The sequence below is a fragment of the Rugamonas apoptosis genome, assembly GCF_014042355.1.
In the GTDB taxonomy this organism is placed as follows: domain Bacteria; phylum Pseudomonadota; class Gammaproteobacteria; order Burkholderiales; family Burkholderiaceae_D; genus Rugamonas; species Rugamonas apoptosis.
Window position 1 is genome coordinate 1 of the sequence record NZ_JACEZU010000003.1, and the last position, 54,553, is coordinate 54,553.

Annotated in this window: 61 protein-coding genes (1 of these 61 cut by a window edge); 33 read left to right on the forward strand and 28 right to left on the reverse strand. The window is 62.6% G+C overall.

All coding sequences use genetic code 11. The annotated features are described in order from the left end of the window. Positions 1–95 precede the first annotated feature (95 nt). From H3H39_RS06500 to H3H39_RS06530, 7 genes are all read left to right on the forward strand, one after another. Positions 96–350: a hypothetical protein gene (locus H3H39_RS06500; RefSeq protein WP_182152571.1), complete on the forward strand. Its 255-nt coding sequence runs from the start codon at positions 96–98 to the stop codon at positions 348–350. Between the two features lie 121 nt (positions 351–471). After that, on the forward strand, positions 472–702 hold the full coding sequence (locus tag H3H39_RS06505; RefSeq protein WP_182152572.1) for a helix-turn-helix transcriptional regulator: 231 nt from the start codon (positions 472–474) through the stop codon (positions 700–702). Beyond that, a complete protein-coding gene (locus tag H3H39_RS06510) occupies positions 699–1,115 on the forward strand; it encodes a hypothetical protein (RefSeq protein WP_182152573.1) in 417 nt (138 codons plus the stop codon). Before H3H39_RS06505 ends, H3H39_RS06510 begins: the two co-directional genes overlap by 4 nt. 110 nt (positions 1,116–1,225) lie before the next feature. Beyond that, entirely contained in the window at positions 1,226–1,897 is a 672-nt protein-coding gene (locus tag H3H39_RS06515) for a hypothetical protein (RefSeq protein WP_182152574.1), read from the forward strand. Then, the gene (locus H3H39_RS06520) at positions 1,897–3,918 is read left to right on the forward strand and encodes an AAA family ATPase (protein WP_182152575.1); all 2,022 of its coding nucleotides are present in this window, start codon (positions 1,897–1,899) and stop codon (positions 3,916–3,918) included. The genes H3H39_RS06515 and H3H39_RS06520 overlap by 1 nt, the downstream gene beginning before the upstream one ends. A 212-nt stretch (positions 3,919–4,130) precedes the next feature. Next, complete coding sequence (locus H3H39_RS06525) at positions 4,131–4,484, forward strand: hypothetical protein (RefSeq protein WP_182152576.1); 354 nt, start codon at positions 4,131–4,133, stop codon at positions 4,482–4,484. A gap of 76 nt (positions 4,485–4,560) precedes the next feature. Then, positions 4,561–5,109, forward strand: a complete 549-nt coding sequence (locus H3H39_RS06530; RefSeq protein ID WP_182152577.1) for a hypothetical protein — start codon at positions 4,561–4,563, stop codon at positions 5,107–5,109. 427 nt (positions 5,110–5,536) lie between these two features. On the opposite strand, the gene H3H39_RS06535 is transcribed toward H3H39_RS06530, so the two are convergent. Continuing rightward, on the reverse strand, positions 5,537–7,333 hold the full coding sequence (locus tag H3H39_RS06535) for an AAA family ATPase (RefSeq protein ID WP_182152578.1): 1,797 nt from the start codon (positions 7,331–7,333) through the stop codon (positions 5,537–5,539). A 201-nt stretch (positions 7,334–7,534) separates the two neighbouring features. On the opposite strand from H3H39_RS06535, the gene H3H39_RS06540 reads away from it, so the two are divergent. Beyond that, entirely contained in the window at positions 7,535–8,119 is a 585-nt protein-coding gene (locus H3H39_RS06540) for a recombinase family protein (RefSeq protein ID WP_182152579.1), read from the forward strand. 50 nt (positions 8,120–8,169) lie between these two features. Here H3H39_RS06540 and H3H39_RS06545 read toward each other — a convergent pair whose 3' ends face one another. Then, entirely contained in the window at positions 8,170–8,484 is a 315-nt protein-coding gene (locus H3H39_RS06545) for a hypothetical protein (RefSeq protein WP_182152580.1), read from the reverse strand. 209 nt (positions 8,485–8,693) lie between these two features. On the opposite strand from H3H39_RS06545, the gene H3H39_RS06550 reads away from it, so the two are divergent. Continuing rightward, positions 8,694–8,963, forward strand: a complete 270-nt coding sequence (locus H3H39_RS06550; protein WP_182152581.1) for a hypothetical protein — start codon at positions 8,694–8,696, stop codon at positions 8,961–8,963. Between the two features lie 132 nt (positions 8,964–9,095). Here the strand turns inward: H3H39_RS06550 and H3H39_RS06555 are convergent, their stop codons facing one another. The 3 genes from H3H39_RS06555 to H3H39_RS06565 all read right to left on the reverse strand — a co-directional run bounded on the left by H3H39_RS06555 (position 9,096) and on the right by H3H39_RS06565 (position 13,405). Next, complete coding sequence (locus H3H39_RS06555) at positions 9,096–10,034, reverse strand: hypothetical protein (protein WP_182152582.1); 939 nt, start codon at positions 10,032–10,034, stop codon at positions 9,096–9,098. Positions 10,035–11,265: 1,231 nt separating this feature from the next. Further along, positions 11,266–12,684 (reverse strand): hypothetical protein, encoded by a 1,419-nt coding sequence (locus tag H3H39_RS06560; RefSeq protein ID WP_182152583.1) that lies wholly within the window; start codon positions 12,682–12,684, stop codon positions 11,266–11,268. A gap of 1 nt (position 12,685) precedes the next feature. Further along, the gene (locus tag H3H39_RS06565) at positions 12,686–13,405 is read right to left on the reverse strand and encodes a hypothetical protein (protein ID WP_182152584.1); all 720 of its coding nucleotides are present in this window, start codon (positions 13,403–13,405) and stop codon (positions 12,686–12,688) included. A 252-nt stretch (positions 13,406–13,657) separates the two neighbouring features. On the opposite strand from H3H39_RS06565, the gene H3H39_RS06570 reads away from it, so the two are divergent. Further along, on the forward strand, positions 13,658–14,743 hold the full coding sequence (locus tag H3H39_RS06570) for a hypothetical protein (protein WP_182152585.1): 1,086 nt from the start codon (positions 13,658–13,660) through the stop codon (positions 14,741–14,743). 159 nt (positions 14,744–14,902) lie between these two features. Further along, on the forward strand, positions 14,903–15,142 hold the full coding sequence (locus H3H39_RS06575) for a hypothetical protein (RefSeq protein WP_182152586.1): 240 nt from the start codon (positions 14,903–14,905) through the stop codon (positions 15,140–15,142). Between the two features lie 222 nt (positions 15,143–15,364). On the opposite strand, the gene H3H39_RS06580 is transcribed toward H3H39_RS06575, so the two are convergent. The 4 genes from H3H39_RS06580 to H3H39_RS06595 all read right to left on the reverse strand — a co-directional run bounded on the left by H3H39_RS06580 (position 15,365) and on the right by H3H39_RS06595 (position 17,795). Next, positions 15,365–16,111: a hypothetical protein gene (locus H3H39_RS06580; RefSeq protein WP_182152587.1), complete on the reverse strand. Its 747-nt coding sequence runs from the start codon at positions 16,109–16,111 to the stop codon at positions 15,365–15,367. A gap of 12 nt (positions 16,112–16,123) precedes the next feature. Next, entirely contained in the window at positions 16,124–16,510 is a 387-nt protein-coding gene (locus H3H39_RS06585; protein ID WP_182152588.1) for a hypothetical protein, read from the reverse strand. Between the two features lie 242 nt (positions 16,511–16,752). Beyond that, on the reverse strand, positions 16,753–17,523 hold the full coding sequence (locus tag H3H39_RS06590; RefSeq protein ID WP_182152589.1) for a RepB family plasmid replication initiator protein: 771 nt from the start codon (positions 17,521–17,523) through the stop codon (positions 16,753–16,755). A 2-nt stretch (positions 17,524–17,525) separates the two neighbouring features. Beyond that, the gene (locus H3H39_RS06595) at positions 17,526–17,795 is read right to left on the reverse strand and encodes a hypothetical protein (protein ID WP_182152590.1); all 270 of its coding nucleotides are present in this window, start codon (positions 17,793–17,795) and stop codon (positions 17,526–17,528) included. A gap of 118 nt (positions 17,796–17,913) precedes the next feature. On the opposite strand from H3H39_RS06595, the gene H3H39_RS06600 reads away from it, so the two are divergent. From H3H39_RS06600 to H3H39_RS06610, 3 genes are all read left to right on the forward strand, one after another. After that, on the forward strand, positions 17,914–18,216 hold the full coding sequence (locus H3H39_RS06600; protein ID WP_182152591.1) for a helix-turn-helix domain-containing protein: 303 nt from the start codon (positions 17,914–17,916) through the stop codon (positions 18,214–18,216). A 934-nt stretch (positions 18,217–19,150) separates the two neighbouring features. Then, complete coding sequence (locus H3H39_RS06605; protein WP_182152592.1) at positions 19,151–20,071, forward strand: cupin-like domain-containing protein; 921 nt, start codon at positions 19,151–19,153, stop codon at positions 20,069–20,071. Positions 20,072–20,268: 197 nt separating this feature from the next. Beyond that, positions 20,269–20,703 (forward strand): hypothetical protein, encoded by a 435-nt coding sequence (locus H3H39_RS06610; protein WP_182152593.1) that lies wholly within the window; start codon positions 20,269–20,271, stop codon positions 20,701–20,703. Between the two features lie 10 nt (positions 20,704–20,713). Here H3H39_RS06610 and H3H39_RS06615 read toward each other — a convergent pair whose 3' ends face one another. Next, complete coding sequence (locus H3H39_RS06615; protein ID WP_182152594.1) at positions 20,714–21,139, reverse strand: hypothetical protein; 426 nt, start codon at positions 21,137–21,139, stop codon at positions 20,714–20,716. 187 nt (positions 21,140–21,326) lie between these two features. On the opposite strand from H3H39_RS06615, the gene tssK reads away from it, so the two are divergent. The 3 genes from tssK to H3H39_RS06630 all read left to right on the forward strand — a co-directional run bounded on the left by tssK (position 21,327) and on the right by H3H39_RS06630 (position 24,791). Beyond that, positions 21,327–22,718, forward strand: coding sequence for a type VI secretion system baseplate subunit TssK (gene tssK, locus H3H39_RS06620; protein ID WP_229217911.1), 1,392 nt, complete (start codon positions 21,327–21,329; stop codon positions 22,716–22,718). A gap of 124 nt (positions 22,719–22,842) precedes the next feature. Continuing rightward, positions 22,843–24,054 carry an alanine transaminase gene (alaC, locus tag H3H39_RS06625; RefSeq protein ID WP_182152595.1) on the forward strand — a complete coding sequence of 404 codons (1,212 nt, stop codon included), beginning with the start codon at positions 22,843–22,845 and terminating at the stop codon, positions 24,052–24,054. A gap of 200 nt (positions 24,055–24,254) precedes the next feature. Further along, complete coding sequence (locus H3H39_RS06630; protein WP_182152596.1) at positions 24,255–24,791, forward strand: hypothetical protein; 537 nt, start codon at positions 24,255–24,257, stop codon at positions 24,789–24,791. 28 nt (positions 24,792–24,819) lie between these two features. On the opposite strand, the gene H3H39_RS06635 is transcribed toward H3H39_RS06630, so the two are convergent. Continuing rightward, on the reverse strand, positions 24,820–25,833 hold the full coding sequence (locus tag H3H39_RS06635) for a zinc-binding alcohol dehydrogenase family protein (protein WP_182152597.1): 1,014 nt from the start codon (positions 25,831–25,833) through the stop codon (positions 24,820–24,822). Between the two features lie 99 nt (positions 25,834–25,932). Here H3H39_RS06635 and H3H39_RS06640 point away from each other — a divergent pair, with 99 nt between their 5' ends. Next, positions 25,933–26,841, forward strand: a complete 909-nt coding sequence (locus H3H39_RS06640; protein ID WP_182152598.1) for a LysR family transcriptional regulator — start codon at positions 25,933–25,935, stop codon at positions 26,839–26,841. Positions 26,842–26,925: 84 nt separating this feature from the next. Next, positions 26,926–28,008 (forward strand): AI-2E family transporter, encoded by a 1,083-nt coding sequence (locus H3H39_RS06645; RefSeq protein ID WP_182152599.1) that lies wholly within the window; start codon positions 26,926–26,928, stop codon positions 28,006–28,008. Positions 28,009–28,098: 90 nt separating this feature from the next. On the opposite strand, the gene H3H39_RS06650 is transcribed toward H3H39_RS06645, so the two are convergent. The 9 genes from H3H39_RS06650 to H3H39_RS06690 all read right to left on the reverse strand — a co-directional run bounded on the left by H3H39_RS06650 (position 28,099) and on the right by H3H39_RS06690 (position 35,357). Then, a complete protein-coding gene (locus H3H39_RS06650) occupies positions 28,099–28,323 on the reverse strand; it encodes a hypothetical protein (protein WP_182152600.1) in 225 nt (74 codons plus the stop codon). A gap of 133 nt (positions 28,324–28,456) precedes the next feature. Beyond that, on the reverse strand, positions 28,457–29,884 hold the full coding sequence (gene cls, locus H3H39_RS06655; RefSeq protein WP_182152601.1) for a cardiolipin synthase: 1,428 nt from the start codon (positions 29,882–29,884) through the stop codon (positions 28,457–28,459). Positions 29,885–29,999: 115 nt separating this feature from the next. Next, entirely contained in the window at positions 30,000–31,304 is a 1,305-nt protein-coding gene (locus tag H3H39_RS06660) for an acetyl-CoA hydrolase/transferase family protein (protein WP_182152602.1), read from the reverse strand. 33 nt (positions 31,305–31,337) lie between these two features. Next, positions 31,338–31,511, reverse strand: coding sequence for a hypothetical protein (locus H3H39_RS06665; RefSeq protein WP_182152603.1), 174 nt, complete (start codon positions 31,509–31,511; stop codon positions 31,338–31,340). Beyond that, on the reverse strand, positions 31,490–32,020 hold the full coding sequence (locus H3H39_RS06670) for a DUF3617 domain-containing protein (RefSeq protein ID WP_182152604.1): 531 nt from the start codon (positions 32,018–32,020) through the stop codon (positions 31,490–31,492). The genes H3H39_RS06665 and H3H39_RS06670 overlap by 22 nt, the downstream gene beginning before the upstream one ends. A gap of 117 nt (positions 32,021–32,137) precedes the next feature. Beyond that, positions 32,138–32,284: a lmo0937 family membrane protein gene (locus H3H39_RS06675; RefSeq protein WP_182152605.1), complete on the reverse strand. Its 147-nt coding sequence runs from the start codon at positions 32,282–32,284 to the stop codon at positions 32,138–32,140. Positions 32,285–32,437: 153 nt separating this feature from the next. Further along, positions 32,438–32,851 carry a hypothetical protein gene (locus H3H39_RS06680; protein ID WP_182153105.1) on the reverse strand — a complete coding sequence of 138 codons (414 nt, stop codon included), beginning with the start codon at positions 32,849–32,851 and terminating at the stop codon, positions 32,438–32,440. Between the two features lie 168 nt (positions 32,852–33,019). Beyond that, a complete protein-coding gene (locus H3H39_RS06685) occupies positions 33,020–33,241 on the reverse strand; it encodes a YMGG-like glycine zipper-containing protein (protein WP_182152606.1) in 222 nt (73 codons plus the stop codon). A gap of 106 nt (positions 33,242–33,347) precedes the next feature. Further along, positions 33,348–35,357 carry an AsmA family protein gene (locus tag H3H39_RS06690; protein WP_182152607.1) on the reverse strand — a complete coding sequence of 670 codons (2,010 nt, stop codon included), beginning with the start codon at positions 35,355–35,357 and terminating at the stop codon, positions 33,348–33,350. 246 nt (positions 35,358–35,603) lie between these two features. On the opposite strand from H3H39_RS06690, the gene H3H39_RS06695 reads away from it, so the two are divergent. From H3H39_RS06695 to H3H39_RS06725, 7 genes are all read left to right on the forward strand, one after another. Further along, the gene (locus H3H39_RS06695) at positions 35,604–36,002 is read left to right on the forward strand and encodes a DUF4398 domain-containing protein (protein ID WP_229217912.1); all 399 of its coding nucleotides are present in this window, start codon (positions 35,604–35,606) and stop codon (positions 36,000–36,002) included. Between the two features lie 39 nt (positions 36,003–36,041). Further along, complete coding sequence (locus H3H39_RS06700) at positions 36,042–36,929, forward strand: OmpA family protein (protein WP_229217913.1); 888 nt, start codon at positions 36,042–36,044, stop codon at positions 36,927–36,929. 24 nt (positions 36,930–36,953) lie between these two features. Beyond that, positions 36,954–37,490: a ferritin-like domain-containing protein gene (locus tag H3H39_RS06705; RefSeq protein WP_182152608.1), complete on the forward strand. Its 537-nt coding sequence runs from the start codon at positions 36,954–36,956 to the stop codon at positions 37,488–37,490. Positions 37,491–37,551: 61 nt separating this feature from the next. Next, positions 37,552–37,854 carry an ElaB/YgaM/YqjD family protein gene (locus H3H39_RS06710; RefSeq protein ID WP_182152609.1) on the forward strand — a complete coding sequence of 101 codons (303 nt, stop codon included), beginning with the start codon at positions 37,552–37,554 and terminating at the stop codon, positions 37,852–37,854. Positions 37,855–37,860: 6 nt separating this feature from the next. Next, complete coding sequence (locus tag H3H39_RS06715; protein WP_311196868.1) at positions 37,861–38,259, forward strand: phage holin family protein; 399 nt, start codon at positions 37,861–37,863, stop codon at positions 38,257–38,259. 11 nt (positions 38,260–38,270) lie between these two features. Beyond that, the gene (locus H3H39_RS06720) at positions 38,271–38,639 is read left to right on the forward strand and encodes a hypothetical protein (RefSeq protein ID WP_182152610.1); all 369 of its coding nucleotides are present in this window, start codon (positions 38,271–38,273) and stop codon (positions 38,637–38,639) included. A gap of 28 nt (positions 38,640–38,667) precedes the next feature. Next, on the forward strand, positions 38,668–39,819 hold the full coding sequence (locus H3H39_RS06725; protein ID WP_229217914.1) for a patatin-like phospholipase family protein: 1,152 nt from the start codon (positions 38,668–38,670) through the stop codon (positions 39,817–39,819). Between the two features lie 47 nt (positions 39,820–39,866). On the opposite strand, the gene H3H39_RS06730 is transcribed toward H3H39_RS06725, so the two are convergent. The 3 genes from H3H39_RS06730 to H3H39_RS06740 are packed head-to-tail and all read right to left on the reverse strand — an operon-like array spanning position 39,867 to position 41,033. Then, positions 39,867–40,370 (reverse strand): hypothetical protein, encoded by a 504-nt coding sequence (locus H3H39_RS06730; protein WP_182152611.1) that lies wholly within the window; start codon positions 40,368–40,370, stop codon positions 39,867–39,869. 33 nt (positions 40,371–40,403) lie between these two features. After that, complete coding sequence (locus H3H39_RS06735; RefSeq protein WP_182152612.1) at positions 40,404–40,556, reverse strand: DUF3309 family protein; 153 nt, start codon at positions 40,554–40,556, stop codon at positions 40,404–40,406. Between the two features lie 15 nt (positions 40,557–40,571). Further along, positions 40,572–41,033 carry an outer membrane lipoprotein gene (locus H3H39_RS06740; RefSeq protein WP_182152613.1) on the reverse strand — a complete coding sequence of 154 codons (462 nt, stop codon included), beginning with the start codon at positions 41,031–41,033 and terminating at the stop codon, positions 40,572–40,574. Between the two features lie 203 nt (positions 41,034–41,236). Here H3H39_RS06740 and H3H39_RS06745 point away from each other — a divergent pair, with 203 nt between their 5' ends. The 5 genes from H3H39_RS06745 to H3H39_RS06765 all read left to right on the forward strand — a co-directional run bounded on the left by H3H39_RS06745 (position 41,237) and on the right by H3H39_RS06765 (position 46,062). Continuing rightward, positions 41,237–41,548, forward strand: coding sequence for a BON domain-containing protein (locus H3H39_RS06745; RefSeq protein ID WP_182152614.1), 312 nt, complete (start codon positions 41,237–41,239; stop codon positions 41,546–41,548). Positions 41,549–41,837: 289 nt separating this feature from the next. Next, positions 41,838–42,425 (forward strand): winged helix-turn-helix domain-containing protein, encoded by a 588-nt coding sequence (locus H3H39_RS06750; protein WP_229217939.1) that lies wholly within the window; start codon positions 41,838–41,840, stop codon positions 42,423–42,425. A 104-nt stretch (positions 42,426–42,529) separates the two neighbouring features. After that, on the forward strand, positions 42,530–43,402 hold the full coding sequence (locus tag H3H39_RS06755) for a M90 family metallopeptidase (RefSeq protein WP_182152615.1): 873 nt from the start codon (positions 42,530–42,532) through the stop codon (positions 43,400–43,402). A gap of 118 nt (positions 43,403–43,520) precedes the next feature. Beyond that, positions 43,521–44,813, forward strand: coding sequence for an ATP-binding protein (locus H3H39_RS06760; protein WP_182152616.1), 1,293 nt, complete (start codon positions 43,521–43,523; stop codon positions 44,811–44,813). A gap of 208 nt (positions 44,814–45,021) precedes the next feature. Further along, complete coding sequence (locus H3H39_RS06765) at positions 45,022–46,062, forward strand: extracellular catalytic domain type 2 short-chain-length polyhydroxyalkanoate depolymerase (protein WP_182152617.1); 1,041 nt, start codon at positions 45,022–45,024, stop codon at positions 46,060–46,062. 48 nt (positions 46,063–46,110) lie between these two features. On the opposite strand, the gene nosR is transcribed toward H3H39_RS06765, so the two are convergent. From nosR to H3H39_RS06790, 5 genes are read right to left on the reverse strand one after another with little or no spacing between them, the layout of a single operon-like run. Next, a complete protein-coding gene (gene nosR, locus H3H39_RS06770; protein WP_182152618.1) occupies positions 46,111–47,448 on the reverse strand; it encodes a response regulator c-di-GMP phosphodiesterase, NosR family in 1,338 nt (445 codons plus the stop codon). Between the two features lie 11 nt (positions 47,449–47,459). After that, positions 47,460–48,905, reverse strand: a complete 1,446-nt coding sequence (locus H3H39_RS06775) for a PAS domain-containing sensor histidine kinase (protein WP_182152619.1) — start codon at positions 48,903–48,905, stop codon at positions 47,460–47,462. Between the two features lie 16 nt (positions 48,906–48,921). Next, positions 48,922–49,758 carry an HDOD domain-containing protein gene (locus H3H39_RS06780; RefSeq protein ID WP_182152620.1) on the reverse strand — a complete coding sequence of 279 codons (837 nt, stop codon included), beginning with the start codon at positions 49,756–49,758 and terminating at the stop codon, positions 48,922–48,924. Positions 49,759–49,760: 2 nt separating this feature from the next. Continuing rightward, entirely contained in the window at positions 49,761–50,123 is a 363-nt protein-coding gene (locus H3H39_RS06785) for a hypothetical protein (RefSeq protein WP_182152621.1), read from the reverse strand. Continuing rightward, positions 50,120–53,050: an EAL domain-containing protein gene (locus H3H39_RS06790; RefSeq protein WP_182152622.1), complete on the reverse strand. Its 2,931-nt coding sequence runs from the start codon at positions 53,048–53,050 to the stop codon at positions 50,120–50,122. Before H3H39_RS06790 ends, H3H39_RS06785 begins: the two co-directional genes overlap by 4 nt. A gap of 332 nt (positions 53,051–53,382) precedes the next feature. Here H3H39_RS06790 and H3H39_RS06795 point away from each other — a divergent pair, with 332 nt between their 5' ends. After that, complete coding sequence (locus H3H39_RS06795; RefSeq protein ID WP_182152623.1) at positions 53,383–53,745, forward strand: hypothetical protein; 363 nt, start codon at positions 53,383–53,385, stop codon at positions 53,743–53,745. Between the two features lie 110 nt (positions 53,746–53,855). Continuing rightward, a protein-coding gene (gene phbB / locus H3H39_RS06800; protein WP_182152624.1) for an acetoacetyl-CoA reductase crosses the window boundary here: on the forward strand, positions 53,856–54,553 show its 5' portion. Its footprint extends 49 nt past the window's final position; only the first 698 of its 747 coding nucleotides appear in the window; it begins with the start codon at positions 53,856–53,858; the stop codon falls past the right edge of the window.

Here is a 54,553-nt window from a genome sequence, read left to right on the forward strand (position 1 = left end):
CCCTTGTGCCAGCACCAGTTTGACCGCCTCGGCCCGGAATTCCGGCGTGTATGTTGTTGATCTCATGATTTCACTCCCTTTGACAAGTTTATCAAATGGAAGTGTCCGAAAATGTCAGGCTACCTCAAAGCATGAGAATGTCTACGCAGGGGAACAATGCAATTCACAAAGACAATCGTGCAGACCGTGCGCACGTATACGACTGGTGCGATAAAAATATGCCCGACTACCTGACGATGGACAAAGCTGCAGCGGCTGTCTTTGAAACACGTGAGGTCGCGGCACAATTGAAGACGATTCGTAATTGGATGACGAGTTGGAAGCGTGAGCGAGCGGGAAAAATTAACTAATTGTTTGATCCTTAAAGGCTTCACCCGCCGCTGGTAGCTCCTCCTCCCGCTCCCGGCAGCGGGATTCCATCATGAGCCACGATGATCCAGAATGCACATGTTCCTAACGACATCGATACACATGAACGCAATCTCTCAATTAGGCTTCCTGCGCCTCAAGCAGATCATTGGTGATCCTACTGCTGTACCACCAATCGAACCTATCATTCCGGTGAAAAAATCTTGCTGGTGGGCAGGTGTAAAGTCAGGTCGTTTTCCACAGTCTGTAAAGAGTGGTCCACGCCTGACGATGTGGCGCGTCGAAGATATTCGGGCGCTGGTAGCTAATCTGCAAAGCGGAGTGGAAGCATGAGCGCCGTCACCTTCATCACCGGCGCCTGGGATTACCTAACTCGCGCACTGGCTGCCGTCGAACCGCCAAAGGTAGCCGCTGCCCAACTGTGGCACCGCGCCTACGGCTACCAGCCCATCGAGGGCATTTCTACGGCAACGATCATACACGCCTCGCTGTATGGCAGCACGCTGCAACTAAATGTGGTGTTCCCGCTCCTGCCGTCGAAGCCATGGGGAGTCTTCGAGCTGCCAGCATCGGCAGTGCAGCATTTCGCCCAAAAACGCCGTTTCAAATTTTCCGCCCCAGCCGAGCTGTACGGCGCCCGCGTTGAGCTACACACCGGGCCGCAGTTCCAGCATGACGGCTACCCACGATCCCGCGTCATCGGCGTCAAGGTGCTGAGCACCGCGCCGCCAGACACGACGCACTAACTCATTTTTCCTTGCGGGTACGCCCGCGTGTTTTGCAAATATGGCCTCGCTGCCAGGGGCCAACTCACGCCGAAATTTCGGCAACCAACCATAACCTGAAAGTAATAACAATGACTACCACATCTCTCGTATTGTCCTCGACCGTTCATTCTGATTCCAGCTTCTTGACTCAAATTGCCCAAGGGCGCCAATTATTGGCGGAAGCTCAAGCTAAGACGAATGCGATCGCAGATTTCTGTGAACGGGAGTGGCAACAAATTGAGGCCGGGATTACACACCCTCACGCTGGTTTCGACTTGCTGGAAGAGGCCCCGATGACGTTGTTCGCCAAGGATCGCGTTATGCGCGATTTGCCTATCGTCCCTGTTCCGATCTGCGCCGCTTTCCTGGGATTAAAGCCAAACGACATTTTCAGCTTCAAGCGCAAGAATCAATCTATGGGAGCTATTTATCAGCAATCACTGTGCTTCTCCATCAATCAGTTGGAAGTGCTGGCCAACAACCGCGACTGGTTCGTTGACGAGTATGGGCACAAGTACACTAAGCTGAATCAGATCCCTTCCACTGATTTTCTGCTGCATGGCACCTTCGTCGATTTTGAGGTCGTATGGGGATACCTGAGCTTTGAGGGGCAAACCTCATTTGACGGGTTGACGGTCAATGCGGGGTGCCGCCGCCCATACCGCTTGGCTGACGTCCGGAACGAGTTCTGCAAACAACTTAAGGCCAGGTCGGCAAAACAGTTGGCGGCCGCTCTCACCCCAATTGGAGCCACCCACTAATGCAAACCCTGCCGACTGGATTGAGCGCTTCGCGTTCCCTGCCGGCAGGCCCGCCCCTCCGGGGGCAGGGTCTGGCGTGCAACCCACAAGAGGCCACAGACGCGATGAATTATCTATTCCCGCCGGTAGATCGGTCGGACTGGATCAAGCTGGCAACTGCCGCAAAGCGTGCTGGCGTATCGTTTGAAGATTTCCTCGCCTGGAGCAGTTCCGGCGAGGGCTTTGAAAATGAACGACGCTGCCGCACGGACTGGAATGGTATCAGCGAAAACGGAGACATCACACCCGCAACGTTGTTCCATGCGGCGCGTGTTGCTGGGTGGCGTCCGCAGTCCAGTAGTGGGCCACGAACGTCGCCAATGCTTCCACCAGCGCCACCGCGTGAACCTTTGCCAGAGACGCCAGTCCTCAACGCCAAGGCTCAAGAAATCTGGGACCTCTGCGTGCCCGCGCCGGCCACACATACCTACATCGAGAAGAAGGCCGGCAATGCCGACGGGCTGCGCATCTATCCCGTTGGTGCGCCAGCACTAGTAATTCAGGGGCAGAATGTGGCCGGCTGGCTGGTAGTTCCCTGCGTGTCGGCGGGATTGCTGCAAACGTTGCAGTTCATCCCACAGGAAGGTCCCAAATTGAATATGCCGGGCGGCACCTTCAACGATGGGTATCACGTCGTTGGCTCCATCGGTGACGGCAGTACGATTTACGTTGTTGAGGGAATCGGGCAGGCGTGGGCGTGTCAGCAGGCCACTGGCTCACCTGCCGCGTGCACCTTCGGCGCGGGCCGTATGACAACTGTAGCGCAGGCCATTGCGCGTGCTTATCCAAGCGCTAAAATCGTTCTGGTTCCAGATCGCGGCCAAGAGGGGCCAGCAGAAACCATCGCTCATAAGTTGGACTCTGAATGGGTCAAGATGCCGACCGGGACCGCGAACAACTACGACGCGAACGATCTTGCGCAAGAGCATGGCAACGATGCACTGCGCGACCTACTGATGCAAGTTCAGACGCCACCGTTGCACTACAAATTGCTCACCGCTGAACAGCTTTCGCGTGCGGCACCGCTCGAATGGATCGTTCGAGGGATACTGCCAAAGAAAGGGCTGGCTGGATTGTACGGTCCAAGTGGAAGCTATAAGACCTTCGTGATGCTCGACTTGGCGGCCCATATTGCTGGCGGTGGGCCGGAGTGGTTTGGCAAGCGGGTCATGCATTGCCCCGTCACCTACTGCGTCTTGGAAGGCGAGGCGGGCATGAACAATCGGGCCAAGGCATGGAGCCAGCATCACGGTAAACCATTGCCGGATCAGCTTCGCTTTGTAGTCCAACCAGTTCACCTCGTCGGTGGCGACGACGTACACCAGCTTGCCAAGGCGATCAGGCATGTGGGCGGCATGAATGGCGTCGTCATTCTCGACACGCTCAATCGTGCCACTCCAGGTACGGACGAAAATTCGTCCAAGGAAATGGGCACCATCCTGGCGGCAGCGAAGCAGTTGCAGGAGCTGATTGATGGCTTGGTCATTCTCGTTCACCACACTGGCAAGGATGAGACGAAGGGTCTCCGTGGTCATTCGAGCTTGTTCGCGGCCTTGGACGGCGCAATTGGCGTTATCAAATCGGGCACTAATCCTTCGTGGACCGTCGCCAAATCCAAGGACGATGCAACTGGAGCTGTTTACTCGTTCCGGGCCGAAGTTGTAACGCTGGGTATTGACGACGAGGGGGATGAGGTCACCTCATGCGTAATCGTTCCTGTCGGCGTGCCGTTTGCGCTGCGCGAAAGTAAGGCGCTGTCGGCCAATCAGCAGACCGCATTAGACGCGCTGCACGACCTTTTCAATGGGATTGGCGAGGTCGATGTGCGCGTGGCGCTAGGCGATGCTGTAAAGGCCGTAGCGGCCGTTATCGACACGGACGCAAAGCATAAAAACCAGCGCGCAAAAGAGGCGATTGAAGGGCTGATCAAAAAGTCACTGATCTACTCTGACGAAACTCACCTCTGGGCGCAGCCCAACTAACCACCGCCGCCCGGTCCCGGTTCCCCCTCCCCCTTATAGGGGGAGCGGGAAAAGCCGGGAAGGGGATGGGCCACCCGGAAAGGCCCGCTTTTTATAAAACCGGGAAGAACCGGGAAACCGGGACATTTTTTTTATTTACGCCGGCGGGTCGAATTGCTGTCGGTGCGATGTAATGCCTGTAGGGCACGACCTACAATTTTTTGGAACTACAAATGCATACTAAATCTAACAATCACGTGACGTCCGTAGTCAACTGCAAGATCATCAGCCGTAACCACGGCAAGGCATTGGTCGATGAATTCGGCTTCGTCTGTGGCCTTGAGGCGCTGCGCAAGCATGACGACTTTGCGCACACCACGTTTTCCCAAGCAGGTGACCTCGACAACTTCGACTTGGTAAAGGCGATTCAATTCGCCATTGGCTACCTGTCCAGCAGCGCATCAAGAACGGTCGATCCCGAACATAAGCAGTGGCTGCTGGGCGAACTCGAAAAAGCGTGCGGCCCACTGGATAAACCCATCACGTTGATCATCTACGAGGGCGACATGGCCACCGTCCCAGCGTAGTCCCCGCCGATATCCAGCATCAACCCAGCGAACCGCGCAGCAACGCCCGGTTCGCTTTTTATTTAGGTACCCGAAAATGAAGAAAGCCAAGCTCGACCGCGTGCCGGTCATCGAAGACACGCTGGGCCTGAATCTGGCCACGCTGCTGGCCACGTCCAAGAAGACCGGCAGCGGCCTGCTGGCGGTGACGTGGCAGGGCACGACGGGCTTGGTGATGCTGGAGGCCGAGCGCATGACGCTGATGTTTGGCGGCGTGACGGCGTGCGCTGAGATCGCAACCGTGCGCTGCCTGAATGGCCGGTTACGCCCCCTCCTGACTTGCCCTCGCGCGCACGAAGGAGATTTCCAGACCTTGTACCTGCGTGGCGGCGAGCTGGCCTGCCGGCACTGCCATGGGCTGCGCTACCGCAGCACGTTGGCCGCGAACGCGACCGACCGCGCTCGTCTGGCCCGCTTCAAGCTGCTGGACCGTATGGGAGGCCAGCCAGGCGACGCAATCCCTACGCGGCCATCTCGGGCTTGGCGAAAGCGGTATCGGCGCATGGTGGGGCGTTTGGCGGGCCTGACGGGCATGCACTACGGGCAGATTCGCCAGCAGCTTGCGCGCCTAGCTGACACGGCGTAGCGTGATTCAACCCCACTGCTTGTTTTGATGCCTAATTTGCAATTAAGTGTCAGACTCTGACACTTTCGACGGATCTAGCCGTTACAGGGGATTTCAGCCGACATTTGCACCTCGGCAACGGCGACCGACTGGGCACTGCTGGCGCGCTTCAAGCTCTTGGACAGCATGGGAGGTCGGCCAGGCGACACGATTCCAGCACGGCCGCCTCGGACTTGGCGCAAGCGCTATCGACACATGGTGGGGCGTTTGGCGGGCATTTCCGGTGCTCACTACACAGATCTGCGCCGGCAGCTTGCGCACTTACTTGTATAAAAAGGTTCTGACCATACGCAATCAATTTCGACCTTCTCGAAATGAGACGTCATGGGCCCACTGTATTTTGCAATTGGAGAAGTGAAAAGCGGGATGTGAGGCTACGCAGCACCGATTAGGTAGCCCCCTCCAATAATCTGTGTAGTTGTTCTAGCAGGGGGCGCAATGACTCCAAGATCTCTGGTTCCGCGTCTGCTAAAGTAACTACCCACTCTGCAAAAGTTACTTTACTTTCCGGTGTTGGTGTCAAAATATGATGATGTCCCAAGTCTTCCCGGCGAACGAGATAAGGAGTCACTTTTGGGATTAACTCTGGGGAGCATAGTTCTGCATGAGGTGAGCCCGTCAGTGCAAGCGCACCGGCTTCCACAGCACGTTCCCTGAGCGCAGGTGTAAAAAGGTTTTCCAGACTTCCAGGCCATTTTGATTCGGGGATTTGCAGATGACGCATTGTAGCCACCAAGCCAGGCTCGAAAGGGAGCCTGCACCAATGTACTTTGTTGGAGTTGTTTTGGTACCAGCGACCACCTGGCGCCAACCGGGTGGTGGAATATACGGTACGTCCCTCCGCGTCATTGTCGACTAGCGCGAAGACTTTTCGCAAAGGAGCTATCCTGCTAAAGACCGCCCCGTCCTTCCCTAGGCCCTCCATCTTTGTGGTCCCCCCAGCAGGCAGGAAAATGGCCTGCAATGGTACGCCGATCAGAATTTGCCACGCTTTTTCAAACACTAATTTGTCGCTCTCACCTTCGACAAACACTATTGGGAGTGCTTGTTGGACGACCTTCTCGGCTAACACGGCAGCCTCTGCGGTGCGGCGCTGTATCTCGGCGTGGGCCGCTTCTAAGTATCGGCTGATAACTGGCAGGTGAGGCGTTTCTCCCATCAACTCTTCGGGAGGCTCTCCTGTCTCAGAAATCGGGCGCACAGAAGACGAAAGGCGATCATGACGAGACTCGGACCGTGATATGAAGAAGCGCCGTACATCCTCGCCGGTCATCATAAAGAACGCGGGACTGTGACTGGTCAAGAAAATCTGCTTATTGGCCTGTCGCCCCAAGTGTCGCAGGGTATCTGCTTCTTTGATCGCGTTCGCGAGTTCCAAAGAATTCTCCGGTTCTTCAAAGCCCCAAATGTTGAAATCAGCCGTACCGTGGTGAGATAAGAAATTTAGGATTGGGGGAATATGACGCACTTGTATGCCATCGCCTCGTTGGAGCGTCAGGCTATACGAGTCGCCAGCTGCTGAAGTGGTTATAAAATCAAGCGATCTAAACAAATCTGTAAGATCACTTGGCGTAGAAACCGCGCTATTAATTTCCAACGTTTCACGCAAGCCGGCAGTCAGGTCGTTAGTGGTGTCACGAAGAGCCTGCGCAAATTCCCCGAGCGATCCATGGAACTCATTCTGACGTGATACTACGCGGTATATTTCTGCTTGGAGATGCTCGAATATCCGACGGTCTTTGATCGCTGGAATGTAATGGAAGCGGATCTTGTTTAAGAAGCGAGTTAAGTAAATCTGCTTTCTGTTAGCGAACGACGATGTGACCTGAGGCTCGGGGCCAGTTGTTACACTCCATTGTTTTTTTACCCAGAATCGCTCGCCTAGCGACGCGCGCCAGTTCGCCGGAGCATTAAAAGTAATCTTTACATAAACAAATTTCCTGATATCTGCGTCGCGCCCAGCTGCTATCGCTTCTGCTTGTCGGGCATGGCTGAAGTCTCGGGCAAAATCAAAAGCTTGATTCGGATTCGTCTTTCCATCAAAAAACAAGTTCAGTGCTCGCAAGACGTTGCTCTTGCCGGAGTCGTTCCTGCCAAAGAGCACGTTCACATGTGACAGGTCGCTCAATTGGAACTTGTAAACGGACCGGAAATAAGCTATTTCAATCGAGTGGATGAGCTGCATGCGTGACTTTGAGACAAAGTTGGTATGTCAGCAGAGTAACATTTGCGCCCTCTTGGCGCTATGTCTCAACCGACGTAAAAAAAGGGCCGTTTTCCAACATCCTTCCCTGGGCTGTTCTAGCGATGTTGAAAAATTAGCCTTTACATAAATCAACATGTTGATTTATATTTATACCGTTTTTCAACACAATAGGAGCGCGGTATGGCGATATTCGGGTACGGGCGGGTTTCTACGGCAGAGCAAACAGCAGATAACCAGCAGCATGAGATCGAGCAGGCGGGCTACAAGGTCGAGTATTGGTACGCCGACACTGTGAGCGGCAAGGCACACGCGGCACAGCGCAAGCAGTTCGGCATCCTGCTGGGCAAACTTCGCGCGAAGGACACTGTGGTTGTCTCCAAGCTGGATCGCTTGGGGCGCGATGCCCCCGACGTGCTGGCGACAATCAAAACCCTGGGGGCGCTTCAGGTTGAAGTGGTCGTGCTACAGCTCGGCAAGCTGGACCTGACCTCGCCCGCCGGCAAGCTGATGTTGGCCATGCTGGCGGCCGTGGCTGAGATGGAGCGTGATCTGATCGTGGAGAGGACGCAAGCCGGGCTGGCCCGCGCCAAGGCTGAGGGTAAGACTCTAGGCAGACCCTCTAAAACGACGCCAGAGCAGCGCGAAGCGATGATGGCTGCATATCAGCGCAAAGAAAGCGTTAGTGCACTGGCGCGGATGTATGGGGTTTCCAGGGCGACCGTCCTGTCGGTGGTGCAGCCTTCAGCAAAGTTATTGGCGGGCTAATACAGCCATGTAACGTCGCCGTACCAAACGCTCGCGTATGCCTTGAATTTTCAGCGCTGAGGGTGCTTCATAGCCTCAGATTCCATGGCGGCATTTCGCTCCTCGCTGGCCTCAATCGGCTCCATGGCCTCGTCGATAAATGCCTGTGCACGTTCAGCGTCCTCACGAATGCTGGCGGCGGCGAAAGATCGCTCGTCGTCATAGCTTGGTGGCTCAAGCATGTCCTTAAGCATGGCTTCTAATTCCAGTACGTCCAGCTGCTCGCCAAACTGCCTGCTCTGTTGGATGTAATGTCTAATTTCTTCGTCTTGCTCAGCCGTCAATGGAAGTCCACGGAACGTACTGCTGGGATCAATCTCTGGCATGGTGTGCCTCCTACTATCATTGCTTCCTCAGTGTACTCGGTTATGGTATTGTTGGATTTTAGTTGCCAATATTGAAATTCCGCCAGCGTGAATTGACGGTGTGGAGTGCGAGCAGACCAAGAGTAAGGCGTATTGTGACGAGCGCTGCATTTTGTTTTTTGCTACTAATCTTATTTGTTCAACAGTCTCCTACTTGAACGGGGCACGAAATGAACCAAGATTTGTTGACTGGCCTATGGCTGGCTCTTGAGGCGCACGACAGTCGGACATCAAGTATTTCGCCGGAAGTCAGTTTTAACGGCATGTACGCTGTCTCTTTGTATAAAAGCACAATTTTGCAGACTATGCTCGTAAGCGATTTATCGCCGGTGCAACGCTTCGTCGGCCGTGATGGCCAAGCAACGTATGTGCGCTCGCGGGATAGCGCTAAGGTGAATTGGGGGCCGTGGCGGCATGTTGAGGCGATGACCACTCCTTAACAGTATGATCTGCATAGACGCCATCTGACCAGCCGTGGCGGGCCACACCAAGCTATGGCCTCAGCTAGCGGGAAGAGCAAACCGGCGACAACCATCTTCACACCATATTCGTCGTGCACCTGCATCTAGCAACTATTTCGTCATGCGCACCCAGCCTGCATGAACCGCCTCCTTGAACTTATCCCAATGTGATTCCGGATGATCGCGCTCCCAGGATTCGCGTAATTCTGGTTCGGCATCCTCCCAAGCGCTGCCTTGATAGGTCGCGCGGTTCGCCATCGATGCACCGTGGCGATATGCAGGGTCATACTCTTGATACGTACCGCCAACGTAAGAAAAAGTGTCCAGCCAATGGGCGCGGAAGTAAGTATCCTCACTGATTCCTAAACTGTCGCCACGCTGTATGCTCAAGCTGCCCTGATTGGGCGGCAAGCCTCTGCTGCTGTCGAACCGGGAAGGCTCGCTTGACGGCGACTCCGCTGCGGGCTCGGCACGCTGCATCGCCCCCGCCTCCTGCGTGCCCTGTTGAGAAGCAGATGACCCGGACTGCATCGGCTGCGCCATTTCCTGCGCATCCCTTTGCGCTGTTTGCGACAGGTCTTGCTGTCGCGGTGAACTTTGTTGCAAGCGCGTGTCCGGCGGGGGAATGAAAGCGCTGCCTTGCTCAGTCTCGGCGCCAGCCCATCCGCCAGCCCCCCACCGGGCCTGTTGTTGGTTGATATCCAGCGGTCTGAAGGTTTCGACTATAGCCGCCGCGTTCCGGGCTTGTTTGCGGCTATCTGCCTGGATGGTCAAGACCAAACACCCGCGCTTTATCGCCTCGGAATAGATGCTGTGTTCGCGGTAGTCGGTGCCAAAGCACCTACTGAAAAAGTGCCTAATCTTGTCGGCGATGACCTCGCCAGCTTCGTTTGAGCCGACGATAGTATCGAATTGCTGCCCAGCGCCGGCGACCGCAGCAGAATCGCTCAGTTGAATGGAGTTAACATCAAAGCCGGCATCTATCAGTGCCTCTCGGGCGCCGTTTGCGTCAGCACGATTATCAAATACGGCTGCCAGTGTATGTGTCATGATTACCCCCTCAGTTACGGCGCCTAGCCATGCTCAGCCGGTTTAGTACTCAACCTGCGCGCTGCCTGCATAAATACAGCATAGCAGTTTGAAAGACGCGAACACAGGGTGAACAATCTGTACTTGAGGGACATCCAGCACCGCCTACAAGCACAACTGCAGTTCCTTGAGGATATGCAAGTCCAACGCTACTTGCGACACGCTGCGGCCGTGTAATCGTTGCCTGACTACGCGGTCGATGGCAACGCCGTAATCTTCCAAGAAGGTGCGGGCATAGAACAGGCCGTGTGTCGCAGTGAGGGCCGTTTCCACAGCGCGTACTGCTGCACGATGAAATAGAACTTCGACGTTAAACTTGATTGGGATTGGACTGTCTATGGCTCGCTCCAGATGATGCATTAAGGGTAGCAGTAGCGACTGGCGAGCAGTTGATATTTCTCAACCCGCAGCGATTGCCGGGTAGCGCGTGAGGATGAGGTGTTTGGCCGTCCAGGAGCTGTCGGCATCTATTCCAAGTGACCTGCTGTGCGCAGATATTTTTCGCCGAGGATCACCGTCGGTGCTGGCCCAGCGTCTTGATTAGCTCTTCCGCCGCGCGCCTACCCCAACCGATGAATTCAGCATCTGCCCGTGCGGCAATTTCTTCCATGGTGTACGGAGCGCGGTGCAACGAAGCGTGTGCATGGCTTCGCCAGCTGGTCTTGTCTGCTTCACGCGGCGGATCTGGGTCGGGTCTGCGTATTTGCACGGTGCCCCCGAATTTTCCTGAAATTTCACCCGATCAGTCAAGTCTACTATTATGGAGTACAAAGTCAAAAGGATTGCACCAGCGAGATTGCTTCCGAAAAAAAGGCCCCACCCATGGGGGGAGGCCGAAGGCACCACCCCGCCCCATAGCCCTAAAACGGTCATTCCCTCAAAAATTTTCCGCCATAGAAAAAGTAAAAATTTTTTCGGCGGCGGACATGGCGCGTAAAAGGCCGAATCGAATTATGTAGGTTGAGGCTCCTCGGCGCCATGGTGAACATCGAAAGCCATCCGTTTCGTCATAGCAAGTGATGCCCTAAGTGCATTCCAGCGCTCGCGGGAACACCTTCAGATCCGTGTGCAAGCGCGCGAGCATCAAAGTGAACGGCTGACTATGTCCATTTCGTCGCCGGTGGCGAACTGATTGACACCCAATCTGGGCGCACGTGAAAAAACGGCATCTCGCACGATGCCGTTGAAAGAGCTAGAAATGCAACTCCCGCAGGGTGTCGTTGATGTTAGCCCTGATCGCTTCGCGCGCGCCACGGTCACTGGTCGCACGATACCGCTCCCGCAACGTCGCGAGAACAATATATTCCGACTTGTTCTTGCGAACGTGCGCACCGATGCCGAGGTCATACCCGGAGTCGCCGATGAGGTTGACGAACTTGGCGCGCTCCGAATACGCCGCAGCTGCGGCGACAAAATCGTCGATTTGGCTCGTCGCGCACGATTGCGTTTCGCAGTTGAGAACGTTGGTTTCGAGACGTTGAAATTCACGCTTCGCCGCATAGAACTTTTGGATGTTCTCAGAACTGCCGATACGTTCGGCGCGCTCTTTGTCTTTGCGTACACGTTCCTCTTCCCGTACCTTTTGGTCCTCCTCATTTTTACGCGCGAAGTCGAGTGAGTCGTGAAGCATGGCGGATGCGGCTTCGTTGTGGGTTGTTAGCGCAACCAGGCTCACAGGTTTTTCTTCCTGATCCTGCGTCTCTGTAAGGCTCGGATGCAGGAAGTTTTTGTTTACCTTGCAGCCATCGAGCACTTCGCCCGCGAGTGTGTTGTCGGTTATTTCGTAGCCGCTATTTTGCCGCATGAGGAGTTTGTGATTGCGCACGAGGCATGCATTGCGCGAGTCGAGAAGGAGGATCGAGTTCGGCGTTGAAGCAACGTACCCCGATTCCACTTCGCATTCATGCTTAATACGATCAATAATCTTCTGGTCGGTGAGCGGGCCTTTCTTCTTGGCGTCCGCGATGCCGTTGGCGAAACATGTCGCCAGCGTTTCTGCCCGCGCCGCCTTGACGTCGTTCATCACCGCGTCGTACTCCGCTTGCACCTTCGATGTTTCGAAGGGATTGTTGATGGCAAGTAGTCTTTGCGCGGACGGCGATTCGTTGATGATCTTCTGACCCCAATGGGTACCGTAGAGACCGGCGAAGACGAGGTAGCCAAAGATGCACCAGTAGATCGCGCGCAGAATGATGAGGCCGCGGTTGGCGTCCGTGCGGATGCTTGCCATCTCGATCACCCAGTAGACGATGAGGCCGAGCGCCGCGAGTCCGAAATATTTCTCGATCGGGAGGAAGGTGATCGTGAGTGGAATGATCATCACCAGGTAGACCGTTGCCGGCACCTGCTTCGTGACCCAGACCTTGCTTGCGTTCCAGCCGCCGCGCACCGACCAGGAATCGAGCGCGTCGATCATGAAGACCGCGCACAGTATGGCCGGCTGCAACAGCACGAAGAAGGCGAGGAAGAGGAAGACGAACAGCATGAAGATCGTCGCGCCTTGCCAGCCCATGGCCTTGAGTCCGACGTCAACGAGCACCAGGCCCGCATAGCCGACGAGGACGAACCAAACGTTGATGTAGGCGCGATTTGCCAGTCCGAGTGCAGACACTTTACCTCCCCTTGTTTGCTTGCTTCGCCTTCTGCGCGAAGAGTTGATTCAGGAATTGAATCTCGTTCGAGGTCGCGGCCGAGCCGTCGATGCCGCCGACCAGTAGCTTGCCGAGGAACACCTTCGCGAGCGATTGCTTGCGCGGCGTGGTGTCGACGACTGCGCCGTGCGTCTTGAGCGCGCCCGCCTTGATCCAGCCGATGAGCTGCGGCGCGCGCTCGGCGATAAAGGTGGACGTGCGGCTTGCATACCATTTCATGGTTGCCGCCGCGCCGGGCTTGGGCGTAATGCCGACGCCGGTGCGCAGAAACATGAGCGCCTCATCCATGTCGTGTGCGGCGACCTCGGCCAGGTCGGCCAGGAAGTCCAGGCGCTCCCGATCTAGTGCCTGGAAGTCCGCCGTGGATTTATGCTGGGCCACACCGGCGTGGTTGGGCGAGCGGCGCGCAGCCATGAGCGCCCGGAAGACGTTGCGCTCGGCGGCGTCCAGCTGGTCCATCAGCGCGAGAATGTGCTTCTGGGCTGCCTCGCTGCGCTCGCTGCGCAGGAGATGCAAGAGGCGCGTGAATTCTCCGGCGTCAGCCTCGGTTTCTTGTAGCGGGAGTTCGCCAAGAAGTTGGGCGATTGCGGTCTGGAGTTTTTTGACGTCGAAGTGGTTTTTCACTTGCATGGCGGCGAGCGCGCCGTTGATCACGAGCGAAACGATCGAGGGACTGACCATAGCGCCTCCAAAGAATTATCTTGATAGATGAATCAACTTTATTATATATTTAAAACATTTTCACAACTAAATGTTTGAGTCCGAAATAGGGGACTAGTGAGTTGACGCTCGTGAAATCAAGAACTGGACTTCTTTCCGAACCGCCGCCACCCGCGGTGACCGTGCGCCGATTCAGTGCATGCCCAAGCTTGGCTGGTGAAGCTGCGTGCCCGGGTGTTGGCGGCTTGACGACTGCACACTGAGGAGAGTTACATGAATACCCTTCCCGATCCCAAGCAAACCATCCGTTCCCTGCGCAACATCGCCTCGACGATCCACTCCCTCGAAGCCAAGCTCGCGCCGCTTGCAAGCCAGCTTGCACTGATGAAGAACAATGGCATCACGAGTGGCAAGCAGTACGACCGCCTCGTTCGCGACATCGGTACAACTGAATGCAAGCTTGCGCCACTCATCGCGCGCCGCACTGAAATCGAAGAGCCGTTCCAGAAAGCTCGCCACGCGGCAGGCCAGGAATGTACTCGCCGCTCGAAGGAAATCAAAGACCTGCAGGACGTCATGAACCAGTGGGCGGAATCCGCCCTCGACGAGAAAATCAAGGATACGATTTCCGAACTCACGAAGTCGGGTATGAGTGAGAATAAAGCGCGCAAGACCCCTGTCGTTCTCGCGCTCAACGAACAACGCCCGGAATACAAGGTGAAAAGTGCTGCCGCTAGGCAGACATATGAAAAAGTGTATGCCGAGACGCTTGGAATCGTAAATCACTGCGACAAGGTGCTCGAGCCCGGACTGCAGCCGCCTGCGTTCGCGAACACCAAAGGCGGTCGCGTAATCGCCATCGGCATATTCGCAGTTGTCTTCGCGTTGATCAGCATTATCCTCCTCCAACACTCCTCGCACAGAACAGGTCACGTACTCCTCGTCTTGCGGACCCTCCTGCTGGGCTGGGTGTGCTACGATGTGATCGATACACGCGCCAAGCGAATAGAGTGGAAGGCGACGTGGAACGATGAATCGAGTAGCTCCTGGTCGCCATTTGCGGGAGCCTGCCTGCTTGGCCTTGTCGTGCTCTACATCGACTCCATGCCGTTTAGCTCTGACACTTTTGGTGTAATTGACTTCATCGCTACCATCATTAGCTTGGCCGCGTCCGTAGGCATCTTTGCCTTCTTCGTGGCTTCCCTTGACACCAAAAATGCGGACGCGAAGCAAGCCGATGAGAAATGGTGGAAGGAAAAACGTGAGTCGGAGTGGACTCGCGAGGACGATATCAAGCATGGCCTCGAAAAGCTACAGCGCGATATCGAAGAGGACGTCATCAACTACGGTAAAAAATAAACTACCTCCATGTAGGGCGATTGGTCTCGGTCCGTTCAACGCTTCTTTGGAAGGAAAAAACATGTCCGCCGATTCCTGCTTGAATGGCGTACGCTCTACAGGACCGTAACCACCCGCAGCTACATCATAGAAATTCTCTTTTTATCTGTAATCCTGGCCATGCCGACCATCGCCCTTTTTGGCTTGCTATGGGATCAGCGACCGCGAAAACGTAGCATTTGCCAGGCGGCGGAAGCCGTTCATCCCATTGTGCGGCACCCGCCTGCTGGCGAGGTGCCTGCATTGCTGCCGGCCGATTACATGGTCATTGGCCTGGCATCGATGGAGGACGCCGCGATCCTGGCGCGACTGCAGCGGATCGAGCGCTTGATTGACCCGTTGCCGGACAGGGTGCAGTAACCGACAAGACCAGCTCCCCGTTGATCCTTTATCCGAGGCGGTTGTGAAGCCAATCTGCGACCTTGGCCCTCAACCTGGCACGCCAGTCATCGTTCAGCTCGATGGGGTGATCGAGGACTTTCCCGGTATAAATCTGGGCTGGTATCTCTCGTGGCGGCCAGTCAATTTCGGGACGTGCCTTGGCCAAATTCGACTCAGCTAGAGCGCTGTCGCGCTTATCCGTCACAGCACTTCATCACTCAAGGGCCGCACCTGCGTGTCGCCACGCCGCGCCAACCTTTCGATCAAGCTCGCCCTGATCTCACTATGTCCATCCGGCTGCACGGCCCTCAGCACGGCCGCCGCCTCATTTAAGCGGCCCAGCAGGCGCAACAACTCGCCTTTTTCAACCATGTCGGCCGGCCGCATCTCGCCCTGCTCAAGCAAATCCAGTATCGCCCGCATGTTGGCCCACTCATCGGCCTCGGGCATGGTCGGCACGTTCGGGATCGGCGACCCGTCCGATCGGACGCGGAAGCGGTCGTTCAGGGTCCACCAGATGCGTCTACGCAGCCACAGGAGCCTGTCGCGACTCAATCCTTCGGACCTGGCCAGCACGTAGGCCACGTCCTCGAAATCGGCGCTGTCGGCGCTCTGGGCGCTCTTCCAACCATCAGGTAGCTGGAGCCACTCTTGCTCTTCACGGAGCCGACCATGAGGGTCATCACGCCAGCGCGCCAACAGGCGCGCCAAGCGCCCTATGGGCCATGGCTTAGATGGCAACACACCGACCACTTCAGTATCTTCGCGCCAGAAGATCGCGGCACAGGCGCGACACCGTACCAGAGGCGACTGTGCCCACCACGCGGTCGGTGCTCCATCGGACCAGTCGCGGGTCCCGCTGAAGTTGATGGTACGCAGTCGCTGGCGAAGGAAGAAGCCCTCGCAGCCCGGGCACTTGCGTACTTCGGGGTCTTGGAAGCTGGTCATGCAGTATTGGCGCTAATCCGTGGCTTCACGATAGCAGTCGAAGAGCCGACAGAGGAGCCTGCTCAACCAGTTCCTGTTTGCTTCGCGCTCGATGCGAGCAAGTTTCATCCTGTCGAAGCCATTGCCGCCATAGTTGAAATGGCTCGAAACATCCATGCGGCGCGGGATGACATTATCGTCATGATTCATGTGAGTCTGAGCGGCGGGGGCACCGAGGCCGGCGTTTTCCATGGGCTTTAAAAGGAGCAATTCAAAAGTCGCGGGCGGCTGCGGCAAGAGCATCAGCAAGGACATCCTGGCCAGCGCCATCAGCGACGTTACCGCCAACTGGAATGCGACAGGTAATGCAGACGTAATCCCGCTTGACCGGACGAAGGAGCTTCCGCCGAAGATTTTCAAAGCCGCTGACGAGCGCGGCACAGAATTTGGATAGATTCATAGCGTCCTTTATTGTAGTCCTGCCGCAGAGCGGCTCTGCGGCCTACTCACTCGCGGCTGGTGCCGGGCACAACAACAACGTGAGGTATTCATGGAGCGAAGTCGTTCACAAAGAAGAAGGCCCTGGCAGGCAGGGCACTTGTAGACGGCTGGGTTGGCGTAGCTGGTCATAGTACTATCGTACCGCCACATTGCAGGAGTGACTACTCGTCAAAGAAGCCAGGCTTGTCCATATTCTTGACGATCCAGTCATGCATCTCGTCCAAATCCCGGTGGGTGAACTTGTAATATCTGGCGTCTTCCATCCGACGCCAGCGTGACGTTCGATGTATTACATCAAATATGTCATCGAGACGCTCCTTGCTCACGACATTCTTCAAGCGCCTTGCGACTCGTACAAGCAGTCGGGACATGGGCATTGTCTTGGGGCGTTTCTTGCGCGCCTTAAGGCGGCTAATTAGAACAATAGGAAGGCCGTAGGGCATTTTTTGGCCTCGGTCGAGTACGGCCGGAGCAGACACCAAGTCCGAGAATGTGAGAAGGCCCCGGGGTACGCCGGCCCTGTCACTGCGTAACACCGTGAACAGATAGCTGATGAACGTGCCGGAAAATCTCAAATCAAAGTATTCAATCCCGTTTGTCAGACTGTCAGCCCATACAAAGTGCGACGTCGCGCCATCGTCAAAATTCAAACAGACACTGCGGTCAAACAACGCGTGAGTTGCGACATCAAGGCGGCGAAACGCGACCTTCGGTGTAAGTCCAGCGTGGGCCGCGAATTCGACAACAGGGATGGTGATCAATGCGCCGGCCGGTTCACGGGCAGCAGCCGGGGACTGCGCGACTACCGATGCCATGCGCCGCAGGATATAGCGCTCATCGACCGATAGGTTCCGGGCGCTTTCTGCCAGCGCCCATTGCAGGCGGCGCTCGCGTTCGACGTCTGTTGATTCTGGTGGCAAGATATCTAACATGTCTACACGCAGGTGAACTGCAAGCTGGTTTGTGGGAACTGGCCGAACGAGCGAGGTACGTCGTTCTCCCGGATGATCTGCATGGTCTTGCCTTGGCCAGCACAGAAAGCACCCGCCTCTTGGAATACCTGGGCCTTGATGGCGCCCAGCGACGAGGCCGGGCCGTTGTCCTCTCGGGCAATCATGTACTGGTCCTTGCCGGCGGATACGACGCCGGTGGTGGAGGCGCAGCCCGCGAGGATTGCGGCGATGAGGAAGTAGTAGGGTTTCATCGTTGAGTCTTTCAAATAGTCGTGGTCACGCGTGGCGCGTTGGCGCCCACGATCCTAAGTATTCCTTAGTGTGATGTCAACGAAATACTCAGATTATCTTAGCCTTTAGGGGCTAAGAATGTCGGTTTTTGCCAAGCGGTTGAAAGAGGCACGTTGCCGCGCGGGGTTGTCGCAGGAGCGGCTAGGCGTGCTGGCCGGCATCGATGAAATGTCGTCGAGCGCACGCATGAATCAGTACGAGAAGGCGAAGCATGAGCCAGACTTTTCCATGGTCGAGCGCATTGCCAAGGTACTTGACGTGCCTGAATCATACTTCTATGCAAAGGATGATGAGGCGGCGTGGTTGATAGTGGAATTCCACCGTATGATGCCGGCTAATCGTATGAAAATGGTTGAGGTCGCTAAAGCACTTTTGAAATGACGCGAAGCCTCCAAGCGTGATTGTCCATTTCAGGGCTGAACTTAAAGTGGGGGTAGCCGTGTGGGTAGAGCGGAATATCTTTTAATTTTCATAGTAAGATCGGCGGACACCGCTTCCGCCAGGAAATAAAGAAACCGCCGCAAGGCGGTTTTTTATTTCCTGGCGGAAGCGAGGGGAGCGCCAGTGCGCTCCCCGTGTGGGATTCGAAGGGCTTGGGCCTACCGGCCCAACCCGCCCCGAATCGCCCGACTGCTGGGCGCTTTGCGCCCAGCCTCGCGCGCCGGGGGCGCGCGGCCACTTCACCTCATATTCTCAGTCCGCTGGCCAGCGGCCTCCAAAAAAAAATTTCCCAGCAACAATTCCCAGTTGCACTACATGTTCGATGAAGAGCGGTCGCGAAAGCCGAAGGACATCCCAAGGGCCGAGCACACCGACTGCCGGCTGGTCCGGCGCCCAGTCGCTCAGCCCCAAGGCGCCGACCGTTCTGATATATCCATTCGTGATACAACTAATTACAAATTAGAATTAGACGTATATGCTGTGTTGCAGCATAATTCGCCTGTCTCCTCCAACTCCTCCAAGAATTGGATTCAACCCGCCCTCATCGGTGGGTTTTTTTTTGCTCTTGCGTGTCAGTTGCTCCACTCAATCAAGGTAAGCGTTGAGAGAGCCTCCGCCGCGCCATAACATTCACATCGGTGATACAACTGATTACAATTTAAAATTAGACGTATATGCTGTGATGCAGCATACTTCACCTGTCTCCTCCAACTCCTCCAAGAATTGGATTCAACCCACCCTTGCCGGTGGGTTTTTTTTGCTCGGCAGGGCAGGCCGGACAGGTTTGCCGGGGTGTTCGCCCATGTATACTGTCGGCCAGCTTGTGCTCAGGCACGCACGGCACAGGAAAGCAACGGGAAGAGAACGAAGGTCTATGTCCAAGGAAAACAACGCAGTGACGCGGCGCCTGCCGCCGCCCAGGTCGGCGTTCATCGCCGCCACGCCGGAAGCTGCCATCGCCAGGAAACAGGTACTGGAGGAACGCGATGCGCAAGTGCGCGGCGTGACGTCGATCCAGGCCATGCGGGACGCGATCAAGCTGGCCGCCCGCGCGCTGCCCACCATCGCGGAAGTGCCGCGCCTGGGCCTGCTCGACGCGGCCGCCTTCCGGACCCAGGCGGAGCTGGGCCTGCCGTTCCTGATCAGTGGCGTCGTCAACCGCTGGCCGCTGACCAGCCTGCTGCCGTCCATCCTGCGTGAACGCTACGGCCACGTCCCCGTGCGCGCGCGCGTGGGCGACTACATCAACACGGCGTTCGCGCCGGACCGCGCCATGCGCGACCTGACCATGCTGGAATACCTGGACCTGGTGGCCGCCGGCACGCAAGCCTTGCCGCCCTACCTGGGCAACCTGGAATTGCGCGAGCTGAACCGCCTGTGCCACTGGCCCACCTATTTCGACAAGATGGGGCCACCCCGTTTCTGGGTGGGCCCGGCCGGTACGGTGACGCCGCTCCATTGCGACTACGACGACAATATCTTCGCCCAGGTATGGGGCAGCAAACGTATCTTCCTGTCGCCGCCGCACCATGAGGAATTCCTCTATCCCAAGGAAGCGAACGCCATCCTGTTCGGTTCGCCGTTCGACCCGGAGGCGCCGGACTTCGAGCGCTTCCCGCTGGCGCGCCAGGCGACCATGGTCGAGTGCGTGGTCCAGCCCGGGGATATGCTGTATGTGCCGGCCGGCTGGTATCACCAGGTGCGCGCGCTGACGTTCTCGCTGTCGTCCAACCGCTGGGCCAGGGCGGTGCCGTTCGCGTTGCGCGACGACGCGTCCGTGCGGCGCCCGGCCTGAAGTTCCATAAAAAACAACACTTGCGCACCCGATCGTTGAGCTTGCCGAATCGCCGCAAGACGGCGGCGTCATAGCAGTTTTATAATCCCTGATGGGGTGGCAAGTGGCCGCCCATCCGCAACAGCTGGTCAGCAATCGCAGTCCGTCTTTTCCTCTCACAACAACACGCCGCAAGCGTGCGGCGCAAGGAGAAACGCATGGCGCATTTCATACAGATTGGCGGCCTCAGGGACAAATGCTATGTCCAGATTCCCGACGGGATCTGGTCCGCGCGCAGCGACCTGGAGCAGAAACAGATCACCGAAGCAGTGGAAAAGGGTTTCATTTCCGACGCGGCAGGCGGCATCGGCATCAAGAAATCACCCCGCTATCACATCAGCATCAAGTCCGACTACCGGCTGTGCACGCAGTTGCGGGCGGAATTTAACAGCGAAACCTTCCGCTCCAACGTGCTGACCCCGTTCGTGTCGCCATACGAAGGGCGCACACCCGCCACGGCCGGTGAACAGCGCCGCTGGTTCGAGGAAGAGCGCACGGCGCGCTCGACCTACGACAGCAATGTGACGGACGTGGTGCTCAAGTTCCTCAACTTCGACCGCGAAAAAAACCACTCGAACCTGAGCACGCCCTGAACCGGGCGCGTCAGTAGTCGAATTTGCTGCTGCGGGCGCCGGCCCGGAACAGCGGCTGGGCCGCTTGCTCGGCCCGTGCCGCCTCGCGCGCCTGGCGGGCTTCCTCGGCCTGCCGCGCGCGCAGTTGCTTGTGCTCGTCGATGCGGCGCTGGGTGCGCAGGTTGTGCATGCCGGTCTGGAAATGGTTGATTTTTTGCCGCATGGCGAGCGCCCACACCAGGCCCAGCACGAGCAGGGCCAGCAGGTAACCGGCCTGCCAACTGCCGTAATTCTGGTCGATGATGGGGAAGATGGGGCGCGCCGCCTCCAGGCTGCCCTGGCCGTAGATGGCCAGCGGCACGGCCAGCAGCCCCAGGCCCAGCGTGGCCGCGATGTGCCAGCCGCAGGTCTTCAGCTGTTGATCCAATTGCTCTTGAGTGATTGCTGCGCTGTTCATGATCGTCTTTGCTACGCCGGTCGGGACCTGTGGTACGGGGGCGCGACGGGCATCGGGAAGGGGGCCGTCGCCGCGGTCGTGATTATCTCACCAATTTTCCACTCGGGAAAGTATATTGCCAAGTGGTATTAGTGAGGTTTGGGCATGCTTGCTGAGGTGCATCAAGGTCGCTCACGCTGGTCGTTGCATGCTGGTACAAGCCGAGTTCCCATCCATCCAGCCGGAGAACGCCATGCGCCTGCCCCCCAAAGTACTATGGTCCGAAGGCTTGCCTTTGGGGCCACAGCAGTTGCAACAACTGGACCGTTATCACGAAGCGCGCTTGCAGCGCACGGCGGCCGCCCTGCATCCGCACCTATGGGGCGTGTGCGCCTTGCAATGGGATAGCGACGGCCTGGCCAACAACCGCCTGACGGCCGACACCCTGTCGCTGATCTTTCCTGACGGCGAACTGTACGATGCACCCGCGTCGTGCCCGTTGCCGTTGACGGTGGACCTGTCCCAGCTGCCACCCGACACGCAAAGCTTCACCTTCCACGCGGCGCTGGCGCGCGTCAAGGAGCATGGCGCGAACGTGATCGATGGCGCCGCCAACGGCGCGCGCTATGCCCAGATCGGGCGCGACACGGCGGACCTGTATTCGGACGCCGTCAGTGTCGACGTCAGCTACCTGCAGCCGCATGTGCGGCTGCTGTCGGAACTGGACCCGCTGGGCGATTGCATCAGCGTCCCGGTGGCGCGGGTGCGGCGGCTGGCCGGTGGCGGCTTCGAGCTGGACCCGGACTATCTGCCGCCCAGTGTGACGGTGGCCGCCGCGCCCTTGCTGGCGCAGCGGCTCGACAAGCTGTTGGGCAAGCTGAGCGTGAAGATCGAGGCGCTGTACAGCCGTCACAGCCAGCCCAACAAGAACGTGTTCGAAATCCACAGCGGCGACATTTCCTCGTTCTGGATGCTGAGCACCCTCAACACGGCCGGGGCCGGACTGACCCATTGCGCGCGCTACCGCCAGCATCATCCCGAGCTCCTGTTCGAACGCTTGATGACGCTGGCCGGCGGCCTGCTGACGTTCTCGCAGCAGTACGCGCTGGCCGACCTGCCGGCCTATGAGCATGCCGACCCCGGACCCGGTTTCGCGCGGCTGGACGCCATCATCCGCGACCTGGTCGACACGGTGATCTCGTCGCGTTACATCGCCATCGCGCTGGCGGCGGACCCCAACCGGCCCACCCACCACAACGGCGTGCTGGACGCGGCCCAGGTTCAGCGGGACATGCCATTGTGCCTGGCGGTGCAGGCCGACATGCCGGCGCTGGAGCTGGTGGCCGCCGTGCCACGCCTGCTCAAGGCGGGCGCGCCGGACGACGTCGAGCATGCGATCCAGTTCGCGCTGGCCGGCGTGGAATTGACGCACATGCCGCAAGTACCGCCGCAGGTGCCGGTGCGGCCCAACACCTACTACTTCGCCATCGAAGGCAAGGGCCAGCTGTACGAGAACATGCTGAAGGCGGAGGCCATCGCCGTCTATGCGCCGATCAACATCAAGTCGCTCAAGCTGGAGTTGTTCGCATTGACGGCGTAGCGTGCCCGAAACGGATCGTGGCGAGGGGCTTGTCAGCGCGCATTTGTTTCGGCTAGTATGGTTGCCGGCACAGCTTAGTGCCAACGTCGCTCGGACGGTTCCGGGCGCTTACGTAAAGACAAACATGACCACCACTCCTCCTGTGCGCAACTTCGCGCGCATTGACCGCCTGCCGCCCTACGTTTTCAACGTCACCGCCGAACTGAAGCTGGCCGCCCGCCGGCGCGGCGAAGACATCATCGACATGTCGATGGGTAATCCGGACGGTGCCACGCCACCCCATATCGTCAACAAGCTGGTCGAGACCGTGCAGCGGCCCGATACGCATGGCTATTCCGCGTCCAAGGGCATACCGCGGCTGCGGCGCGCCATCACCAAGTGGTACAAGACCCGCTACGAGGTGGACTTCGATCCCGATTCGGAAGCCATCGTCACCATCGGCTCCAAGGAAGGGCTGGCGCACCTGATGCTGGCCACGCTGGACCGGGGCGACACGGTGCTGGTGCCCAACCCCAGCTATCCGATCCACATCTGGGGCGCCGTGATCGCGGGCGCCAATATCCGCTCGGTGCGCATGACGCCGGGCGTGGATTTTTTCGATGAACTGGAACGGGCCGTCCGCGAGAGCTATCCCAAGCCCAAGATGATGGTGCTGGGTTTCCCGTCCAACCCCACGGCCCAATGCGTGGAGCTGGAATTCTTCGAGCGGGTGGTGGCGCTGGCGCGCCAGCACAACATCCTGGTGGTGCATGACCTGGCCTACGCCGACATCGCATTCGACGGCTGGAAGGCGCCGTCCATCATGCAGGTGCCGGGCGCGCGCGACGTGGCGGTGGAATTTTTCACCATGTCCAAGAGCTACAACATGGCGGGCTGGCGCATCGGCTTCATGGTGGGTAACCAGGAACTGGTGGCGGCGCTGGCGCGCATTAAGAGCTATCACGATTACGGCAGCTTCACGCCGGTGCAGGTGGCCGCCATCGCCGCGCTTGAAGGCGACCAGAGCTGCGTGAATGAAATCGTGGCGCAATACCAGAGCCGGCGCGACGTGCTGCACAAGGGCTTGACGGAAGCCGGCTGGCCGGTCGACAAACCGAAGGCGTCCATGTACATCTGGGCCCGCATTCCGGAAGCCTATCGCCACCTGGGTTCGCTGGAGTTTTCCAAGCTGCTGCTGGCCGAGGCCAAGGTGTGCGTGTCGCCCGGCATCGGTTTTGGCGAGTATGGCGATGAGTACGTGCGCTTCGCGCTGATCGAAAACGAAGCCCGTATCCGCCAGGGTTTGCGCGGCATCAAGGCCATGCTGCGCAAGGGCGACGGCAGCGGCGCCAAGTAACCACACCACGGCGGGAACGGCGCGGCAGGCCGTTTCCGCCTTTCCCTCGTACCGCCGTTTGTGGCGGAATGCGCACTGAGCGTTCCGCTCGCGGTGCGTTCTCTTAAGGCAGGTCAAACTCTGTGCGTGTCGCGCAGCGGCACCGTGTCCGCTTTGCTACTGTAGCGTGGATCAACTCCATCATTTCGGAGACACGCATCATGTCCAACGCGCCCATCGGCATTTCCCTGGAACGCTTGCTGGCCAGCGTACGCTGGCTGGAGCAACGCTCGCGCGCCGTCGGCCTGCCGCCCGTGCTGGCGCGGCTGCCCATGCGCTGGCTGTGCTGGCATTACTGCCGCATGTTGCAAACGAAGATAGTGCGCATGCGGCGCATCTCCACCAAGTTTCGGCGCTGGGTGGTGGTGGTGCGCCAGATGGCGGCCATCGGCGCGGAACGGCTGGAGATGCTGGACCTCGACAAAGGCTTGACGGACGCGGTGGAATCGACGCGCCAGTCCTTGTGGGAATTGCGCGACTGCTGCCTGGAGATCGACACCATGTTCGCGCAACTCGGCTATGTGTCGGCCCGTTTGCAGCGCCGGCAACAGGAACTGCTGCAGGCGATCTCCGACTCTTGCGAGCTGGCGGGGGTGCTGCAGGCCGAGCTGAGCGCGCACGACAACGCCGTGCTGGCGCGCCTGCGCGACTTGCGGGCGCAGGAACTGGCCGCCTGCGGGCCGCTGCCCGGCGGCTAACGGCCTGGCGAGCGGTCGGCCGCCTGCCTCAGAACCCTTCCAGTACGATCTTGCCGATGGCGCGGTTGCTCTCGATCAGCGCGTGGGCCCGTTTCAGGTTGGCCGCGTTGATCTTGCCGTAGCGCTCGGAAAGCGTGGACTTGATCAGGCCCGTGTCCACCAGTTGCGCCACGTCGTTCAGCAACTGGTGCTGTTGCTGCATGTCGGGCGTGCCGAACATGGAGCGGGTGAACATGAACTCCCAATGCAGCGACACGCTCTTGCGCTTGAGCAGGCGCACGTCGAGGGCGGCCGGATCGTCGATCAGCGCCACCTTGCCTTGTGGCGCCACCAGTTCGGCGATGGCCTTCCAGTGCTGTTCGGTCTGGTTCAAGCTGGCCACGTAGTGCACTGGCGGCAAGCCGAGGCGCGCCACTTCCTGGTCCAGTGGCTTGGTGTGGTCAAGCACGTGATGGGCGCCCTGGTCGCGCACCCATTGCGCCGTGTCGGGCCGCGAGGCGGTGCCGATCACGGTCAGTCCCGTCAACTGGCGCGCCAGTTGCACCAGGATGGAACCGACCCCGCCGGCCGCGCCCACCACCAGCAGCGATTGCCCGGCGGCGCCGGCGCCGCGCGGCACACCGAGCCGGTCGAACAGCAATTCCCAGGCCGTGATGGCCGTCAGGGGCAGGGCGGCCGCCTGGCCGAAGTCCAGCCGTTGCGGCTTGTGCCCCACGATGCGCTCGTCCACCAGGTGCAGCGCGCTGTTGGTGCCGGGGCGGGTCAGCGAACCGGCATACCAGACCGCGTCGCCGGGGCGGAACAGGGTCACATCCGGCCCGACGGCCTGGACGATGCCGGCCGCATCCCAACCGATCACTTTGGCTTCGCCCGCGGCCGGGGCGACGCCGGTGCGGATCTTGACGTCGACCGGGTTGACGGAGATGGCGTGCACCGCCACCAGCAAGTCGCGCCCATGCACTTGCGGCACGGGCAGGTCGACGTCGAGCAGGGCGTCGGCGTCGGTGATGGGCAGGTTGTGGCGGTAGGCGATGGCTTTCATGGGAATGCTCCGGTGGATGGGAATGGGCGTATCATCATTTATTTGATCTTGAAGAAAAAGAAGGTCAATGCCGAAACACTTTCAAGGGAATGAGGAAAATTGCTGCGCCTGGATGATTTGACCGTGTTCGTGCGCACGGCCGAGCACGGCAGCCTGTCGGCCGCCGCCCGTGAGCTGGCGATTTCGCCGGCCCTGGCCAGCGCCGGCGTCAAGCGGCTGGAGCTGGCGCTCGGACTGCGCCTGTTCGCCCGCACCACCCGCTCCTTGCGCCTGACGGAGCAGGGCGAGCACTACCTCACGCATGCGCGCGAGGCACTGCGCCTGCTCAAGGAGGGACATGACGCGCTGATCCAGGGCAAGGACGATTTCGCCGGTACGCTGAAAATCGCGCTGCCGTCCGACATCGGCCGCAACATCGTGCTGGGCTGGCTCGATGCATTCCAGCAGCAATATCCCCGTATCGTGTTGCAGTTGAGCGTGGGCGACCGGGTCTCCGACCTGTACCGGCAGCCGGTGGACCTGGCGATCCGCTATGGCCAGCTGGACGATTCCAGCCTGGTGGCGTTGCCGCTGGCGCCGCACAACCGGCGCGTGCTGGTCGCCGCGCCCGATTATGTGCGCCGGCACGGCCGGCCGGCCACGCTGGCCGCGCTGCGCGACCACAATTGTTTGCGCTTTTGTATCGACGGCGTGATCCATGACCGCTGGACCTTCCACGGTCCCCATGGCGCGGCACCGGTGACAATGGTCGTCGCTGGCGACCGCAGCGCCGACGATGCGGACGTGGTGCGGCGTTGGGCGGTGGCGGGCCAGGGCATCGCCTGCAAGTCGCAGTTGGACGTGATCGATGATCTCCGCAGCGGCCGGCTGGAGCAGTTGTTGCCGGAATTCGCCGGCGAAGCGGCGCCGCTGAACATGGTGTGCATGCACCGCAGCCAGGTCACGCCGGCCGTGCTGCACTTGCGCGATTGCCTGCGCGCCCAGTGCGAGCGGCTGCTGGCCGGTTGAATCCGGGAAAAAATTTACCTCCGCCTGGTTGCGCCGGGCGGAAATGCCCTTACCATTCGTTCAATCTTCACTGGAGACCCATCCATGACCGAATCCCAGCGCGACCTCTTGAGTGCCGGCTTTTCCCTGACCCTGATCGCGCTCGCTGCTTTTGTGATGCAGCGCTTTTTCCTGCCGCTGGTGTGGGCCGGCATCCTGTGCGTGGCGACATGGCCCTTGTACCGCCAGGTGCTGGCGCGGCTGGGCAACCGCGCCATTCCGTCGGCGGCGTTGCTGACGCTGGTCTGCGCCTGCGTGTTCGTGCTGCCCGTGCTGCTGGCCCTGACCCAGGCCGCACATCAGGCGCCGCTGCTGGCCGCTTTCATCGCAGGGGCCAATACGGACGGCATCCCCGTGCCCGCCTTCCTGCACAATCTGCCGCTCGCCGGCGAAGCCATCGCGGACTGGTGGCTGGCCACGTTGAGCCAGCCGCATGGATTGTCGCACCTGCTGTCCGGCAGCGGGCTGGGCAGTTTTCACACGGCCGGCGACATGCTCAAGAGCATGGGCGCCGGTTTCTTCCACCGCCTGGTCGATTTCGGCCTGGCCTTGCTGTGCCTGTTTTTCTTCTACAAGGACGGTCTGGCGTTGACGCGCCAGATCACAGCCATCGGCAGCCATTGCTTCAGCGAACAGCGTTGGGGCCGGTATGCGGCCAAGATCCCCACCGCCATCCGCGCCACCGTCAACGGCCTGGTGCTGGTGGGCCTGGCCGAGGGCGTGCTGATCGGCATCGGCTACGCGCTGGCCGGCCTGGCGTCACCGGCCCTGTGGGCGGCCGTGACGGGCATCCTGGCCATCATCCCGTTTGGGGCGCCACTGGCCTTCGTCAGCGCGGCCGCCGTGCTGGTGGTGCAGGGTAGCGTGCCAGCCGCCATCGGCGTGGCTGCGTGGGGCACGGCGGTGCTGTTCGTGGCCGACCATTTCGTGCGTCCCGGCATGATCGGCAATGCGACGCGCTTACCGTTCCTGGCCGTGTTGTTCGGCATCCTGGGCGGGGTGGAAACCATGGGCCTGGTTGGCCTGTTCATTGGTCCCGTCGTCATGGTGCTGTTCATGACCCTGTGGTACGAGGCCGATGTGTTCGACAGTCGCGTGGCGGCGGACCTGCCTGATCAAAGCGTGTGAGCGCGTGAGCGTCTGGGCGTTGCCGGCATTGCCGTGTTGCCGGCGGAGGCGCTCGCGTTCAGCGCGAACGGCTCCCCGAGCCGGCGGACATCAATGTGCTTTCGACAGGATCAGCAGCCAGCGGCGCAGCAGCAGCACTTCCAGGTGGCCCGCTTCCACGCCCGTGTCCAGTTCGATCACGGGATTGACGGCGTAGTAGCGTTTGCGGAAGTCACGGCACACCAGCATTTCGCGTTTGCCCATGCGAAGCAGGAAGGACATCGGTGCGTATTCCAGACCAAAACGGGAACCAAAGCTGCTATTCAGTGTTGTCATGACAATTCCTTGGAAGGGAGATGCGTTGAACGAGTCATCAGAATAGCACAACTACTGTATGAATCCACAGGTACTGTATAAATATTCAGTAAAGTACTGGATCTGTGGTTTTTCCGCCAACGTGCCGCCATGCTCACAACCAGTACGCCATGATGCGCGCCAGCCACTCGCGCAAACGCTCGCCGAGCGGGCGGGCATGCCATGCTTGCGGCGTGATCTCGACCGAATCGCGCAAGTCTTCCTGGAAGGCGCTTTCCATTTCCTTGCCGAAGCCGTCGCCCAGCACCACCACGTTCAGTTCGCTGTTGTGCAGGAAGCTGCGGGTGTCGATATTGGTTGATCCCACCGTGGACCATTCGCCGTCGATGACGGCCGTCTTGGCGTGCAGGATGGCCGGCTTCATGGCGTGGATGTGCACGCCAGCGTCGAGCAGTGCATCGTAGCTGGCGCGGCCCGCGTAGAACACCAACCCCTGGTCCGACTGGCCCGGCACGACAAGGCGCACGTCGACGCCGCGTCGGGCCGCCGCCGCCAGCGCGGCGACGGTTTGCCGGTCCGGCACGAAATAGGCGGACGTCAGGTGGATGCTGTGGCGCGCCTGCTGGATCGCCAGGCTGTAGGCCCGGTAGATTTCGTAGTGGCCGCCGGGTTCGCTGGCCAGCACGCGCACGATCTTGTCGCCGGCCGCTACCGGCGTGGGGAAGTAGTGCGCATCGCGCAGGTCGTCGGCGTCCTGGCTGGCCCAGGTGCGCATGAACAACCACTGGAACGCGGCCACAGCCGGGCCTTCCACCATCACTTCCGTGTCGCGCCAGCCCAGGTGCGCTGCGTCGGCTGGCTGGCTGCGCGACCGGAACAGCGAACCGCGCGCATACGTGCCGCTGATGTTCAGGCCGCCCGTGAACGCCACCTTGCCGTCGACGACCAGCAGCTTGCGGTGGTCGCGGTTGTTGATGCGCCAGTCATCGCCGCGCAGGCGCGCCGGATTGACGGGGTTGAACGCCACCAGGTGGATGCCGGCCGCGCGCATGCGCTCGAAGAACGCTTGCGGCACCTCCAGCGTGCCCACGCTGTCATACAGGATGTTGACCGTGATGCCTTGGCGCTGGCGCTCGATCAGCAGGTCGGCGAACTGGCGGCCCAGCGCATCCTGTTCGAAGATATAGGTTTCCAGGTTGATGTGGTCGGTGGCCGCGGCGATGGCGGCCGCCATGGCCGCCATGGTCTGCGGGCCGTCATACAGCAGCGTGCACTTGTTGCCCGCGATCAGGGGCACGCCGGTGGCCGCTTCTTCCAGCGCGGCGGCGGCCTGCAAGTCCAGCGTGCCTTTGGGCCAGCGTTTGCGCAGCAGGGTCAGCGTGCGGCTGTCGCTGAGGGGGCCGTGGGCGCCGCTCACGGTGGGCGTGGCCGACGGCGTCAGCGTGCTGCCCAGTTCCCGGACATCGGGCAAGCTGGCGCAGCTGCTCACACCCGAGCACAGCAGCGCCACCAGCAGCCAGCACGCGTGCCGGAGGCCGGAAGCGCCCCGTTGGGCGCTGTTGCGTTGGAGGAGGACGCGCATGGGGGCAACGGCCGGGCCGCATCGACGAAAGCCCTAGCGTAGCACTTTCGTCAGCTGTTGCCCGTGCGCTAGCGTACACGTACGCACGCGCGGCGCCGCTGCCCCCGGTTCCGCGTCAGCCGAGCAGCATCTTGCCGGCGGCGGCCCGCAGCTCGGCCCGGAAGTCCGGGTGGGCGATGGCGATCAATGCCTCGGCGCGCTGCTTGGCGGACTTGCCGCGCAACTGCGCCACGCCATATTCCGTGACCACGTAGTTCACGTCATTCTTGCTGGTGGTGACGTGGGTGCCGGGCGTGAGCGTGGGCATGATGCGCGAGATGGTGCCATCCTTGGCCGTCGATGGCAGCACGATGAAGGACTTGCCGCCGCGCGAGCGGTTGGCGGCCCGCACGAAGTCGGCCTGGCCGCCCGTGCCGGAGTAGGGCAGGTGGCCCATGCTCTCGGAGCCGCACTGGCCCAGGAAGTCCACCTGCAGGCTGGCGTTGATGCTGATCAGCTTGTCGTTCTGGCCGGCGATGTAGGGATCGTTGGTGAAATTGACCGGATGCATTTCCAACATGGCGTTGTGGTGCATGAAGTCGTACAGGCGCTTGGAGCCGAGCGCGAAGGTGGCCACCATCTTGCCCGGCAACAGGGTCTTGCGGCGGTTGGTGACGGCGCCCGCTTCCACCAGCGTCATGATGCCGTCGCCGATCATTTCCGTGTGGATGCCGAGGTCGTTCTTGTTGGTCAGTTGCATCACGACGGCGTCGGGAATGCCGCCGTAGCCGATCTGCAGGGTGGAGCCATCATCGATCATGTCGGCCACGTATTTGCCGATCGCCTCCTGCACCGGGCCGATCTTGGGCAAGCCCACTTCCATCACGGGCTCGTTGCTTTCCACCACGGCCGCCACCTGCGATACATGCACGTGGCACTGGCCATGGGCGAACGGGACGTTGGGATTGACTTCCAGCAGGATGACGCGGGCTTTCGCCACGGCCGCCATGGTGTAGTCGGGGCCCAGGCTGAGCGAGAAGAAGCCGTGTTCGTCCATGGGCGACGCCATCGCGCACACCACGTCGGCCGCGATCTGGCCCCGCTCGATCAGGCTGGGCAGCTCGGAGAAATAGGCGGGGACGAAATCGGCCCAGCCGGCCTGGCCGGCCGCGCGCGAGGCGCCGCCGAAGAACAGGGCCACGTGGCGCACGTGTTCGACCGTCTCGGGATCGAAGTACGCGTATTTGCGCATGGCCAGGATCTGCGCCACCTTGACGTCGCGGAACTGGCGGCGCTGCTCGGACAGCGCCGTGAGCAAGGTGGGCGGCTCGCCGACACCGGACGGGACGATGATGGTGTCACCGTCGCGCAGCAGGCGCAGCGCGTCGCTGGCGGTGCCGCGTATATTGTCATAGAGCGCTTGGGGGGAGGGGCGTTGCATGGAGTGTCGGCCTTTCTTTATAGTTGTCTCGTATTATTTTTCTTCACTATAAACCAGCACGCCGGGCACGCAGATGCCGGAAAAATTAATTTCTGATTTTGTTGCCGGGCGCGTCACAAGCGGGCCTTCCGTCAGCACGCTGTAAGGCTGATCGGGTCTGATACAGGGTGGCGCGCCGGCCGTTGTCAGTGCGGTGGTTGCGCGCAAGCGGGCGCCAGCCAGCGCCCGGAGGTATCGACCGCCATCTGTTCCGGCTTGCCGCGCGCGCTGGTGGTCACGTTCATGTGCATGGTGAATGCCGTGTCGCCTTGAAAGCGTACTTGTCCCTGGCCGCTGGACGGCGGGTTGGTGCAGCTGAAACTGACGTTCATGCCGCCGCTTACTGGCTGCGTGTGGCTGCTGCATTGGCCTTGCTGGCCGGTGGGCAGTTCATGGCGGGCCGCCATCTCCGGCGTGATACAGGCGCGCATGGCGACGCCGCCATCGCCCGACAAACGCGGCATGGTGGCGCCATGCTGCCCCATCATTTGCTCCATCTGCTGGCGCTGGGCGGGCGGCATGCTGTTCAGCTGCTGCAGCGCCGCCGTCATGGCTTGATCCATTTCCGGATTCGCGCTTTTCATTTTGCTACTCAGTTCCCACTGTCCGGGCCGTATGGTTTGGGCGCCCGCGTGGGCGGCGGCGAAGACCAGCAGGATGGCGGGCAGGCGGGACATGGCAGCTCCAGTGGGGGAGTGGAGCTTGCAGGATATACCCAACAGGGCGGTAACGCGAGTGGCGCGCGAGGTCATTGTGGCGCACCTTCGCGCGCCCATGGTTGTGGTGTGGACCGGTCAGACGCCCCGTCCGCTGATCAGGCGCAGCAGCACCATGACAATGGCGACCACCAGCAGGATGTGGATGAACCCCCCGATCGTGTAGGAGCTGACGACGCCCAGCAGCCAGAGGATGAGCAGGATGACGGCTATGGTATAGAGCATGATGAAATCCTTCGCGTAGAGTGAGCGCCGGACACACGCCGGCTGGCTGGACGACGCGGCCAACCGCTGTGGCGGGCCGCGTCCTGTATGGCCTAGATTCTCACCGTGGCGTGGCGCGGGGTCTGTACGGTGCCGTACACGCGCGCCGGACCGTCAGCGCCCGTCGTGCGGCGTGCCGTTGGCGATGTTTACCGGCTCGGACGGCATATAGGCTTGGACCGGCGTGCCGGCGGGCGTGCCGCCGGCAGGGTCAGCAACCGGGGCTTCCGGTGCGGGTGGGGCGGCCATCTGGATCTCCGGCGCCGCCGCCTGGATAGTTTGCTGGGCTTCCAAGGAGTGGGCCACGGGCCGAACCGGCTGCCGCGTCGCTATCGCTTGCTGCGCGGGCGGCATTGCCGGCGCCGGCTGTTGGATCACCGGCACGGGTTGATAGGCGCTGCCTTGGGACGAAGGCAACCAGCCGAGTATGGCGGCGGTGCCGACACCGCAGAACAGTACGACAGCGACGGCGGCGATGATGAGAATGGGATGGGTGACCTGCTGGGCCGAGGCTTCGTGAATATGCATAACGCTTCCTGGGTTGAATACTTGACGGCTGGCAAGCCGCTTTCTGAATGCAAGGATTCTCCTCCGATGAGTGTCATGGTTCTGTGCGACAGCGTACATACAGCGCCAATTATCGGCGTGACGGGCGCGGCCGTTGGGGCCGGCCGCGCGCGTTGTGCAGGTTGCAACTTAGTGGCGTTTGTCGATCTGGTTGCCGATCACACCGCCGACGGCGGCGCCGCCCACCGTGCCGACCGAACTGCCGTTGGTCAGCACCGAACCGGCCACCGCGCCGACGCCGGCGCCCACGGCCGTGTTGCGGTCGCGCGTGGACATGCCCGAGCAGGCGCTCAGGCCGATGGTGCCGATCAGCATCGCGGTGGTCGCAATCAGTTTTGCTGTGCTAGCCATGATGTTCTCCTTGAAGAGGGCGGGCGCCCTCCTGTGATGATGGTTGCAGGCTACGGCGGATCGGGCTGGCAGTCCGTACGCCAGCACACATAGATGGCCGCCGGCCTCAGCGCCGGGCCGGCGTCAGCAACGGCGCGCAGCCGCTGACGGCCGTGCCACCGGGACCGGCGTTGACCAGCGGCAAGATGGCGGCCACCGGCGCCACCGCCGCCAGCGCCAGCGCGCCGCCCGCGCGCAAGGCCAGCACGCCCTTGTCCACGCTCACGTCGGGCTGCTTGAAGGTGCCGCGCACGTAGATGGGCGCGCGCAGCGAGAACACACGCAAGCCCTTGCTGTCGGGCTTGAGCGTCAAGTCCAGCTTTTCCTGCGCCAGGCTGACGGTGCCGGTGACGTTGAGCGTGGCGTCCTCGGTGTCGACGATGAACTGGCGCGTGTGCATCAGCCCGTTGGCGACGCTGAAGTCGGTCAGCATGCAGTTGAGCCTGACCTGTTTGTCGCCGAACAGCTTGGCCAGCACCACGTTGCCGATGTTCAGTCCCATTTCCTCCAGCAACAACTTGCTCACGCTGCCCTGGTTGACCACGGTGCGCAGCTCGCCATTGGACGAGGCCAGCAGGCTGGCCACGGAGTCGCCCGTAGCGGCCAGGCTGGCATCGCCGTTCAGTTCGCCCATGCTGGTGTCCTTGACGGCCAGGGCTGGGAACAACTGCTTGAGTTGCACATGGCGTGCGCTGGCCTTGAGCGTGCCTTGCAGCGCGTGCGGCGTGCGCTTGCCGCTGCCGTCGAGCCGGATGTCGGAACTGAGCTTGCCGCCGGCCACGTCGAAGGTCAGCGGCGCCAGCGTCAGCACGCCGTCGCGCAGGCGCAGTGCCGTGTCGAGCCGGTGGATGGGCAGCTCGCGTTCGCGCACGATGCGCTGGGCCTGGAAGCGCACGTCGGCGTCGATGCTGGTCCAGCGTTCCGTCTTGAACGATTCGATCGGCAACACCTTGTCGCCCGGCTGCACCGGCGCCACCCCGCGCGCCCGCTTGCTGGCGTTGGAGTCGGCGCCGATCAGCGGCGCCAGGTCGGAAAATTGCAGCAGCGTGGAATGGACGGCGCCCGTCAGCACAGGCCGCGGGCCGCCGGTGCGGAACGCCAGGTCGCCGGCGATGTCGCTGGCGCCCACCTTGCCCGTGAACTGGTCGTAATGCCAGTCGCCGCCGTGCGGGCCGAGGCTGGCGCGCAAATGGCCGGCCGTGCGGAACGCTGGCGTTTCCGGCAGCAGCACGCCGGTCAAGCCATACAGCCGCGCCATGCTGGCGCCCGCCACTTGCAGTTTCAAGTCGAGCGCGGCCAGTTCCGTGGGCTTGGTCAGGGTACCGGTGATGCTGATGTCGGTGGCGCCTACCGTTAAGCGCGCGGTGAGCGGGTAGGGCGTCGTTTGCTGCTGCAGCGACAGCACGGCGCCGGCCTTGCCGTCGCCCTGCACGGGCTGGCCGTTCCAGCGGCCGCGCAAGCGCCATGCCACGCCATACAGCGGGTCGCCGGCCAGGGTGTCGATATCGGCCGCGGCGTCGGCCCTGGTCAGCGCATCGACATAGTGCACGCTGCCTTTGGAGAACACCACCTGCCGCAATTGCAGCCGCCACGGCGAGGGCTGCTCGGTCGGCTTGAAGGTCCAGTTGTCGCGGCCCTGGGCGTCGCGCCGCAGCAGCACGGCGGGCGTGTCGAAGCGCAGCACGGGAATCTCGATGCGGTGTTCCAGCAGCGGCAGCAAGTCCAGCGAGAAGGACAACTGGCGCACGCTGGCCATGTCGTCCGCGCCGGCCGTGGTGGCCGTCTCCGCCATGGTGGTGGGATTGCCCAGATGGACGTCGTCGGCCAGCAGGTGGGGCAGCGGCAGATAGTCGCGCCAGGTAGTGTCGGCCGCGCTGTGCCCCTGGCGTTCCCAGGTCAGGCGCAGGTCGCCGCGGATGGCGAACGGACGGCCCAGCGCCTCGCCCACACGTGCGCCCAGCCAGGGGCGCGCGCTGTTCCAGTCCACATTGAGCAGGACGGCCACGGCCAGCGCCGGGATGGCGATGGCCACGGCGGCGACGGTCAGGGCGATTCGGACAGGACGGGACAGTGACATGCTTGGCCTGGATGTGGTGCTTGATCGGACGGTTGAGCGCGCGAGGATAACGTAGTCGGCTCCGTTTGGGTATGGGCAGTGGCCCATGATCGACAGCCTACACCGGTGCGCGCACTGGCGGCGCGGCATTGGCGGGCCGGGGACTATGTGCGGCAACGTACTGAAACTGGCTCGGCATGGGCCTATAAGAGTAAGCATTGTGGCCGCCCCGACGCAGGCGGCTCCCACTTGACAAGGAGAACGACCATGCGAACTAGCCTATCCCAGATGCAACGGTGGCCACTGCTGGCGGGCGCGGCGCTGTTAGCCGCCTGCGCCGGCTGCGCCAGCCAGAAGACGCCGGCCACGGCCGACGTGGCCGCTTCGCGCGCGGCTGTGGACAGCGCGGCCATCGCGGGCGCCGGAGAACTGGCACCGGACGAGATGCAGGCCGCGCGCGACAAACTGCAGCGTGCCAACCAGGCGCTGGCGGCCAAGGATTACCGCACGGCGGAAAACCTGGCCGTGCAAGCCCAGGCTGACGCCAACCTGGCGCAAAGCAAGGCCAGCGCCGGCAAGGCCAGCACGGCGGCGGCCCAACTGCAGGACAGCATCCGCGCGCTGCGCGATGAAATCGAACGCAACCGCAGTACCCAGCAACAGTGACGCGCGGCGCCACCACTGGCGCCAACACAGGAGACCATCATGAAAACAACCATCATGAACAAGACCCATTGCATTCCGGCGGCGTTCGCGCTATCCGTGCTGATGGCGGCCTGCGGTACCAGCCCTGTCACCACCAGCCTGCTCGACCAGGCCCGTGGCGATTACCTGGCCGCCCAAGGCAACCCGGCCGTGGCGCGCGATGCGCCGGCCGAGCTGCAACGAGCGACCGAAGCGCTCGAGCGCGCCAATGCGGCCGCCGCCCACCGCGACAGCCTGAACACGATCGACAGCCTGGCCTATGCGGCCAAGCAGCGCATCGCGGCGGCGCAGGAAGCGGCGCGCCAGAAAGCGGCTGAACGGCAGGTCGCCGACGCCGGCCGCCAGCGCGACCAGGTGCTGGTGCAGGAGCGCACCGAGGAAGCGGACCAGCAGCGCCAGAAAGCGCAGCAAGCCCAGGTCCAGGCGCAGAGCGCCAACGCCCAGGCCCAGGCCGCCAACGCCCAGGCCAGCGCCTTGCAACAGGAATTGGCCGACCTCAAGGCCAAACAGACCGACCGTGGCCTGGTCATCACCTTTGGCGACGTGCTGTTCAATGTCGACCAGGCCCGGCTCAGTGCACAAGGCATGCGCACCGCCGAACGGCTGGCCGACGTGTTGCGCCAGCAGCCGGCCAGCAGCGTGCTGGTGGAGGGCTTCACGGACAGCACCGGCAGCCCGGCCCACAACCTGGAATTGTCGCAACGGCGCGCCGAGGCCGTGCGCGACGCGCTGACCAGTATGGGCGTCGCGCCCGAGCGCATCGCCACCCGCGGCTATGGCGAAGCCTATCCCGTGGCCAGCAACGACAACGCGGGCAACCGCCAGCTCAACCGCCGGGTCGAGATCGTGCTGTCGCAGAACGGCGGGACGATCGCCAACCGCCATTGAACGCCCACTCTGGAAAGGAAGATCATGGATGACATCCAACCCACGCCGCGCAGCGGCATCGACAAGGTGGCCATCCGCGCCGCCGCCTCGCACCTGCAGGACGGGCCCGTGACGGCCGGCTACCAGGGCGACCGCGCGGCCGTGGTGGAACTGCTCAACGACGCGCTGGCCACGGAGCTGGTATGCGTGGCGCGCTACCGGCGCCACTACTACACGGTGGTCGGGCGGCAGAACAGCGCCATCAAGGCCGAGTTCCTGGCCCACGCCGAGCAGGAGCAGGAACACGCCGGCTGGCTGGCCGAACGCATCATCCAGCTCAATGGCCAACCAGATTTCAATCCAGCAACGTTGCTCGCACGTAGTCATGCCGAGTATGATGAGTCTGTCGACGTGCAAGCCATGGTGCGGGCCAATCTGATCGCCGAGCGGGTGGCGATCGAATCGTACCGGCAAATGATAGAACGGCTGGGCACGGCCGACCCCACCACCACCCATTTGCTGATCAAGATCATGGCGGTGGAAGAAGAACATGCGGACGATATGCGCGATTTACTCGATTGAGTCCGAAACGCGGTAAGGTAGGACCGGGAAGTTCTTTCACTCACATTACAGGAGCCTCATCATGCTGGAAAACAATATCAGTACCGTGAACAACGACGTCAAGACCCTGGTCAAGGATGCGCAAGCCCTGTTTACGGCGGCCACCGCGCTGACGGGGGAAAAGGCCGAGGAATTGCGCGGGCGCGGCATGCGCGCGCTGGACACGGCGCTGGCCAAGGCCCACGAGGCCCAGCAGAGCGCGCTCGAAGCGAGCAAGGAAATGGCCAAGTCGGCCGACGTGTACGTGAAGGAAAATCCGTGGCGCTCGATCGCCCTGGCGGCGGGCGTGGGCCTGCTGGTGGGCGTGATCCTGGGCCGCAAGTAATCCATCGTGGCCCATACTGATCCGAGGGAGCAGGGGGCGGTGCCGCCGCCCGGCCTGCTGGCCTCGCTGGCCACAGTCGCGCGCAGCGTGCTGGGCCTGGCGTTGTCGCGGCTGGAGCTGGCGGCGCTGGAGCTGGGCGAGGTGCGCAACCAGCTGCTGCGGCTGGTGGTGGCGTTCGCGCTGGCCGTGGTGGCCGGCTGTTTCGCGCTGGCCTACGGCACCGTCACCATCGTCTACCTGGCGTGGGATGCGCTGGGCTGGAAAATCCTGCTGATCATGACGGGCGCCTTCGTGCTGGCGGCGCTGTGCCTGATCCGGTATGCGCGCGGCATGCTACGTGATGGCAAGCTGTCGCTGACGGCGACCATGGCCGAACTCAAGTCCGACCGCGATATGTTGCTGTAGCCGGAGGAAGCATGACGACACAGACGGAACAGGCGGCGCTGGCGGCCGACAAGATGCGCTTGATACGGGAAGGCGAGTTGCAGCGGGTCAAGGTGGCCCATGCCAAGGCCCAGCTGGGCATGGCCTTGCGGCCGGAAGCCCTGTTGCATAGCGCCGTGGACCAGGCCTCCGCGCTGGCGCAGGCGCGGCTGGGCGGCTTGCTGTCGCCCGGCGGGCTGAACATGGCCAACCTGAAGACGGTGCTGCCGATCGCGTTGACGGTGGGCTCCTTCATTATGCGCAAGCGTTTGCTCAAGCCGGCGCTGGGCGTGGGCGCCGTGGTGGCGCTGGGTGTGGCCTGGCTGGCCCGGCGCAAGCGCACCGCGTCCACCGGCGAATAATCCCTTCCCACTGACCCCACCGACCACAATGAAAATGGAAAACCAGGCGGCGCAGGTGCCGCTGCGGCCGCTCAATCCGGCCGGCATGCGGGTAGTATTGGTGTTGCAGGGCGGCGGCGCGCTGGGCGCCTACCAGGCTGGCGTATTCCAGGCGCTGCACGAGAGCGGCCTGGCGCCGGACTGGATCGTGGGCACGTCGATCGGCGCCATCAATGCCGCCATCCTGGCCGGCAATACGCCGGAAGTGCGGCTGGAGCGGCTGCGCGCGTTCTGGCATGGCATCGCCCATCGCGACACGGTGGACATGCGCGCCATCCCCGACACTATGCGCCGCACCAACATCCTGATGCAGACCTGGGATACGATGCTGCGCGGCGTGCCGGGCTTTTTCCGGCCGCGCGGCTTCAACCTGTTTCCCACCGGCCTGGCGGTGGCGCCCGAACAGGCCAGTTTCTACGATACGAGCGAGTTGGGCCGTACTTTGGACCAGCTGGTCGATTTCGATTACCTCAACGCGCCCGGCGGCATCCGGCTCACCGTCAATGCGCTGGCTGTCACCAGCGGCAATTTGCGCCGCTTCGATAACCGCGACCTCGACATCCGCGCCGACCACATCCGCGCCAGCGGCGCCTTGCCGCCCGGCTTTCCCGCCGTGCGTATCGATGGCGACCTGTACTGGGACGGCGGCCTGTATTCGAACACGCCGCTGGAAACCGTGCTGGAAGACGCGGGCGCCACCGATACCTTGTGCTTCATGGTTGATTTGTGGAACGCGGAAGGACCGGAACCGACCACACTCGATGAAGTGCAGACCCGGCAAAAAGATGTGACCTTCGCCTCCCGCTCGCGGCGCCATCTGGACGACTATGTAAAAACCCAGCGCATGCGCCAGAAGTTGCGCGAGCTGTACCAGGCGTTGCCGGCGGCGGCGCAAACGGAACAGACGGCGCGCGAACTGGCCGCGCTCGGTTGCGACACGACGCTGCATGTCGTGCGCCTGCCGTACAGTGGCCGCGACTGGCACATGGCGGCCAAGGATATCAATTTCTCGCGTGGCTCCATCGACTGGCGCTGGGACCAGGGTTATGCCGATGGCCAGCGCGCCATCCAGGCGGCCTCCTGGCTATCGTTCGTCAGCGAGGATACGCCCCTGGTGGTGCACGAACTGCCACCGGCCTGAGCATCGCTCTGGCCGGCGGCGCCGGCCGCTGTCATCGCGGGCCGCTATCATTCCAGCCGGTTATTTTCATCCCGTATCAGTTTGGCGTTGACCATGTCGTGCCGGTAGGTGCTGCGCGCCTCCTTCAGGCAGGCGTTGCGTTCGGCCGCCGGCTGTTTCTTACAGGCCAGCGTGGCTTCCTGCAGCGCGGCCGCGATTTCCTTGCGGACGATGCGTAACTGATCAGCCGGCGTGCTGTCGTGCTGGTACCAGCGGCCGGGGTCGCCGTGCGCGATTTCCTTTTTCTGCTGCTGGGCCACGGCGGGCGGCGTGACGCCCGGCGTGCTCTCTTGCACCGTGGCTGCGGCGGGCGCGTTGTCTTGCGTGGGCGCGACCGCTGGCAGGTCCGCCGGTGGCGTCACGGGCGTGGTTTGCGGTGCCGGCGGCATGGCGTCGCGCGGCTGTTCCGTGGTCTGGGCGTACGCGGCGGCGCCCAGCATGGCGCTGAACAGCAAGGGCGCCACGCGCAGCGGTGCGCGTGCAATAGGGTTCAGTATGTTCAGGTTCATCATTTTTACCTCCCATCTCAGGCCGAGGGCGGCCAGTCAGAGTCTGCCGGTGAGCAACATGACGAGCAGGACCAGCACCACCAGCCCCGTCACGCCGCTGGGCGCGTAGCCCCAGTTGCGGCTGTGGGGCCAGGCGGGCAGGGCGCCGATCAACAGCAATACCAGGATCAGCAGGATCAAGGTTCCCATGGCGCCCTCCGGCCGTCAGTAACGGTACAGGTGGTCATTGACCAGGCGTACCCGGGCACCGACCTGCATGCCGGCCAGGTCGTCCTGCTGCAGCACGCGGTAGTCGCCGTTGTCCATGCGCACGCTGATCTGGTAAGTGTCGTGCGCCTGGTTGCGGTCGCTCTCGACCTTGTTGCCCACCAGCGCGCCGCCCACGGCGCCGGCCACGGTGGCGGCCGTGCGGCCGCTGCCCGAGCCCACTTGGTTACCCACCAGCGCGCCCACCAGGCCGCCCGTGACGGCGCCGGCGCCGCTGGTGCCGCCGCCGGTGCGCACCACCTGGATGCTGTCGATGGTGCCATAGCTGGCCGCCACCGACGATGTGGCCGGTGGATAGGTCACGGCGGCCGGTTGGGTGTTGCTGGCGCAGCCACCGAGGACGGCCGCGGCCGAAGCCGCAACCAGCGTGATGGCGCCCATGTAGGTGCTGTGTCTCATGTTGTTCTCCCGAAAAGTGTGGCTTCAGATTAGCCAGCGCACGCTACCCGGTCTGTACGCTGCCGCACCGTGCGTCCTGTGTACGGCAACGTACGGATGACCGGCGTTTTTGCGGGTACAACTGGGCTGTCGGTGCGGCGCCATGCGCGCTGGCTGGCTCGCTCCGGGTATTTCGTCGGACCATCCCATCTAGGAGACTTACCATGAAATCCGCACATTACATCGCGACGGCCTGCCTGTCCGCCGCACTGCTGGCCGTGGCCGGTTGCGCCTCCACCCCCAAGCAGGAAGGTACGGGCGAGTATGTTGACGACAGCTTCATCACCACCAAGGTCAAAGCCGAGATATTCAATGAACCGACCTTGAAATCGACGGAAATCAATGTCGAAACCTTCAAGGGCAAGGTGCAGCTGAGCGGCTTCGTCGCCAATCCGGCCGATATTGCCAAGGCCGCCGAGATCGCCCGCAACGTGAAGGGCGTGAAGGAAGTGAAGAACGATATTCGGGTCAAGTAGGGAACCAAGCGCGCCGGCGGCTATCCAACAGTGATAACCCTGCCGTGCGCGCGGCCGCGCGGCGTCCATGATGCATTTGGATACAAATTGATGACTTTATATGTTCGTTGCCGCACAGACCGAAAAATCGTGCCCCGGCAATCTAGTGACCGATGCACAACGCTTGGCGTTGCTCTTGCATGGCCGCCATTTGTCCCGGGAATTAGTTTTAAGGAGTAAAAAAATGCATGCATACAGACAAACTCAACATCTCGACGTCAGCCCAGCCCGGGGCCAGGGCTGTCCCGAGATGCCGGCTCTGCCGGCGCGCGATGGCGGGCTCCGGCCGTCCCAACTGACTCTGGTCGAGCGGGCCGCGCCGCCGCTGGACCGCAAGCCGGCCCTGTCGATGGCCTCCATCGAGCGCGTGCGTTCCACCTCGGCCACCTTGCGCCGCATCGAAAACATGCAAAAGCTGATCGGCGAGCTGTCCATGCATGAGATGTTGGCCGATGAGATCGCGTGGTTCCTCAAGTTTTCGCCGTCCGGCGCCCGCAAGTACATCCGCGACCTGCGCGAGGCCGGCGTGATCGAACTGGCGCGTTACATCGAAGGCACGGCCACCTACCTGGGCAAGGCCGTGTACCAGATCACGCCTGATCCGGAGCGGGTGCGCGCGTTCCTGGCCGCCATTGTCCAGCCCAAGCGCGAAGGCACGCCGCCGCGCAAGGAGCGCCCCGGCGCACGCGAGCTGGCCATGGCCGGCAACGGCCGCCATTTCCACATCCTGGCCGACGACACCCATTACGCGATCCGCGTCAACCGCGGTCCCGTGATGCGCGATCCGCTGGTGGCGGCCTTGTTCGGCTCGCCCGAATCGCAACAGAAGGCGGAATAGCGGGACTGGCGCCAGTGCAAGAAAAGTGATTGAATTGACGGCAAGCCGCCCCACTTGGGGTGGATGGCCGGGCATCCCGTCGCGGCCGATTGACACGGATGCACATGGACGCTTTGCTCTTGGTAGGCTTGACGCTGCTGGCGCTGGTCCTGCCCTGGCTGATTCCGCGCTGGCGCTTGCGGCGCGCGCTGGCCCGGCCCTTGCCGGCCAGCGCGGTGGCCGTGCTGGAACGCCAGATCCCCCCTTACCGCCACATGGCCCCGGATTTGCAGGCCCAGTTGCGGCGCCTGGTCGCCCAATTTCTCCATCAGAAAAAATTCATCGGCTGCGAAGGGCTGGTGGTGGACGACGCGATGGCCGTCACCATCGCCGGCCAGGCTTGCATGTTGTTGCTGAACCGGCCCAGCAAAGTCTATCCCGCGCTGCACACCATCCTCGTCTATCCCAGCGCCTTCGTGGCACGGCGCGACCAGGTGGGGCCGGGCGGCGTGGTGACCCCGGGCCGCCAGAGCATGCTGGGCGAATCGTGGGACGATGGCCGCGTGGTGCTGTCGTGGGACGACGTGCAGCGCGGCGCGGCCGACTGGACGGACGGCCACAATGTGGTGCTGCACGAATTCGCCCACCAGCTCGACAGCGAGTCGGGCCGCGCCAACGGTGCGCCCTACCTGGGCCACCACGCCAAGTATCGCGAGTGGTCGGAAGTGCTGGCGCGCGATTTCCAGGCCCTGCGCTGGCAAGCCACGTACCGCCAGCACAGCGTGATGGATCACTACGGCGCCACCAGCCCGGCCGAATTTTTCGCCGTGGCGACGGAAACGTTCTTCGAGAAACCGTGGCAGATGGCCCAACACCATGCCGAACTGTACGCCGAATTCAGCCAGTATTACGGGGTCGATCCGCGCCTCTGGCAGGCGCCGCCGCCAGCGCCACCCGAGCCTGATCCGCACCATCTGGCCTGGCACGCCCACGGGTGAAATTTGCGCAGCACGATAGTGAAATCGGGCATAATCGGAAACAGCCGCGCATGTCTGCCCGCCGCACCCATCGCGTCCGTCGCCATGCAGTGTTCGCCGCGAGACTATCGCTATCGTTATGCAATTCGAAGAGCTCGAATTCTTTTCTTCCGACACGCCGGCCCGGCCCCCGGCAGCCGAGGCGGCCTCGCCGCTGGTGCGCCTGCAATACCTGGTCGATAACACGCCGGCCATCATCTACAGCACCGTACCCAGCGGCGACTTCAAGATGACCTTCGTCAGCAACAACGCCTACCACGTGCTCGGTTACCGGCCCGAGCAAATGCTGGCCGACCCCAACTTCTGGTTCGACCACATCCACCCGGACGACGCGCCCAACATCTTCTCCAGCCTGGCGCTCGTGTTCACCCAAGGCCAGCGCGCCTATGAATACCGCTTCCGCGTGGCCGACGGGTCCTACCTGTGGATGCACGACACGCTGCGCCTGATCCGCGACGAACATGGGGCGCCGCTGGAAGTGATCGGTTCGCTGACCGACATCACGGCCCGCAAGCACATGGAGCAAGTGTTGCTGGCCAAGGGCCAGGAACAGCAGCAGCTGATCGGCAAGCTGCGCGACGCCCACCAGCAATTGCTGCAGTCGGAAAAGATGGCATCGATCGGCCAACTGGCGGCCGGCATCGCGCACGAGATCAACAACCCGGTCGGCTTCGTCAATTCCAACATGGGCGCGCTGCAAGGGTATGTGGGCACGCTGCTCAGCGTGATCGACCAGTATGAGCAGGCCGCGTCCGACCATCCGGCCCTGGGCGCGCGCCTGCAGGCCGTACGCGAGCAGGCCGACCTGGATTTCCTGCGCGAGGATGTGGGCGAGCTGGTGCGCGAATCCATGGATGGCCTGAAGCGGGTCAAGGACATCGTCCAGTCGCTCAAGGACTTTTCCCACGTGGGCGAGACGGAATGGCAGGTCGCCGACCTGCACAAGGGCCTGGACAGCACGCTCAACATCGTCGCCAATGAACTCAAGTACAAGGCCACCATCATCAAGCAATATGGCCAGTTACCGCAGATCCGCTGCCTGGCGTCGCAACTGAACCAGGTGTTCATGAACCTGCTTGTGAACGCCGGCCACGCCATCAAGGAGAAGGGCGAGATCACGCTCAGCACGGGCACGGCCAACGGCTGGGTCTGGGTGGAGGTTGCCGACACGGGCGTGGGTATCGCGCCCGAACACTTGAACCGCATCTTCGAACCGTTCTTCACCACCAAACCGGTGGGGAGCGGCACCGGCCTGGGTTTGTCGCTGTCCTACGGCATCGTCCACAAACATGGCGGCAAGATCGACGTGGCGTCCGAAGTGGGCAAGGGCAGCCGTTTCATCGTGCGGCTACCGATGACGCCAGCCAGTTGAGCGCATGGGCGGGCAACGTTCGCTGCACGCCATCAACACTCCATTCTCCCGGTAATTTGTATTTTTACCACGATCCGGCCCGGGCCGCCCCGGCGCCCGGATTCTGTGGGAAGATCGCCTAGCGTTGATGCTGCAGTGCATCAATTTCACCTTGCTAGGCACTGCGCGACGCCCGCCTTTCTTCCCCCTTGCCGATCCTGGAGCCCACATGAAATTGCCCGTCCCCGCTTCCCTGCTGGCCGTCGCGCTGGCGTTTTCTCCTCTGGCGCAAGCCAGCAACAACTTGCCCGCGCTGGGTGCCGACCATGGCGCCACGTCCGTCTCCGGCCTGTCGTCGGGGGCGTTTATGGCGGTGCAATATCAAGTCGCCTATTCCAGCTCCGTGGTCGGTGCCGGGGTGGTGGCCGGCGGGCCGTATTACTGCGCGGCCGGCTCGCTGGTGAACGCGGCCGTGTGCATGGGCCAGGTGCCGTTCCTGCCGCCCAATCCGGCCCTGTTGCTGCTGTCGGCCCAGGGGTTCGCCGCCGCCGGCCAGATCGACCCGCTGAGCGACTTGCAGAACGACCGCATCTACGTGTTCAGCGGCACCAAGGATACGGTGGTGTACCAGCAGGCGGTGGACGCCACGGTCACCTTCTTCAAGGATGCCGGCGTGCCCGACGCCAACCTCGTGTACGTGAACAACGTGCCGGCCGGCCATGCCTTGCTGACGCCGGCGTTCGGCAACAGTTGCGGCGCCAATGCCGCGCCCTACATCAGCAAGTGCACCGTGCACCACGCGGCGTACGACCAGCCGGGCGCCATGTTCGCCCACATCTACGGCAACGCCAAGGCGCCGGCCAGCAAGCTGTCGGGCAAGATCATCACGTTCAACCAGCGCGAATTCGCCGACGCCAGCACCGGCATGGCGGCCGACGCCTTTGCCTATGTACCGGCCAGCTGCAACGCCGGCAAGGCTTGCCGGGTGCACGTGGCATTCCACGGCTGCAAGCAGTCGGCGGCCGTGGTGCAGGATGATTTCTATGGCAAGAGCAGCTACAACAGCTGGGCCGACAGCAACAACATCATCGTGCTGTACCCGCAGGTGAACGCGTCCAACGTGCCGTACAACCCGCAGGGCTGCTGGGACTGGTACGGCTACACGGGCCTCAATTACGCGTTCAAGTCCGGCCCGCAGATGTTGGCCGTGCACGCCATGGTGGAACGCTTGACGGGCACGCCGGCCAACACGGTGGCTGCGGGCCGGTAAGGGATGACGCTGGACCCGCGACGCTGGACCCGCGCCGTACGCGCGGGCTCACGGCGTTTTGGCCAGCCGCACCCAGATCGCCAGCCGGCCCTCGCTCTTCGATTCGAAGTCCTGCACTTGCTGGATCATGCGCGGGTCCAGCGTGTGCTCGGCCGGCAGCAGCATCAGGCCGTCGCGGCTGATCAGGTCGCGCGCCAGCACCATGCCCGGCTGCAGTTCGCCCGACAGCACTTCGACCCCGGCGCCCGGATCCTCGACCGCGAAGTCGATGATCTGGCGGAACGCGGCCACCACGGCCGGGTCGTAGCGCTTGCCGGCGGCGTCCATGATGAGCGACTTGGCTTCCTCAGGCCGCAGGTGGCGCTGCACCATGGCGCCCTGTTGCAGGTTGAAATAGTCGGCCGCCAGCGCCAGGATGCGCGCGCCGATGGGGATGGCCAGCCCCGAGATCCCGTACGGGAAGCCGTTGCCGTCGAAGCGTTCGAGCTGGGCGCGCAGGATGGCGGCGCTGCCGCGCAAGTCTTGCAGCGGCATCAGCAGTTGCTCGGCCCGCAGCGGATGCTTGCGGAACTGGCCCAGCGCCTCGCCGTTGAGCATGGTGAGCGGGGTGGACAGCATGTCGTCGGTGAAGCCGATCTTGCCGATATCCTGCAGCAGGGCGGCGATGAACACTTCCTGGGTTTCGCGCGGGTCCAGCTTGAGGGCCACGGCCAGCTTGCGGGCCAGGTCGGCCACCTGGCGCGCGTGCCCCGTGTGCTGGCCGCCGCGCATCTCGACGATGCTCGACAGGATCTTGATGGTGGTGATGAAATTGGTCTTGAGCTTGTCGCCGGCGGCCACCGCCGCGTCGTGCGCCACCTTGAGCTGGCGGGTGCGGGCTTCGACCTTCGCCTCCAGGCTCTGGTTGAGTCCCTTCAGTTCCTCGTTCTGGCGCAAGGTCAGTTGCTCCAGGCGTTCCTTTTCCAGCTCCAGTTCGCGCCGTTCCAGCGCGTGCCGCACCACCAGCACGATGTCGTTGTCGTCCCACGGCTTGGTGATGTAGCGGTAGATCTCGCCGCAGTTGATGGCGTCCTGGATCGACTGGATGTCGGAATACCCGGTCAGCAGCAGGCGCAGCGTGCCCGGCCACTGCTGGCGCACCTGGGCCAGGAAGCGGGCGCCGTCCATTTCCGGCATGCGCATGTCGGAGATCACCAGGTCGACCGCTTCCCGCGCCAGCACTTCCAGCCCCTCGGCACCGCTTTCGGCGGTGAGCACCTTGTAGCCGCGCGGGCGGAACAGCCGGCGCAACGAGGACAGGATGTTGGGCTCGTCGTCCACGAACAGCAGGGTGGCGCTGGCCGTCTGCATGACGGGTGGGCTGTGCGGCAGGGCGGCTGGTGTCATAGGCTGGCGTCCTAGGTCTCGGTGGGATGATGGATGGGCAGCGTGACGCGGAAGCAAGTGCCTTTGCCCAGTTCCGTGCTGACCTCGATCTTACCTTTATGTTTCTGCACGATACCATAAGCGAGCGACAGGCCCAGCCCCGTGCCCTTGCCCACGGCCTTGGTGGTGAAGAACGGGTCGAAGATGCGCGACAGCGCCTCGGGCGCGATGCCGCTGCCGGTATCGGCCACTTCCAGCCATACTTGCTCGCCCTCGGTACCGGTGCGCACCGTGATCTTGCCGCGCTCGGGGCCGATGGCGTGGGCCGCGTTCACCACCAGGTTCATGACCACCTGGTTGATCTGCAGCGGCAGGCATTCGATGTCGGGAATGGCGCCATATTCCTTGATCACGTCGGCCTTGTACTTGACTTCGTTGCTGACGATGTTGAGGGTGGAGTCGATGCCCTGGTGCAGGTTGGACCATACCCATTCCTGGTTGGCGTCCACCCGCGAGAAATCCTTCAAGTCCTGCACGATGTGGCGCACCCGCACAATGCCTTCCTTCGATTCGCCCATCAGGGAAGGGATGTCTTCGCGCAGGAAGTCGAGGTCGATCTGTTCGCGCATGGCGCGCAGCCTGGCCGCCACTTCCGGCGCGGCCAGGCTGGCCTCCGACTCCTGGTAGGCGGCCAGCATCTCGAACAACTGGTCCAGGTAGCTTTGCAGGGTGCCGAAGTTGGAGAAGATGTAGCCGATCGGGTTGTTGATCTCGTGCGCCACGCCGGCCGCCAGCTGGCCGATCGAGGCCAGCTTTTCCGACTGCACCAGCTGCTCCTGGGCCATCGACAACTGCTCGTTCAGTTCCGTCAGCTCCACGTTGCGCCGGCGCAGTTCGGCGTCGGCCCGTTCGCGCTGGCGGATGTCGTCCTCCAGCCGTTCGTTCACCTCGGCCAGCTGGGCGGTGCGCTTCTCGATCAGGCTTTCCAGGTTGTCGTGCGCCTTGCGCAGCGCGTTCTCGGCGACCCGCCGTTCCGTCACGTCGCGCAGGGTTTCGATCGCGCCCACCACCTGGCCCTGGCGGTCGCGCAGCGGGGCGGCCGTGAAGTGCAGCCAGTGGCCGCTTTCGCCGATGTTGGGGAAAAAGTCCTCGCTCTCATAGGCGCCGGGAATCAGGGTCGAGCGCTTGTGCTTGCCCAGGTAATGGCGGTCGATCTCGTCCTCCTCGCCGGAGATGATGAGGTCGGCCAGCAGCGGGCGCTGCTTGGCATAGAACGCCTGCCAGTGGTTCTGGGTACCCACCATCTCCGCCTTGCTCCAGCCCAGCAACTGTTCGCACGCCTTGTTCCAGTGGGTGACGAAGTGGTTGTTGTTAATGGCGAAGGTGGCCACCGGATGGCCGTCGAAGAACTCGGACAGTTCGATGCCGGCGTTTTCCGTATCGCCGTCGGCGGGCTGGGTATCGAAATGGGCGTTCATGAATCTCAAGGCTCCGTTAGTGGACCAGGATCTGGCATAGCTCCTGGAACGTGGCTTCCGTCTCCGCGCACACGGCCAGGCAGGCCGCGTCGCTCAACGCCAGCATACGCCAGGTCTGCTGCGACAGGGGCGGCACCTGGTCGTCCTGCTCGCCGGCCAGGTCGAGCGCGTGGGCCAGGGCGTCGGCCACATGGATCAGCAACGCCAGCGACACGCTGTCGGCGCCGTCGGGCTGGTGGTGGCCGGCCACCGCATCCTGGATGGCGCGCGGGAATTTCCAGTGCGCCGCCAGCGCGCTGCCCACGCGCGCATGGTCGTAGCCGAAGATGGCGTGCTGGGCCATGCCCACGGTGCAATCCTGCTGCTGGCGGTAGGCTTCCACCGCGCCGTACTCGGCCGGGTAGCGGGTGGCCAGCACCAGCGTGCCCAGGTCGTGCAGCAGGCCGGCCGTGAACGCCGTCTCGGGGCTCAGGCGCGCATGGGGCGCCAACGCGCGCGCGCACACGGCGGTGCCGATGGCGTGGCGCCAGAACGGTTCGAACGCGAACGCGCTGCCCGGCGCCGGCGTGAAGGCGCCCGTGACGGAGCAGGCCGTGACCAGCGTGCGGATGCTGTGGAAGCCCAGCACCGTGATCGCTTGCTGGATGGTGGTGACCTTGGTCGACATGCCGTAGAACGAGGAGTTGGCCAGGCGCAGGGTCTTGGCCGCGAGCGACTGGTCCAGCGCCAGTTTGGCCGCCAGCGCGTGCAGGTCGACGTCGTCCTGCTCGACGGTGGTGAGCAGTTCGGCCACCACGGCCGGCAGTGACGGCAAGTCCTGCACCCGCTTGATGATGTCGTCCATGGTGGGCATGGTCACTCCCGGTTGCGGTAGTCGGTCAGCAATTGCAGCAGCGTGGCGTTGGCCTCGTAGCCCGCGCTGTGGCGGAACAGGTGCTGGAGCCGCGCCAGCTGGCGTTCGCGCAAGGCGGCGCGCGCCGCCTGCCCGGCCTGGGACGACAGGGCTTGCGCGCCGTCGGCGTCCTCCCCGCACGCCGCGTGCTCGACCGTGCAATGGCCCACGCCGCGCCGGCGCAGGCTGGCCAGGGTGGCGTCGGTCAGGGTCGCGCCGTGCGGCAGCAGCACGGCGCCGTGGGCGTCCAGCAGGTCGTCGGCCAATATCATGCCGGCCGCCGCCTGGTCGATCGCGATGCGCAAGTGGGGGGACTGGTCCATCATGGTCCTTCGCTGTGCCTCAGGGTGATCAGGCTGCCGCGCGATTCCGAACGTTCGCCCATGGGGTAGACCAGCACGTCGTAGCGCTGGCCGTTGATCACGGTCTGGTGGGCAGGCGCGCCGGCCGTGCCGGCGTCGGGGGACAGTTCCGGCAGCACCAGGCTGGCTTGGTTGCCGAGCAGGGCGCCGCTGTGCTGGAACAGGGCGGCGGCGGCGCCGTTGACGAAGGCGATCATGCCGGCGTCGTCCATCCCGATCACGGGCAGCGGCAAGTGCTGCAGCACGTCGTGGGCCACGTTCAGGCTGATCTCGTCGCGGCTGATCTGGCGCTGCTTGAGCAGCAGCAGTTCCTCCATGCGGCGGTTGGCGGCGGCCAGCTCGTGGTTGGCGGTGCGCACTTCCAGGTGCAGGCGGGCGTTGTCGTCGGCGATCTCCTTGAGCTGGAACGCTTGCGCGATATGGCCGCGCAGCAGTTCATCCTCCCACGGCTTGGTGAGGAATTTGTAGATCGCCCCTTCGTTGACGGCGTCCGTGACGGACTGCAGTTCCGTGTAACCGGACAGCATGATGCGTATCGTGTCCGGATACAGCAGCTTGGCCTTGCGCAGGAAGTCGGCGCCCAGCATGCCGGGCATGCGCTGGTCCGATACGATCACGTCCACCGCGTGCTGGGCCAGCACGTCCAGCCCTTCCTGTCCGCTGTTGGCGGTGTGGATCTGGTAATCGTCCTTGCGCAGCAGGCGCTTGAGGGCCGAGACGATGTTCTGCTCGTCGTCCACCAGCAGCAGGCTGCGCTTTTGTTTCTGGATGCGCAGCAGGTGCGGCGGCAGTGCGCGTCCTTCGTCGCGCATGGCCTGCAGGGCCTCCGCCGTGACGGGCGGCGCGAAGAAGTGGCCCTGGATCAGGTCGCACATATTGCGGCGCAGGAAGTCGCACTGGGCTTCCGTCTCCACCCCTTCGGCCACCACCTGGATGCCCAGGTGGTGGGACATGGAGATGATGGTGCGGGCCAGCGCCGCGTCGTCGCTATCGGTGACGATGTTGCGGATGAACTGGCGGTCGATCTTGACGGCGTCGAACGGGTGGCGTTTCAGGTTGCTGAGCGATGTGTAGCCGGTGCCGAAGTCGTCCAGCGTGAGCCGCACGCCCAGCGCCTTCAGGCGCGCCAGGCTGGCGCTGCCCACGCCGCTGTCCTGCATCAGGCACGCTTCCGTGATCTCCAGTGTCAGCGCCGGCGCCAGCACCCCATGCTCGTTGAGGACGGCGGCCACGGTGCCGGCGAACAGGCGGTCGCGGAACTGGCGCGGCGAGATGTTGATGGCCACCGGCAGCGGCGCCAGTTGCTGCCCGTGCCAGGCGGCCAGGTCGCGGCACGCCTGGCGCAGCACCCAGTCGCCGATGGTGTCGGCCAGCCCGGCCTGCTCGGCCACAGTGATGAATTCGGCCGCCTCCAGCAAGCCCTGGGTGGGATGTTGCCAGCGCACCAGCGCTTCCACGCTGACGATGGCGCCGCTCTGCAAGTCCACCAGCGGCTGGTACAGCAGGCGCAGCTCGCCGCGCGCGATGGCCTGCCGCAAGGCCGCTTCCATGCCGATGCGGGCCAGGGTGCGCTGGTTCATCTCTTGCGCGAAAAACTGGAATTTGGCGCCGCCCTGGTCGTGCGCACGCGTCAGGGCCAGGTCGGCGTAGCGCATCAGGGTGGCGCTGTCGGCCGCGTCCTGCGGATACAGCGCGATGCCGATGCTGGCGCTGGCGTGCACCGGCTGGCCGTCCAGCGTGAAGGGCTGGGCCAACACGGCGAACATATGCTCGCAGACGGGCATCACGTCGCCGGCGCCGTTGACGGCGCCCAGGATGGCGAGGAATTCATGGTCGCCCAGCCGCGCCAGCGTGTCGTGCTCGCCCATGCATTGCTGCAAGCGCTGGGCGGCGATGGCCAGCATCTGGTCGCCGGCCGCGTGGCCCAGGCTTTCGTTGACCAGCTCGAAGTTGTCCAGCCCCACGCACAGCAGGGCCACCGCGTGTTCGTGGTGGCCGGCCCGCAGCATGGCTTGCTGCAGCCGTTGGTTGAACAGGCTGCGGTTGGGCAGGCCCGTCAGTTCATCATGGGTGGACTGGTAGGTGAGGCGCTCTTCCTTTTCCTTGAGCAGGGTGATGTCGTTGAGGATGCCGACATAGTGGGTGATGACGCCGTGCTCGTCGGGCACGGGCGAGATCAGCAGGTCGTTCCAGAACAGGGTGCCGTCCTTGCGGTAGTTGCGCAGCACCACATGGGCATCCTGGCGCTGGCCCAGCGCGTGGCGCAGGGGGGCCAGCCCGGGCTGGTCATGGTCGCCGTTTTGCAGCAGCCGGCAATTGCGGCCCATGATGTCCATCGGCGTGTAGCCCGTCATCGCGTAGAACGCGGGATTGGCGTACATGATGGGGTAGTCGGGCTCGCCGGCGCTGGCGATCAGCACGCCGTTCGAACATGCGGCCAGCGCCCGGTTCGACAGTTGCAGCATGTCCTTGAGCTGGCGCCGCTGGGTGATGTCGCCGACCCACCACACCTGGCCCGCGGGCGCGCCGCCGGCGCCGATGATGCTGTAGCGCGTCACATGGCTCCACAACAAGGTCTCGTCCTTGCCGCGCCAGCGCGCGTCGCTCTGTTGCGGCACGCCGGGCGCGGCCAGCAGTTCGGCCTGGCCGGCCGCGATGTGCTGGCGGTCGGCCTCGGCCAGGAACTGGCTGTAGTGATGGCCTTGCAGTTCGTCCGGCGTCATGCCCAGCATCTGGCACAGGTGCGCATTCACGTGCACGATCCGGCAGTGCGGGTCCAGATAGACGAAGCCCACCGGGACTTGCTCGATCGCCCATTGCAGCCGCGCGCCGGCGTCGTCTGGCGACAGGTGCTCCGGTGGCGGGGTGGCGGGCTGGTCGTGCAGATCCATCAGGCGTACCTATCGTAATGAAAGCATTGTAGACAGAAACATAATAAACCGGCGCAATTGATTATACGGCCAAGGGTGGCGCGGACGGGGCGCGGGTGGCAAGTTTTTTCGCCCGGCGTGATCCCGGCACGGTATTGTTGCGACTGGCGATAATTTGCGGCGGCGCCTGTCATTTTCCGCATGATAGTTGCTACAATAAATTGCCACATTCCGTCCGGCGCGCCACGTGGCGGCCGCCACCGGGCCTGGAGCAGAGCTACATCATGGCCGTGCCGCGCAGGACAGGCATGATTGCCAGCAGGTTGCTAACGAGTGTGAAAGGGAGCTTCTCTATGACACAGGCATGGGTAGAGCTAACGCGGCCCGACGGGCGTGACGTGACGGCACCCACCGAAGCCCAGCTGGTGGCCGCGCTGGCCGACGTCTACAGCGGCAAGACGGCCGCGCCGGACGGCGGGCCCGGCACGGCCGTGCTGCGCTTTGGCTACGACGATGGCTTGATGTACGCGCTGGAAGTGGCGTGCGGCGGCGATGTGCGCTTCGAGGAATGGTCGGACCGCGATTGCGAGATCGCGCTGGCCAATCCGCGCCACATGACGGCCTTGTCGCAGGCCGACGCGCTGCAACTGTGGCGCTGGCTGGCCCTGCGCCAGGTGGCCAAGATCCGCAGCCAGCCCTGGTTGTCGGAAGGTTAGCGCTTCACGCGCTGGCCAATACCTCATCCGCGACACATTTGATCTGGCGCAAAACGGCGTTTGACCCCTCTCATAAAATGCTGCATTTATAACAATATTTGGAGGGGAGCATGGACAGCAAACGTGTGGCCATTGTCACTGGGGGCATGGGTGGATTGGGGACGGCGATCTGCCACCGGCTGTACCGGGCCGGTTATGCCGTGGCCGCCACTTATTCGCCCGGCAACCATGGCGCCCAGGCGTGGATCGAGGCGCGCAAGGATGAAGGCTTGCGCTGCCGCGGCTACCAGGTGGACGTGGCCGATTACGATGATTGCGCGCGGGCCGTGGCCCGCATCCGCGAGGAGCTGGGCCGGGTCGATGTGCTGGTCAATAACGCCGGCATCACGCGCGACCAGAGCTTGCGCAAGCTCAGCCGGGAAGACTGGCAAGCCGTGCTGCACACCAATCTCGACAGCGTGTTCAACATGAGCAAGCAGGTGCTCGACGAGATGCTGGAACGGCGCTGGGGCCGCATCATCAACATTTCCTCCGTCAATGGGCAGAAGGGCGCGTTTGGCCAGTGCAACTACGCGGCGGCCAAGGCCGGCATGCACGGGCTGACCAAGGCGCTGGCGCTGGAAGTGGCGCGCCATGGCATCACCGTCAACACGGTGGCGCCCGGCTACTTGCGCACACGCATGGTGGAAGCCGTGCCGGCCGACGTGATGGAACAGAAGATCCTGCCGCAGATTCCCGTGGCCCGCCTGGGTGAACCGGACGAGGTGGCGGCCCTGGTGGCTTACCTGGCGTCGGAGGAGGCGGCGTT

Bases quoted from the DNA above. Each gene is read 5' to 3' on its own strand.
- H3H39_RS06725 (WP_229217914.1), top strand. From the start codon at position 38,668: ATGAAAATGGAAAACCAGGCGGCGCAGGTGCCGCTGCGGCCGCTCAAT.
- H3H39_RS06570 (WP_182152585.1), top strand. From the start codon at position 13,658: ATGAATACCCTTCCCGATCCCAAGCAAACCATCCGTTCCCTGCGCAAC.
- H3H39_RS06615 (WP_182152594.1), bottom strand. From the start codon at position 21,139: ATGAACAGCGCAGCAATCACTCAAGAGCAATTGGATCAACAGCTGAAG.
- H3H39_RS06515 (WP_182152574.1), top strand. From the start codon at position 1,226: ATGACTACCACATCTCTCGTATTGTCCTCGACCGTTCATTCTGATTCC.
- H3H39_RS06590 (WP_182152589.1), bottom strand. From the start codon at position 17,523: ATGTTAGATATCTTGCCACCAGAATCAACAGACGTCGAACGCGAGCGC.
- H3H39_RS06505 (WP_182152572.1), top strand. From the start codon at position 472: ATGAACGCAATCTCTCAATTAGGCTTCCTGCGCCTCAAGCAGATCATT.
- H3H39_RS06700 (WP_229217913.1), top strand. From the start codon at position 36,042: ATGAAAACAACCATCATGAACAAGACCCATTGCATTCCGGCGGCGTTC.
- H3H39_RS06580 (WP_182152587.1), bottom strand. From the start codon at position 16,111: ATGACCAGCTTCCAAGACCCCGAAGTACGCAAGTGCCCGGGCTGCGAG.
- H3H39_RS06565 (WP_182152584.1), bottom strand. From the start codon at position 13,405: ATGGTCAGTCCCTCGATCGTTTCGCTCGTGATCAACGGCGCGCTCGCC.
- H3H39_RS06645 (WP_182152599.1), top strand. From the start codon at position 26,926: ATGACCGAATCCCAGCGCGACCTCTTGAGTGCCGGCTTTTCCCTGACC.
- H3H39_RS06780 (WP_182152620.1), bottom strand. From the start codon at position 49,758: ATGCCCACCATGGACGACATCATCAAGCGGGTGCAGGACTTGCCGTCA.
- H3H39_RS06750 (WP_229217939.1), top strand. From the start codon at position 41,838: ATGCCGGCTCTGCCGGCGCGCGATGGCGGGCTCCGGCCGTCCCAACTG.
- H3H39_RS06705 (WP_182152608.1), top strand. From the start codon at position 36,954: ATGGATGACATCCAACCCACGCCGCGCAGCGGCATCGACAAGGTGGCC.
- H3H39_RS06610 (WP_182152593.1), top strand. From the start codon at position 20,269: ATGGCGCATTTCATACAGATTGGCGGCCTCAGGGACAAATGCTATGTC.
- H3H39_RS06760 (WP_182152616.1), top strand. From the start codon at position 43,521: ATGCAATTCGAAGAGCTCGAATTCTTTTCTTCCGACACGCCGGCCCGG.
- H3H39_RS06765 (WP_182152617.1), top strand. From the start codon at position 45,022: ATGAAATTGCCCGTCCCCGCTTCCCTGCTGGCCGTCGCGCTGGCGTTT.
- H3H39_RS06735 (WP_182152612.1), bottom strand. From the start codon at position 40,556: ATGGGAACCTTGATCCTGCTGATCCTGGTATTGCTGTTGATCGGCGCC.
- H3H39_RS06755 (WP_182152615.1), top strand. From the start codon at position 42,530: ATGGACGCTTTGCTCTTGGTAGGCTTGACGCTGCTGGCGCTGGTCCTG.
- H3H39_RS06540 (WP_182152579.1), top strand. From the start codon at position 7,535: ATGGCGATATTCGGGTACGGGCGGGTTTCTACGGCAGAGCAAACAGCA.
- H3H39_RS06530 (WP_182152577.1), top strand. From the start codon at position 4,561: ATGAAGAAAGCCAAGCTCGACCGCGTGCCGGTCATCGAAGACACGCTG.
- H3H39_RS06555 (WP_182152582.1), bottom strand. From the start codon at position 10,034: ATGACACATACACTGGCAGCCGTATTTGATAATCGTGCTGACGCAAAC.
- H3H39_RS06520 (WP_182152575.1), top strand. From the start codon at position 1,897: ATGCAAACCCTGCCGACTGGATTGAGCGCTTCGCGTTCCCTGCCGGCA.
- H3H39_RS06740 (WP_182152613.1), bottom strand. From the start codon at position 41,033: ATGAGACACAGCACCTACATGGGCGCCATCACGCTGGTTGCGGCTTCG.
- H3H39_RS06605 (WP_182152592.1), top strand. From the start codon at position 19,151: ATGTCCAAGGAAAACAACGCAGTGACGCGGCGCCTGCCGCCGCCCAGG.
- H3H39_RS06690 (WP_182152607.1), bottom strand. From the start codon at position 35,357: ATGTCACTGTCCCGTCCTGTCCGAATCGCCCTGACCGTCGCCGCCGTG.
- H3H39_RS06535 (WP_182152578.1), bottom strand. From the start codon at position 7,333: ATGCAGCTCATCCACTCGATTGAAATAGCTTATTTCCGGTCCGTTTAC.
- H3H39_RS06675 (WP_182152605.1), bottom strand. From the start codon at position 32,284: ATGCTCTATACCATAGCCGTCATCCTGCTCATCCTCTGGCTGCTGGGC.
- H3H39_RS06745 (WP_182152614.1), top strand. From the start codon at position 41,237: ATGAAATCCGCACATTACATCGCGACGGCCTGCCTGTCCGCCGCACTG.
- H3H39_RS06775 (WP_182152619.1), bottom strand. From the start codon at position 48,905: ATGAACGCCCATTTCGATACCCAGCCCGCCGACGGCGATACGGAAAAC.
- H3H39_RS06650 (WP_182152600.1), bottom strand. From the start codon at position 28,323: ATGACAACACTGAATAGCAGCTTTGGTTCCCGTTTTGGTCTGGAATAC.
- alaC (WP_182152595.1), top strand. From the start codon at position 22,843: ATGACCACCACTCCTCCTGTGCGCAACTTCGCGCGCATTGACCGCCTG.
- H3H39_RS06600 (WP_182152591.1), top strand. From the start codon at position 17,914: ATGTCGGTTTTTGCCAAGCGGTTGAAAGAGGCACGTTGCCGCGCGGGG.
- H3H39_RS06635 (WP_182152597.1), bottom strand. From the start codon at position 25,833: ATGAAAGCCATCGCCTACCGCCACAACCTGCCCATCACCGACGCCGAC.
- H3H39_RS06785 (WP_182152621.1), bottom strand. From the start codon at position 50,123: ATGATGGACCAGTCCCCCCACTTGCGCATCGCGATCGACCAGGCGGCG.
- H3H39_RS06795 (WP_182152623.1), top strand. From the start codon at position 53,383: ATGACACAGGCATGGGTAGAGCTAACGCGGCCCGACGGGCGTGACGTG.
- nosR (WP_182152618.1), bottom strand. From the start codon at position 47,448: ATGACACCAGCCGCCCTGCCGCACAGCCCACCCGTCATGCAGACGGCC.
- H3H39_RS06550 (WP_182152581.1), top strand. From the start codon at position 8,694: ATGAACCAAGATTTGTTGACTGGCCTATGGCTGGCTCTTGAGGCGCAC.
- H3H39_RS06685 (WP_182152606.1), bottom strand. From the start codon at position 33,241: ATGGCTAGCACAGCAAAACTGATTGCGACCACCGCGATGCTGATCGGC.
- cls (WP_182152601.1), bottom strand. From the start codon at position 29,884: ATGCGCGTCCTCCTCCAACGCAACAGCGCCCAACGGGGCGCTTCCGGC.
- H3H39_RS06595 (WP_182152590.1), bottom strand. From the start codon at position 17,795: ATGAAACCCTACTACTTCCTCATCGCCGCAATCCTCGCGGGCTGCGCC.
- H3H39_RS06500 (WP_182152571.1), top strand. From the start codon at position 96: ATGGAAGTGTCCGAAAATGTCAGGCTACCTCAAAGCATGAGAATGTCT.
- H3H39_RS06575 (WP_182152586.1), top strand. From the start codon at position 14,903: ATGCCGACCATCGCCCTTTTTGGCTTGCTATGGGATCAGCGACCGCGA.
- H3H39_RS06710 (WP_182152609.1), top strand. From the start codon at position 37,552: ATGCTGGAAAACAATATCAGTACCGTGAACAACGACGTCAAGACCCTG.
- H3H39_RS06730 (WP_182152611.1), bottom strand. From the start codon at position 40,370: ATGATGAACCTGAACATACTGAACCCTATTGCACGCGCACCGCTGCGC.
- H3H39_RS06680 (WP_182153105.1), bottom strand. From the start codon at position 32,851: ATGCATATTCACGAAGCCTCGGCCCAGCAGGTCACCCATCCCATTCTC.
- H3H39_RS06670 (WP_182152604.1), bottom strand. From the start codon at position 32,020: ATGTCCCGCCTGCCCGCCATCCTGCTGGTCTTCGCCGCCGCCCACGCG.
- H3H39_RS06545 (WP_182152580.1), bottom strand. From the start codon at position 8,484: ATGCCAGAGATTGATCCCAGCAGTACGTTCCGTGGACTTCCATTGACG.
- H3H39_RS06695 (WP_229217912.1), top strand. From the start codon at position 35,604: ATGCGAACTAGCCTATCCCAGATGCAACGGTGGCCACTGCTGGCGGGC.
- H3H39_RS06660 (WP_182152602.1), bottom strand. From the start codon at position 31,304: ATGCAACGCCCCTCCCCCCAAGCGCTCTATGACAATATACGCGGCACC.
- H3H39_RS06790 (WP_182152622.1), bottom strand. From the start codon at position 53,050: ATGGATCTGCACGACCAGCCCGCCACCCCGCCACCGGAGCACCTGTCG.
- H3H39_RS06525 (WP_182152576.1), top strand. From the start codon at position 4,131: ATGCATACTAAATCTAACAATCACGTGACGTCCGTAGTCAACTGCAAG.
- H3H39_RS06630 (WP_182152596.1), top strand. From the start codon at position 24,255: ATGTCCAACGCGCCCATCGGCATTTCCCTGGAACGCTTGCTGGCCAGC.
- tssK (WP_229217911.1), top strand. From the start codon at position 21,327: ATGCTGGTACAAGCCGAGTTCCCATCCATCCAGCCGGAGAACGCCATG.
- H3H39_RS06510 (WP_182152573.1), top strand. From the start codon at position 699: ATGAGCGCCGTCACCTTCATCACCGGCGCCTGGGATTACCTAACTCGC.
- H3H39_RS06720 (WP_182152610.1), top strand. From the start codon at position 38,271: ATGACGACACAGACGGAACAGGCGGCGCTGGCGGCCGACAAGATGCGC.